This is a genomic window from Rhodococcus sp. BL-253-APC-6A1W, from assembly GCF_012843405.1.
Classification (GTDB): domain Bacteria; phylum Actinomycetota; class Actinomycetes; order Mycobacteriales; family Mycobacteriaceae; genus Rhodococcus.
Window position 1 is genome coordinate 114392 of record NZ_JABAFB010000011.1, and the last position, 43018, is coordinate 157409.

42 protein-coding genes and 1 tRNA gene (1 of these 43 only partly in view) are annotated in these 43018 nt (G+C 67.0%); 32 read left to right on the plus strand and 11 right to left on the minus strand.

Going from position 1 to position 43018, the window contains the following annotated elements; genetic code table 11:
• The 3 genes in view from HF877_RS17555 to HF877_RS17565 are tightly spaced (at most 53 nt apart) and all read right to left on the minus strand, a layout consistent with a single transcriptional unit that may run on beyond the window.
• Positions 1-316 carry the 5' portion of a DUF6297 family protein gene (locus HF877_RS17555; RefSeq protein WP_169622474.1) on the minus strand. The gene continues 1076 nt to the left of window position 1, outside the view, so 316 of the gene's 1392 nt are visible here — the first part of the coding sequence; it begins with the start codon at positions 314-316; its stop codon lies beyond the left edge, outside the window.
• Positions 307-975 carry an ABC transporter ATP-binding protein gene (locus HF877_RS17560; RefSeq protein WP_169622475.1) on the minus strand — a complete coding sequence of 223 codons (669 nt, stop codon included), beginning with the start codon at positions 973-975 and terminating at the stop codon, positions 307-309. Before HF877_RS17560 ends, HF877_RS17555 begins: the two co-directional genes overlap by 10 nt.
• A gap of 53 nt (positions 976-1028) precedes the next feature.
• Positions 1029-1364 (minus strand): DUF6412 domain-containing protein, encoded by a 336-nt coding sequence (locus HF877_RS17565; protein ID WP_169622389.1) that lies wholly within the window; start codon positions 1362-1364, stop codon positions 1029-1031.
• A 133-nt stretch (positions 1365-1497) separates the two neighbouring features.
• Between HF877_RS17565 and HF877_RS17570 the strand changes: the two genes are divergently transcribed.
• From HF877_RS17570 to HF877_RS17590, 5 genes are read left to right on the plus strand one after another with little or no spacing between them, the layout of a single operon-like run.
• Positions 1498-3030, plus strand: coding sequence for a CoA-acylating methylmalonate-semialdehyde dehydrogenase (locus HF877_RS17570; protein WP_169622476.1), 1533 nt, complete (start codon positions 1498-1500; stop codon positions 3028-3030).
• 11 nt (positions 3031-3041) lie between these two features.
• Positions 3042-4196 (plus strand): isobutyryl-CoA dehydrogenase, encoded by a 1155-nt coding sequence (locus tag HF877_RS17575; protein WP_169622477.1) that lies wholly within the window; start codon positions 3042-3044, stop codon positions 4194-4196.
• Positions 4193-5257 carry an enoyl-CoA hydratase/isomerase family protein gene (locus tag HF877_RS17580; RefSeq protein ID WP_169622478.1) on the plus strand — a complete coding sequence of 355 codons (1065 nt, stop codon included), beginning with the start codon at positions 4193-4195 and terminating at the stop codon, positions 5255-5257. Before HF877_RS17575 ends, HF877_RS17580 begins: the two co-directional genes overlap by 4 nt.
• The gene (gene mmsB / locus HF877_RS17585) at positions 5254-6162 is read left to right on the plus strand and encodes a 3-hydroxyisobutyrate dehydrogenase (RefSeq protein ID WP_169622479.1); all 909 of its coding nucleotides are present in this window, start codon (positions 5254-5256) and stop codon (positions 6160-6162) included. Before HF877_RS17580 ends, mmsB begins: the two co-directional genes overlap by 4 nt.
• Positions 6159-6935 carry an enoyl-CoA hydratase gene (locus HF877_RS17590; RefSeq protein ID WP_169622480.1) on the plus strand — a complete coding sequence of 259 codons (777 nt, stop codon included), beginning with the start codon at positions 6159-6161 and terminating at the stop codon, positions 6933-6935. Before mmsB ends, HF877_RS17590 begins: the two co-directional genes overlap by 4 nt.
• A 79-nt stretch (positions 6936-7014) precedes the next feature.
• Here the strand turns inward: HF877_RS17590 and HF877_RS17595 are convergent, their stop codons facing one another.
• The 4 genes from HF877_RS17595 to HF877_RS17610 form a co-directional block, all read right to left on the minus strand.
• Positions 7015-7542: a MarR family transcriptional regulator gene (locus HF877_RS17595; RefSeq protein ID WP_169622481.1), complete on the minus strand. Its 528-nt coding sequence runs from the start codon at positions 7540-7542 to the stop codon at positions 7015-7017.
• A gap of 74 nt (positions 7543-7616) precedes the next feature.
• A complete protein-coding gene (locus HF877_RS17600; RefSeq protein WP_169622482.1) occupies positions 7617-8765 on the minus strand; it encodes a sulfotransferase in 1149 nt (382 codons plus the stop codon).
• A 12-nt stretch (positions 8766-8777) separates the two neighbouring features.
• Positions 8778-9566 carry an SDR family oxidoreductase gene (locus tag HF877_RS17605; RefSeq protein WP_169622483.1) on the minus strand — a complete coding sequence of 263 codons (789 nt, stop codon included), beginning with the start codon at positions 9564-9566 and terminating at the stop codon, positions 8778-8780.
• On the minus strand, positions 9563-10729 hold the full coding sequence (locus tag HF877_RS17610) for a hypothetical protein (protein ID WP_169622484.1): 1167 nt from the start codon (positions 10727-10729) through the stop codon (positions 9563-9565). Before HF877_RS17610 ends, HF877_RS17605 begins: the two co-directional genes overlap by 4 nt.
• Before the next feature lie 82 nt (positions 10730-10811).
• On the opposite strand from HF877_RS17610, the gene HF877_RS17615 reads away from it, so the two are divergent.
• The 5 genes from HF877_RS17615 to HF877_RS17635 all read left to right on the plus strand — a co-directional run bounded on the left by HF877_RS17615 (position 10812) and on the right by HF877_RS17635 (position 16841).
• Complete coding sequence (locus HF877_RS17615) at positions 10812-11750, plus strand: helix-turn-helix domain-containing protein (RefSeq protein ID WP_169622485.1); 939 nt, start codon at positions 10812-10814, stop codon at positions 11748-11750.
• Between the two features lie 127 nt (positions 11751-11877).
• Entirely contained in the window at positions 11878-12834 is a 957-nt protein-coding gene (cysD, locus tag HF877_RS17620) for a sulfate adenylyltransferase subunit CysD (RefSeq protein ID WP_169622486.1), read from the plus strand.
• Complete coding sequence (cysC, locus tag HF877_RS17625; RefSeq protein WP_169622487.1) at positions 12834-14672, plus strand: adenylyl-sulfate kinase; 1839 nt, start codon at positions 12834-12836, stop codon at positions 14670-14672. Before cysD ends, cysC begins: the two co-directional genes overlap by 1 nt.
• Positions 14669-15799 (plus strand): 3'(2'),5'-bisphosphate nucleotidase CysQ, encoded by a 1131-nt coding sequence (locus tag HF877_RS17630; RefSeq protein ID WP_169622488.1) that lies wholly within the window; start codon positions 14669-14671, stop codon positions 15797-15799. The genes cysC and HF877_RS17630 overlap by 4 nt, the downstream gene beginning before the upstream one ends.
• A gap of 52 nt (positions 15800-15851) precedes the next feature.
• Entirely contained in the window at positions 15852-16841 is a 990-nt protein-coding gene (locus tag HF877_RS17635) for an MBL fold metallo-hydrolase (RefSeq protein ID WP_169622489.1), read from the plus strand.
• A 69-nt stretch (positions 16842-16910) separates the two neighbouring features.
• Here HF877_RS17635 and HF877_RS17640 read toward each other — a convergent pair.
• The 3 genes from HF877_RS17640 to HF877_RS17650 all read right to left on the minus strand — a co-directional run bounded on the left by HF877_RS17640 (position 16911) and on the right by HF877_RS17650 (position 18668).
• Positions 16911-16986: transfer RNA gene (locus tag HF877_RS17640), tRNA-Arg, on the minus strand.
• A gap of 111 nt (positions 16987-17097) precedes the next feature.
• Positions 17098-17802, minus strand: a complete 705-nt coding sequence (locus tag HF877_RS17645; protein WP_169622490.1) for a DUF305 domain-containing protein — start codon at positions 17800-17802, stop codon at positions 17098-17100.
• A 2-nt stretch (positions 17803-17804) separates the two neighbouring features.
• Positions 17805-18668: a DUF3105 domain-containing protein gene (locus tag HF877_RS17650; protein ID WP_169622491.1), complete on the minus strand. Its 864-nt coding sequence runs from the start codon at positions 18666-18668 to the stop codon at positions 17805-17807.
• A 156-nt stretch (positions 18669-18824) separates the two neighbouring features.
• On the opposite strand from HF877_RS17650, the gene argS reads away from it, so the two are divergent.
• The 21 genes from argS to HF877_RS17755 all read left to right on the plus strand — a co-directional run bounded on the left by argS (position 18825) and on the right by HF877_RS17755 (position 40693).
• Positions 18825-20477 carry an arginine--tRNA ligase gene (argS, locus tag HF877_RS17655; protein WP_169622492.1) on the plus strand — a complete coding sequence of 551 codons (1653 nt, stop codon included), beginning with the start codon at positions 18825-18827 and terminating at the stop codon, positions 20475-20477.
• Positions 20474-21895: a diaminopimelate decarboxylase gene (gene lysA / locus HF877_RS17660; RefSeq protein WP_169622493.1), complete on the plus strand. Its 1422-nt coding sequence runs from the start codon at positions 20474-20476 to the stop codon at positions 21893-21895. Before argS ends, lysA begins: the two co-directional genes overlap by 4 nt.
• A complete protein-coding gene (locus tag HF877_RS17665; RefSeq protein WP_296550065.1) occupies positions 21892-23220 on the plus strand; it encodes a homoserine dehydrogenase in 1329 nt (442 codons plus the stop codon). Before lysA ends, HF877_RS17665 begins: the two co-directional genes overlap by 4 nt.
• Positions 23217-24308, plus strand: coding sequence for a threonine synthase (gene thrC / locus HF877_RS17670; RefSeq protein ID WP_169622494.1), 1092 nt, complete (start codon positions 23217-23219; stop codon positions 24306-24308). The genes HF877_RS17665 and thrC overlap by 4 nt, the downstream gene beginning before the upstream one ends.
• Before the next feature lie 37 nt (positions 24309-24345).
• Entirely contained in the window at positions 24346-25275 is a 930-nt protein-coding gene (thrB, locus tag HF877_RS17675) for a homoserine kinase (protein ID WP_169622495.1), read from the plus strand.
• 343 nt (positions 25276-25618) lie between these two features.
• On the plus strand, positions 25619-27751 hold the full coding sequence (gene rho, locus HF877_RS17680) for a transcription termination factor Rho (RefSeq protein WP_169622496.1): 2133 nt from the start codon (positions 25619-25621) through the stop codon (positions 27749-27751).
• A gap of 119 nt (positions 27752-27870) precedes the next feature.
• Positions 27871-28104 (plus strand): 50S ribosomal protein L31, encoded by a 234-nt coding sequence (gene rpmE / locus HF877_RS17685; protein ID WP_169622497.1) that lies wholly within the window; start codon positions 27871-27873, stop codon positions 28102-28104.
• A 171-nt stretch (positions 28105-28275) separates the two neighbouring features.
• Positions 28276-29355: a peptide chain release factor 1 gene (gene prfA / locus HF877_RS17690; RefSeq protein WP_169622498.1), complete on the plus strand. Its 1080-nt coding sequence runs from the start codon at positions 28276-28278 to the stop codon at positions 29353-29355.
• A 99-nt stretch (positions 29356-29454) separates the two neighbouring features.
• Positions 29455-30375 carry a peptide chain release factor N(5)-glutamine methyltransferase gene (prmC, locus tag HF877_RS17695; RefSeq protein WP_169622499.1) on the plus strand — a complete coding sequence of 307 codons (921 nt, stop codon included), beginning with the start codon at positions 29455-29457 and terminating at the stop codon, positions 30373-30375.
• A 55-nt stretch (positions 30376-30430) separates the two neighbouring features.
• Complete coding sequence (locus tag HF877_RS17700) at positions 30431-31093, plus strand: L-threonylcarbamoyladenylate synthase (protein WP_169622500.1); 663 nt, start codon at positions 30431-30433, stop codon at positions 31091-31093.
• Positions 31094-31113: 20 nt separating this feature from the next.
• Positions 31114-32316 carry an MraY family glycosyltransferase gene (locus HF877_RS17705; protein ID WP_169622501.1) on the plus strand — a complete coding sequence of 401 codons (1203 nt, stop codon included), beginning with the start codon at positions 31114-31116 and terminating at the stop codon, positions 32314-32316.
• Positions 32317-32327: 11 nt separating this feature from the next.
• Positions 32328-32807 (plus strand): hypothetical protein, encoded by a 480-nt coding sequence (locus tag HF877_RS17710; RefSeq protein ID WP_169622502.1) that lies wholly within the window; start codon positions 32328-32330, stop codon positions 32805-32807.
• Positions 32808-33067: 260 nt separating this feature from the next.
• A complete protein-coding gene (gene atpB, locus HF877_RS17715; RefSeq protein WP_174555795.1) occupies positions 33068-33916 on the plus strand; it encodes a F0F1 ATP synthase subunit A in 849 nt (282 codons plus the stop codon).
• Positions 33917-34008: 92 nt separating this feature from the next.
• Entirely contained in the window at positions 34009-34260 is a 252-nt protein-coding gene (locus tag HF877_RS17720; protein ID WP_072700316.1) for an ATP synthase F0 subunit C, read from the plus strand.
• A gap of 13 nt (positions 34261-34273) precedes the next feature.
• Positions 34274-34837 (plus strand): F0F1 ATP synthase subunit B, encoded by a 564-nt coding sequence (locus HF877_RS17725; RefSeq protein ID WP_169622503.1) that lies wholly within the window; start codon positions 34274-34276, stop codon positions 34835-34837.
• Between the two features lie 5 nt (positions 34838-34842).
• The gene (locus HF877_RS17730; RefSeq protein WP_169622504.1) at positions 34843-35658 is read left to right on the plus strand and encodes a F0F1 ATP synthase subunit delta; all 816 of its coding nucleotides are present in this window, start codon (positions 34843-34845) and stop codon (positions 35656-35658) included.
• 60 nt (positions 35659-35718) lie between these two features.
• Positions 35719-37362: a F0F1 ATP synthase subunit alpha gene (gene atpA, locus HF877_RS17735; protein WP_169622505.1), complete on the plus strand. Its 1644-nt coding sequence runs from the start codon at positions 35719-35721 to the stop codon at positions 37360-37362.
• Between the two features lie 48 nt (positions 37363-37410).
• Positions 37411-38388 carry a F0F1 ATP synthase subunit gamma gene (locus HF877_RS17740; RefSeq protein WP_169622506.1) on the plus strand — a complete coding sequence of 326 codons (978 nt, stop codon included), beginning with the start codon at positions 37411-37413 and terminating at the stop codon, positions 38386-38388.
• 6 nt (positions 38389-38394) lie between these two features.
• Positions 38395-39843 carry a F0F1 ATP synthase subunit beta gene (atpD, locus tag HF877_RS17745; RefSeq protein ID WP_072700323.1) on the plus strand — a complete coding sequence of 483 codons (1449 nt, stop codon included), beginning with the start codon at positions 38395-38397 and terminating at the stop codon, positions 39841-39843.
• A 6-nt stretch (positions 39844-39849) separates the two neighbouring features.
• Positions 39850-40215, plus strand: a complete 366-nt coding sequence (locus tag HF877_RS17750; protein ID WP_296550078.1) for a F0F1 ATP synthase subunit epsilon — start codon at positions 39850-39852, stop codon at positions 40213-40215.
• Between the two features lie 55 nt (positions 40216-40270).
• A complete protein-coding gene (locus tag HF877_RS17755; RefSeq protein WP_169622507.1) occupies positions 40271-40693 on the plus strand; it encodes a DUF2550 domain-containing protein in 423 nt (140 codons plus the stop codon).
• Between the two features lie 10 nt (positions 40694-40703).
• On the opposite strand, the gene HF877_RS17760 is transcribed toward HF877_RS17755, so the two are convergent.
• Positions 40704-41276, minus strand: a complete 573-nt coding sequence (locus tag HF877_RS17760) for a cob(I)yrinic acid a,c-diamide adenosyltransferase (protein ID WP_169622508.1) — start codon at positions 41274-41276, stop codon at positions 40704-40706.
• 57 nt (positions 41277-41333) lie between these two features.
• Between HF877_RS17760 and murA the strand changes: the two genes are divergently transcribed.
• Positions 41334-42614, plus strand: a complete 1281-nt coding sequence (murA, locus tag HF877_RS17765; RefSeq protein ID WP_169622509.1) for a UDP-N-acetylglucosamine 1-carboxyvinyltransferase — start codon at positions 41334-41336, stop codon at positions 42612-42614.
• The last annotated feature ends 404 nt before the right edge of the window (positions 42615-43018 follow it).

The window sequence follows — 43018 nt, forward strand, 5'->3', positions numbered from 1 at the left end:
TCAGTGGTCCGAGCGCGCGTGCGACCGCGATGCCCGCGACGAGCACGGCTGCGCCCACCACCCAGGCCCAGCCCGGGTTCCAGGACGCTGCATCCCAGTTACGACCGGCCGTGGTGTGGAGCGACCCGATCAGGGAGGTCGGCGGACGAGTGGCACACCACCACGCGAGCCCCGAAGCGACATAGGCACCCAGCGCCGACAGCACCACGATGCCGGCCCGGTCGGTACGGGGCGCGTGAACACGGCCGAACCCCCGCCTTGCTCTCCGAAGCGCACGGGCACCGGCAATCGCCGGAGCCCGTTCGGTCAGCGCCACGAGTCGGCGTCCACGGTGTCGTCGGCGACGGCTGCCACCAGGTCCGGATCGTGCGAGGCAAGGACGACCGCGCAACCGCGAGCCTTCTCGTCGGCGATCCGCCCGGCGAGCCATGCCCGTCCGGCGGGATCGAGATGGTGTTCGGGTTCGTCGAGCACGAGCAACCGCCGAGGACGGACGAAGGCCGATGCCAGCGCCAACCGGTGGCGCTGACCGCTGGACAACGTGACCGGCAGTTGATCGGACGCGTCCGCAAGGCCGACGTCGCACAGCGTTCGGCTCGCCACACCTGCAGGGTCGGGCATTCCGTGCGCGAGGGCGACGAGTTGCAGATGCTCGTGGGCCGTCAGATGCGCGAACGTGGCGACGTCGCCCAGGACGGATGCGACCGCTGCGCGCTGGGCGGGTGAGGATTCGTCGGCCGCGGAACCATCGATCGTGACAGTGCCTCGATCGAGACGGTCGGCGCCCACCAGGCACCGCAGCAGAGTGGATTTCCCGGCGCCGTTCGAGCCGGTGACCGCGCAGCATGTCCCCGCGGCCACGTCGACATCGACGGCGGTGAACACGAGCAGGTCGCCGAACCGGCGTTCCGCGTCGCGGACGGAGAGAACGTGAGTGTCGCGCCGTGCCGAGGCGCGCGGGGATGATCTGGGCACAGGGACTCCCGGTTTTCCTCGTGAAGGGTGTGGTCGCGAGGAAGCAGGGGCCGTCAGGCGAAACGAGACGTCGCGGCCCCTGCACCGGGGCCGGGCGCTCGCGGACGCGGGCGCCCAGGGGTATCGGGACGTGATTGCCGCCGGAACGCGCCGCGCAGCCGTTGTTCCGCCACGGTGGGCCCGCGAGGTGTGCGGGACAGTCCGAACAACAGATCGTCGGTGCGCCGGACGGTGAGTGCGGCGACCACGACGAGGGTGACGAGAACACCGGCCAGTAGCGAGCCGAGCGTGTCGCCCGGGACGGCGGGAGAGAACGCGAGTAGCGAGACCAGCGCCCACAGCAGCAGGAACCCGAGCACATCGGTGCTGTTCCTCCGCGTGCGGGTCATGATGCGGAGCGTAGCGGACGGGGTGTGACCCTGGACATACATGGACTTCCAACTATAGGATGAGCGAAGACTTCGGGTTCTTCACGGCTGCCACGACGCAGCCACCACTATCGAGCAAAGGACGGGTTCGCGCATGAGCATTCGAGAACTGACCCACTTCGTCGGCGGCAAGCACGTCTCCGGCACATCCGGCCGTTTCGCCGACGTCTTCGACCCCAACACCGGCGAAGTCCAGGCGCGTGTTCCGCTCGCCACGCGCGCCGAAGTCGAGAACGTGATCGCCGACGCCGAAATCGCACAGAAGGAATGGGCGGCGTGGAACCCGCAGAAGCGGGCTCGCGTACTGATGCGCTTCCTGCAACTCGCCCAGGACAACATGGACGATCTCGCCCGGCTGCTGTCGAGCGAGCACGGCAAGACGATCCCCGACGCGAAGGGCGACATCCAGCGCGGCCTCGAGGTCGTGGAAGTGGCGCTCGGCGCTCCGCACCTGCTCAAGGGTGAGTTCACCGAATCCGCCGGTACCGGCATCGACGTATACTCGATGCGCCAGCCGCTCGGTGTGGTCGCGGGCATCACCCCGTTCAACTTCCCGGCCATGATTCCGCTGTGGAAAGCCGCTCCGGCGCTCGTGTCCGGCAACGCCTTCGTCCTCAAGCCCTCCGAGCGCGATCCCTCGGTGCCGCTGCGCCTGGCCGAACTCTTCCTCGAAGCCGGACTGCCCGCCGGCGTGTTCAACGTCGTCAACGGCGACAAGGAAGCCGTCGACGTACTGCTCGAGGATCCCCGGGTCAAGGCCCTCGGATTCGTCGGGTCGACCCCGATCGCCCAGTACATCTACGAGACCGCCGCGAAGAACGGCAAGCGCGCCCAGTGCTTCGGCGGCGCGAAGAACCACGCGGTGATCATGCCCGACGCCGACCTCGACCAGGTCGCGGACGCGCTCGTCGGTGCCGCATTCGGCTCGGCCGGCGAGCGCTGCATGGCACTGTCGGTTGCCGTCCCCGTCGGTGAGGAGACCGCCGACCGGCTCGTGGCCAAGCTCCAGGAGCGCATCGCCGAACTGCGTATCGGGACGAGCTTCGACGAGAAGGCCGACTTCGGTCCGCTCGTGACGGCCGCCGCCCGCGACCGCGTCCACAACTACATCGCCCAGGGCGTCGAGGAAGGCGCCGAACTCGTCGTCGACGGCCGCGGTTTCGTGCTCGAGGGCAACGAGGGTGGCTTCTTCTCCGGCGCGACCCTCTTCGACCGGGTCACCACCGACATGTCGATCTACAAGGAAGAGATCTTCGGTCCCGTGCTCACCGTCGTGCGCGCACGCGACTACGAGGAGGCACTGCGTCTGCCGTCCGAGCACGAGTACGGCAACGGCGTCGCGATCTTCACCCGCGACGGCGACACCGCCCGCGACTTCACGACCCGCGTCCAGGTCGGCATGGTGGGCGTGAACGTTCCCATCCCGGTTCCGATCGCGTACTACACCTTCGGCGGCTGGAAGGCGTCGGGCTTCGGCGACCTCAACCAGCACGGTGCGGACGCCTTCCGCTTCTACACCAAGACCAAGACCGTCACGCAGCGCTGGCCGTCCGGTGTCAAGGAAGGCGATATCGAGGGCGCTCACGTCGCGGACACCGATCACTTCGTCATCCCGACGATGAACTAGGCGGTACGCCGATGTTCACCCTCTCCGACGACGACAAGGCGATTCGCGACACCGCCCGCGACTTCGCCTCCGAGTATCTGGCACCCCACGCGGTGGAATGGGACCAGAACAAGCATTTCCCGGTCGACGTGCTCCGCAAAGCCGCAGCGCTCGGCATGGGCGGAATCTACGTCCGCGAGGACGTGGGCGGGTCGGGGCTTCGCCGCCTCGACTCCGTCCGCATCTTCGAGGAACTCGCCACGGGGTGCCCGTCCATCGCCGCGTACATCTCGATCCACAACATGGTGACGTGGATGATCGACAAGTTCGGCGACGACGACCAGCGCCACCGCTGGGTGCCGAAGCTGACCTCGATGGAACATCTCGGGAGCTACTGCCTCACCGAGCCGGGCGCCGGCTCGGACGCCGCCGCGCTCAGCACCAAAGCGGTGCGCGACGGTGACGACTACGTGCTCACCGGAGTCAAGCAGTTCATCTCCGGCGCAGGAACATCCGACGTGTACGTGGTGATGGCCCGCACCGGCGACACCGGTGCGCGCGGCATCTCGGCGTTCATCGTCCCCAAGGACACGCCGGGCCTGTCGTTCGGTGCCAACGAGAAGAAGATGGGCTGGAACGCGCAACCCACCCGCCAGGTCATCCTGGACGGCGTGCGCGTGCCGGCCGCGAATCTCCTCGGCACGGAGGGCGGCGGATTCCGTATCGCCATGCACGGCCTCAACGGCGGCCGCCTCAACATCGCCGCGTGTTCCGTCGGCGGTGGCCAGGCCGCGCTGGACCGGACGGTCGCCTACCTCGCCGAACGCAAGGCGTTCGGTGACCGGTTGCTCGACTCGCAGGCGCTGCAGTTCCGGCTCGCGGACATGCGTACCGAACTCGAAGCGGCACGAACCCTGCTGTGGCGGGCCGCCGACGCCCTCGACACCGGTGCCCCGGATGTCGTGGAACTGTGCGCGATGGCCAAGCGCTTCGCCACCGACGCCGGGTTCGAGGTCGCGAACGATGCGCTGCAACTCCACGGTGGATACGGTTACCTGGCCGAGTACGGGATCGAGAAGATCGTGCGCGATCTGCGCGTGCATCAGATCCTCGAAGGAACAAACGAGATCATGCGGGTGGTCGTCGCGCGCAGCGTGGTGGCCGCGGCGCAGAACGGAGCGCAATGACCGGGCACGAACCCGAGGTCCTCGTCGAGGCGAAGAACGGACTGGGACGCATCACCCTCAACCGACCCAAGGCGATCAACGCGCTCAACCACGACATGGTGCGTGTGATGGCGGAGACGCTCTCGGCGTGGGAATCCGACGACTCGGTCCGCGCCGTTGTCCTTCGTGGCGAGGGGGAGCGAGGACTGTGCGCCGGCGGCGACATCGTGTCGATCTATCACGACGCACGTGACGGCGGCACCGGCTCCCAGGAGTTCTGGCGCGACGAGTACATCCTCAACGCCGCCATCGGCCGTTACGCCAAGCCGTACGTGGCGATCATGGACGGCATCGTGATGGGTGGCGGCGTCGGGGTGTCCGCACACGGCAACGTCCGGATCGTCACCGAACGCTCGACGATCGCGATGCCGGAGACCGGTATCGGGTTCATTCCCGACGTGGGAGGGACCTACCTGCTCTCTCGGACACCCGGCGAGATCGGCACCCACATCGCGCTGACGACGGGCCGGATGAAGGCAGGCGACGCCATCGCGCTCGGCTTCGCGGACCACTACGTGCCATCCGACGCCCTCGACAAGTTCGTCGCAGCACTCGAGACGGGTTCGGTCGACGACGCGCTCGCCGAATACTCCCAGCCGGCACCGGATTCGGCGCTGCTCGCGCAACGCGACTGGATCGACGCCGCATATTCCGCGGACACCGTCGAGGAGATCGTCGAACGCCTGCGCAGCAGTGATGTTCCCGAGGCTCGCACCGCCGCCGAGCAGATCCTCGGAAAATCCCCGGTTGCTCTGAAGGTCACGCTGCGTTCGCTTCGTCACGCACGGCAGCTCGGCAGCCTCGAAGAGGTACTGAACGAGGAATTCCGGGTGTCGTCCGCGTCCCTGACGTCGCACGACCTCGTCGAAGGCATCCGTGCCCAGGTGGTCGACAAGGACCGCACTCCGCACTGGTCGCCCGCGACCCTCGCCGACGTCACCGCTTCCGACGTCGACGCATACTTCCAGCCGCTCGGCGACCTCGAACTCGGGCTCGCCGCTCCGAAGGAGAACGACCGATGAGTGAACTCCCCAACGTCGCCTTCCTCGGTCTCGGCCACATGGGTGGGCCGATGGCCGCGAACCTCGCGAAGGCGGGGTACTCGGTGACCGGGTACGACCCGGTGCCCGCCGCGCAGGAGGAAGCAGCGAAGAACGGCATCACCGTCGTCGGGTCCGCACTCGAAGCCGTCCCCGCCGCCGATGTCGTGATCACCATGCTGCCCAACGGCACGCTCGTCCTCGATCTGTACGACGAAATCCTCGGAGCCGCAAAGCCCGACACGCTCTTCGTCGACAGCTCCACGATCGACGTGGCCGATGCACGCGACGCCGCCGGTCGTGCACAGGCCGCCGGTCATCGTGCGATCGACGCCCCGGTGTCGGGCGGTGTGGCCGGTGCCGCCGCGGGCACGCTGGCCTTCATGGTCGGAGGAACCGAGGAGGACTTCGCAGCCGCGCAGCCGCTCCTCGACGTGATGGGCCGCAAGGTGGTGCACTGCGGCGGGTCGGGCAACGGCCAGGCTGCAAAGATCTGCAACAACATGATTCTCGGCGTCTCGATGATCGCGATCAGTGAGGCGTTCGTGCTCGGCGAGAAACTGGGACTCGAGAATCAGGCGCTGTTCGACGTGGCGTCCAACGCTTCGGGTCAGTGCTGGGCGCTGACGAGCAACTGTCCGGTTCCCGGCCCGGTGCCCACGACCCCGGCCAACAACGACTACCAGCCGGGCTTCGCCGCCGCCCTGATGGACAAGGATCTCGGTCTGGCGTCGAACGCGGTGCGCTCCAACGGGGTCGAGGCCGAACTCGGCCTCCGTGCTGCCGAGCTCTATCATCGGTTCAACACCGGTGGTGGTGGCGGGCTCGATTTCTCCGCCATCATCAACGACATTCGTGACCGCTCGAACGCAGAGGACAGCAAGTGACCGATTTCGAGACCATCCTGCTCGAGCGCAAAGGCCGCGTCGGCGTCATCACGCTCAACCGGCCCAAGGCGCTCAACGCACTCAACAGCCAGTTGATGCGCGAAGTGGTCGCGGCGGTCGAAGAACTCGACGCCGACCGTGAGATCGGGGCGATTCTGCTCACCGGGTCGGAGCGGGCCTTCGCGGCCGGCGCCGACATCAAGGAGATGGCGCCCAAGACCTTCTCCGAGGTGTACGCCGAGGACTTCTTCTCGGAGTGGGACCGGCTGTCGTCCGCTCGCACCCCGATCATCGCGGCCGTGTCGGGTTACGCACTCGGCGGCGGTTGCGAGCTGGCGATGTTGTGCGACTTCATCATTGCCTCCGACACCGCCAAGTTCGGCCAGCCCGAGATCAAGCTCGGTGTCATTCCCGGCATCGGCGGCTCGCAGCGTCTGACGCGCGCGGTGGGCAAGGCCAAGGCGATGGACATGTGCCTGACCGGACGCAACATGGACGCGGAGGAAGCCGAGCGCGCCGGGCTCGTCTCGCGGGTCGTCCCTGCGGACGAACTGCTCGACGTCGCTCTCGACGCTGCCACGACCATCGCGTCGATGTCGCTGCCGGCCGCGATCATGGCGAAGGAGGCGGTGAACCGGTCGTTCGAGACGACCCTCGCCGAGGGGGTGAGATTCGAACGGCGCGTGTTCCATTCGACGTTCGCCACCGCAGACCAGAAGGAAGGCATGGCGGCTTTCGTGGAAAAGCGCACGCCCGATTTCAAGCACGCCTAGATCGCAGCGAGAACGACGACGCCGCCCCTTCCCCGAGGAAGAGGCGGCGTTTTCTTGTGTAGCGGCGGCCGTCCGGTGCTCACCACTTCGAGGGCGTGCCCCCGGTGTCGAAATCTCCTGCGTCGTGACGCATCGTCGCGAGGATGCTCAGCAGCGTGTCGATCTGCTCGGACGGGATCCCGGGACGCGCGAACACTTCGGTGTTGAGTTTTTCCGTGGCCTCTATCGCGAGCGCGCGACCGTGGTCGGTGAGTTCGATGAGCGTTGCGCGCCGGTCGCTCGGGTGCGGGGTGCGTCGCACGAGACTCGCGGCCTCGAGTCGGTCGACCGCGTTGGTCACGCTCGTCGGGTGCACCTGCAGACGCGCACTGGCCTTCGCCATGGGGAGAGCCCCGGCCTTCGTGAAATGCAGCAGCGTCAGCAGTTCGTACCGGGCGAAGGTCAGACCGAACGGTTTGAGGACCTCTTCGACACGGGCCATCATGATCTGCTGCGCACGCATCACCGAGGTCACCGCGGCCATGCCGTCCGCGACTTCGCCCCAGCCGTGGGCCACCCATTGACGGTGGGCTTCGGCGATGGGGTCGAGGGGAAGCGGTGCGGGCATGTGTCCATCATCCCATGCGGGAACGCGCAGGTAGATCGGGCACACCGGGGGCCGCTCGGCTTTGTGCAACAGGCTCAGCGGTACGCATACGAGGGGAATCGCTCGTCGACGTCGCGCACCGACAACCCGAACTCCTCGAGTGTGTACTGATGGGCGGGTTTCCGGGCCCCGTTGCGACTCTCGTCGTGCAGCGATGCCATCGCGCGTTCGGCGCCGGCGGTGAACGGGATGCCGAACCGGTCGTACAGGGCGCCCACGCTGCCCAACGGGTCCGCCACGAAATCCCGGTAGTCGACATCGACGAATCGGGCGGGATCGTGACGGGCGCGTGCCCGGGTGAAGTCGTCGAAACCGCGTGCCCACAGGTCGAGCTGACTGCGGCCGATCGTCTCACCGGTGAAGGCCTCGGACCATCCCTCGGTGGCGTGCGCCGCGAGGCTGCACACGGACGGAATCACCGTCCGGGGGTCGCGGTGTGTCACCACGATCAGTGCGTCCGGGTAGACGGTGAGGAGTTCGTCGAGCGCGAACAGGTGACTCGGATTCTTGAGGACCCAGCGCTTGTCCGCGTCGGGAAGCCCGATGAGCTGGAGGTTCTTGCGGTGCCGGGCGTAGGCGCCGGTCCAGTCCTGCCCGGCGAGCCAGCGCGAGTACGTCGGCAGATTCGCGAGGCATTCGTACGAGATCGACCGGAACGACTGACGGAGCAGCTGCCAGCATTCCTCCACCTCCCCGGCCGACATGTAGTGCACACCCATGAACTCGGGATGCTCCACGTGGTGCTGGGCGAAGCCGGCCTCGATCCCCGCGAATACCGGGTTCTGTTCCCAGGTCTCACGAGGCGGCCGGGGCTGGGGCATCTCGGTGAGCCACATCTCGAGGCCCTGATGCGCCGGGTCGGCCGCCAGGAGGCGGTGCAATGCGGTGGTGCCGGTGCGAGGCAGACCGGTGACGAAGATGGGTCGGGTGACCGGAACGTCCCGGTGCTCGGGATGCTGCGCCCAGGCGGCTTCCGAGAGCAGACGCGCGACCAGCGCACCACGAAGGAACACCCGCGACATCTTGCTGCCGAGCGGGGTGAGTGTTTCATCCCGCGCGTACGACTCGAGCAGTATCTCGAGTGCCTCGAGGTACTCGTCCTCGCCGAAATCCGTCAGGCCCGTCATGCGCGTCGCCGAGGCATGCAGGTCGTCGGTGGTGCCCACGGTGGTGCGTTCGCTCATCTCGTATCCCGTTCAGTGGTGGTATTCGCCGCAGTTGACGTCGATGCACTGCCCGGTGATCGCCGACGCCATCGGTGACGCCAGGAAGATCACCGTGTCCGCGATCTCCTCGGTGGTCGGCAGGCGCCGCAGGTCGGAGGCCGCGGCGGTGTGCTCGTAGATCTGCTCGACGGTGGTGCCGTACTTCCCGGCCTGGTGCTCGAAGTACCCTCGAAGGGTTGGTCCCCAAATGTATCCCGGGGCAACAGAGTTGACCCGTACGCCGTGCGGACCGAGTTCGGTGGCGAGGGACTGCGACATCGCCAGCAGCGCCGACTTCGCGAGTTTGTAACTGCCGTAACGCTCTTGGGAATGACGCAGGACCATCGAGTTGATGTTGACGACCGAACCGTCCGATTCGGTGAGCGCGGGCGTGAACGAGCGGGTCAGCCGCAGCGCAGCGAGCACCGTCAGCTCCACGCTGTCACGGATCTGCTGGAAATCGGTGTTCGCCAATGGCTTCATCGACGGAACGGAGAATGCGTTGTTGACGAGAGTATCGACGTGACCGAACTCGCCCTCCGCCGCGTCGACCAGTTCCGAGACGGAATCGTCGTCGGTGATGTCGGTCGGTACCGGCAGCGCGCGACGTCCCAGCGCCTCGACTTCCGCAGCCACCTTCTCGAGCCGTTCACGGGTGCGGGCGGCAAGGACGACGTCGGCACCGTGCGACGCACATCGCAGGGCGAGGGTGCTTCCCAGGCCGGGCCCCACACCGGAGATGACGACGACGCGATCCTCCAACAAGCCGGCGGCGCTCATCCGAGCATCCGATCGGCGACGGCAGCCTGACGTGCCCCGATGCGCGCGGCCCAGTCCTCGGGGGTGATGCGGTTCGACTCGTGGAACGGCAGCGCGCCGGGCAGTTCGTCGAACGGGACGACCTGTGCCACCGGTCCGTCCGCAGAAGAAAGCTCGCGATCGAGCCGTTGCCAGCGGAACTGCAGGATGCCGCGGCTGCGCCCGAGGGTTTCCACCCAGTTGGTGAGCCCGGGATTGCGGGCCGACACCACGATCCGGACCATCCCGTCCGGATCGACCTGTGCCTGAGTGTTGTTCAGCGATGTCTGGTGATGGATGTACTCCAGCGAGATGTACCAGAGGCTTCCGATCTGGAAGCCCAGATACGGTGCGTCGGTCGCGGGCAGGGTCAACACCATCGCTTCGTCGTCGGCCAGGTCGAAATGACCCACCGACGAGTACTGGGTGTCGAGCCCGCCCGGTGTCCGCCGCGGTTCGGTGACGGTGTTGACCGGAAGCTTCAGGTAGAACCACTCGGGGAACTGCAGCCACGTCTTCACTCGCGAGACGAGGGCGCGACCGGCACGCTCGTACCGTGTCACCGCGTCCTGGCGGGTGAGCTCGGGAGGTGCCGTGCCGAGGGTGTCGAGGCGGTCGATGCGCAGGGTGCCGCGTCGCTGCGTCCAGTCGCTGTAGACCTCCCGGACAACGAGCTGGGACGATCCCGGCGCGAGCGTGAAGTAGTTGCGATCGGGATCGCGTGGCCCGGGCCCGAACCGGACTTCGAAACTGCCGTCGTCCTCGATGCGCAGGGCGCGGTCGTCGAAGGCGGTGACGTTGCCGGGTACCGCGGCATCGGTGTAGTTGCCGGCAAGAACCTGGAAACTGAGGTCGCACGTGGTGCCGCGACGTCCGGTGACGACGTATTCGGCGTTGTCGCGCACCACCGCACCCCAGTACAGGGTGTCCGGGTTGTCGAGGCCCATCTTCGCGTACGGGCCGGTGCCGGTGACGAACACGGGATGGGTGCTGCTGTACGCCCACGTGGCGTGGACACACGCGGCGATCCCTCCGGCCAGGTAGCCGTAGCCCTCGGTGAGGTCGGCCTCGGTACGGATGTGCGGGGCGGTGGCGACGATTTTTTCGGCCTCGGCTATCGCCGCGGTGAGTGGATCGGTGAGCACGTCGATCTCCTGTGGTCCATATATGTACCGCTGCGGTAGTCTCCGGTGCGCCGACGATAGAACGTGTTCCAGGGAGGGGTCAATGGTTCGTCGCAGTGACAGCGGCGAAGCGGGGATCGGAGTGCCCCTGCCGGGTGCCGCTCGACGTTCGCCGCCCACCGAGCGTGTCGTGCAGGTCCTCGATCATCTCGTCGCCCGGCCGGGTCTCAGGTTCGGACTCTCGGAGCTGGCGCGCGAACTCGGGCTGAGCAAGCCGACCTGCCTGGGCATACTCACCGCACTCACCGACGCGGGCTACCTCATCCGTGACCCGGCCGACAAGTCCTACGGCCTCGGCCCGGCGCTGATCGTCGCGGGCCGGGCCGCGCAGCGGGGGTTCGCGTCGGGACCGGTCGCACACCGCCACTTGGCTGCCCTGAGCTCCGAGTTCGGTGTGATGTGTACAGCGTCGGCGGTGGTCGGCGACCGGATCGCGATCCTCGACGTGGTCGGGGGAGCCGGCGCCGCCGCGGCCGCCCGCGTGGGGGAGGTCTACCCCTTCGCGCCGCCGGTCGGGCTCATGTACGTGCTGTGGGATACCGACGAACGTATCGAGCGGTGGCTGCGTCGCGAACCGACCCTGCCGGTGTCCGTCGATCGCGCACACCTGCGGCGCGTGATCGAGGAGTGCCGCCGCACCGGCTATCTCGTCGAGTCGCTCACCCGCGGCGGCCGGCGCCTCTACGCGCTGATGGCCGGTGTGGTGTCACACGACCTGGCCCCCGATCTCCGGGAGATGCTCGCAGAACTGGTGTCGAGTCCGGGCGAACGAGTGCTGCTGCCCGCCGATCTGGACACGGAACGCACACATCCCGTCAACCTGATCGCCGCGCCCGCCTTCGACCCGGACGGTCATCAGTCGCTCGTGCTGGCACTTCATCTCGAACGGGAGGTCGACCGCGCGGAGGTCGAGCGATGCGGATCGGCATTGCTGAGAGCCGCCGAGGCCGTCACGGTGGACCTCCGGGGCCGGCGTCCGTAGCGAGATCGGGCGTCGACAGCGAGATCGGGGCGTTGACCCGGAATTGAAACTCGTTCTATTCTGTGGCAGTCCTTTTCGACCGACTCGGTACAAATATGGACCGAGAACTCCGGGCTGGGAGCGCACGATGACGACGGTGCCGCCACGACGACCATCTCGGGACGGTGCACGTCGGGATCCCTCCTACGAGCTCAGCCTGCTCGGCGCGCTCGAAGCCGAGTCCGTGCACATCTTCCGCGAGGTCGCCGCGACCTTCGCGAGACCCGTGCTGTTGTTCTCCGGCGGCAAGGACTCGGCGGTGATGCTCCACCTCGCGACGAAGGCGTTCTGGCCGGCGCCGCCGCCGTTCCCCGTCCTGCACATCGACACCGGACACAACTTCGACGAGGTGATCGAGTTCCGCGACCGGACGGTCGCGCACCAGGGAGTTCGCCTGGTGACCGCCTCGGTCCAGGATGATCTCGATGCCGGACGGGCCGTGGAGGACGACGGGCCCCGCGCGAGTCGTAACCGGCTGCAGACCGGAACTCTTCTGCGGGCGTTGAGGGACGGAGGATTCGACGCCGTGTTCGGCGGCGCCCGCCGCGACGAGGAGAAGGCGCGCGCCAAAGAACGCGTCTTCAGCCTGCGCGACGAGTTCGGGCAGTGGGACCCGAAGGCCCAGCGCCCCGAACTGTGGCACCTCTACAACGGCCGGCACCGCGTGGGCGAGCATGTCCGGGTCTTCCCGCTGTCGAACTGGACCGAACTCGACATCTGGCGATACATCCGGGACGAGCGCGTCGACCTGCCGTCCCTGTACTACGCCCACCGGCGTCCGGTGGTCGAGCGAGACGGAATGCTGCTCGCGCACACCCGTTTCCTCACCCTGCTGCCCGGCGAAACCCCCCGCGACACCCTGGTGCGATTCCGGACGGTGGGCGATGCGACCTGCACCGGATGCGTCGAATCCGCGGCCACCACGGCCGACGAGGTGGTCACCGAAGTCGCGGCGAGCCGCGTCACCGAGCGAGGCGCGACCCGCGCCGACGACCGCATCTCCGAAGCCGGAATGGAAGACCGGAAGAAAGAGGGTTACTTCTGATGCCGGGTCCGCTGCGCATCGCCACCGCCGGCAGCGTCGACGACGGCAAATCCACGCTGATCGGACGGCTCCTGTTCGACTCGAAGTCGGTGTTCGAAGACCAGCTCGACGCGGTGACCCGCACCAGTCACGACCGCGGTGCCGACCGCGCCGACCTGTCGCTGCTCACCGACGGCCTGCGGGCGGAACGGGAGCAGGGCATCACGATCGACGTGGCCTACCGATACTTCGCCACGGCGAACCGGACGTTCGTCATCGCCGACACTCCGGGCCACGAGCAGTACACCCGGAACATGGTCACCGGCGCGTCCACCGCGGATCTCGCGCTCGTCCTCGTCGACGCCCGCAACGGCATCGTCCGCCAGACGCGCCGCCATGCCTTCCTCGCCGGTCTGCTCGGCGTGCGCCACGTGGTCCTGTGCATCAACAAGATGGACCTGGTGGACTGGTCGCAGCAGCGGTACGACGAACTGTGCGACGAATTCCGGCAGTTCGCGACAAAACTCGACATTCCCGATCTCACGTTCGTTCCCGTCTCCGCGCTGCACGGCGACAACGTCGTGTCCCGGACGGCGAACATGCCGTGGTACGAGGGGACTTCGCTGTTGCACCACCTCGAACAGGTGCACGTCGCGTCCGACACCAATCTCATCGATGCGCGCCTGCCCGTGCAGTACGTGATCCGGCCGGCACACAGCGGCGATCGCCCCGGCTTCCGCGGATACGCCGGGACCGTCGCGGGCGGCGGATTCGCGCCCGGAGACGAAGTCGTGGTGCTTCCCTCCGGCTTCGGCACGCACGTGCGCAACATCTGGGGACCGGGCGGCACCGCGCTCGATCACGCGTATGCGGGCGCCGCGGTGTGCATCGACCTCGAGGACGACCTCGATGTGGGCCGCGGAGACATGCTGTGCAGGCCCAACAACCGGCCACTCGCCGGACGCGAGATAGACGCGATGGTGTGCTGGCTCGACGACCGCGCCGCGCTGGAACCGGACGCCCGCTACGTCCTGCTGCACACCACCCGGTCCGTCACCGCGCGGGTGGTGCGTCTGGACTACCGGCTCGACGTCGATACCCTGCACCGCGACGAGACAGCCACTTCCCTGGCTCTCAACGACATCGGGCGGGTGCAACTGCGAACGCAGCAACCCTTGTTGTTCGACCCGTACCGGCGCAACCGGACCACCGGCAGTTTCGTACTCGTCGACGACAGGACCGGCAACACCGTCGCAGCCGGGATGATCACCGGCCCGACTCTCGGTGAGGCCGGGGTGGTGTGGCACTCGGCGGAAGTCGCGCGCGCCGACCGGGGACGATCGGGTGCGACCGTGTGGCTCACCGGGCTGTCCGCGTCGGGCAAGTCCACGGTGGCCGTCGAACTCGAGCGCCGCCTGATCGCGCAGGGCATCCCCGCCTACCGCCTCGACGGTGACAACCTGCGGCACGGACTCAATTCCGATCTCGGGTTCGGCCCGGCCGACCGGGCGGAGAACGTCCGCCGCGTAGGAGCGGTCGCCCAGATGATGGCCGACGCCGGCCTGGTCGCGATCTGTGCGCTCATCAGTCCGTACCGCGCCGACCGCGAACGCATCCGGCAGCAGCACGAGGACGCCGGCATTCCGTTCGTCGAGGTGTTCGTCGATACACCGCTGGCGGAATGCGAAGCCCGCGACCCGAAAGGCATGTACGCGCGCGCCCGGGCGGGGGAGCTGACCGGGTTCACCGGAATCGACGACCTGTACGAACCGCCCCGTGCCCCGGAGCTGGTCCTGCGCCCCGGTGACGGCACCGCGACAGCCCAGGCAGCGCTCGTCGTGCAATTGTTGACGGCATGACCGACGACGCCCACCACGAAGACGCCCGGCTCGCTGCCGAGATTGCCTCAGGCGCAGGAGAATTGTTGTTGACCGTGCGAGCGATCGAGGGTGATGCCCTCGGTGGTCGTGAGCTGGGCCGTCGCGGCGACCACGCGGCCGACACCTACATCCTCGAGAGGCTCGCCGCGGCGCGTCCGGGGGATGCGGTGCTCTCCGAGGAATCCGCCGACGATCCGTCCCGGGTGGACGCGGACCGCGTCTGGATCGTCGACCCCCTGGACGGCTCGAAGGAATACGGTATGCCCGGCCATAGCGACTGGGCGGTGCACGTCGCACTGTGGGAAGCCGGTAAGGGGCTCACCGCGGGAGCGGTCGCACAACCGGCCATCGGCGTCGTACACAGCACCGACGATGCGGCGCCGGCACCGCGACCGATGCGCCGGCGCCCCCGCATCGTCATCAGCGGAAGCAGGCCACCCGCGTTCGTGTTCGACCTCGCACGCGACCTCGGTGCGGACCTGATCCGGATGGGGTCGGCCGGCGCGAAGGCGATGGCGGTGGTCCGTGGAGAGGCCGACGCCTATATCCACGCGGGCGGCCAGTGGGAATGGGACTCGGCGGCACCGGTCGCGGTCGCACAGGCCGCGGGCCTGCACTGTGCCCGGATCGACGGGAGCGCACTGGAATACAACCGCCCGCACCCATACCTGCCCGACCTGGTGATCTGTCGCGCCGACTGGGCGCCGGCCGTGATGGCTGCTCTCGCCGAGCATGCCACCGCGCCCGGGGAGAGCCCGCGGGTGGCGATGGCCCGTGCGTACATCCGGTCCCTCATCCGGCACGACGCCACCGACGTGCGTCTCGCGGCAGATGCGTGGCGGGTGGAGAACGGGCAGCGCACCGGCGACAGCGGCGCGGAGATCCGTCACCGACTCGAACACGGCGCCGAGTACCTGCCCATTCGGAGGGTGCGCGACCTGCAGTTCCACGAGTGGCACCACAGCGTCGTCGCACGCTTCGTGCTCGATGTCGCAGCGGGTCCGACGTCCGAGACGTCCGTGTCGGTCACCGAGCACTTCGAGATTCCGGCGGGGGAGATCCGCTCGATCGTGGCGATCATCGAACCCCTTCCTCAAAATAGTTGAACCTTTTGTGTAGCTTCGATCGGAAGTCACACTTCTTTGGGAGGAATCACGGATGACCGAAGCGCGCGATATCGGAGACGGCATACATGTCGTACCGGTCCCGGTGGCAGACCTGCCCGTCGGAGACACCCAGGTCTACGTGATGGAATCGCCTGGCGGAGTGGTCCTCGTGGACGTCGGATGGGACGACGACAGGTCCTGGGCGGCCCTGCAGGCCGGGCTGGCGGTCGCCGGGTTGTCGGTGACCGACGTCGAAGGCGTGGTGGTCACCCACTTCCACCCCGATCACGTGGGCCTCACCGGCAGAATCCGTGAGGCGTCGGGGTGTTGGGTCGCCATGAACGAGGCCGATTTCGCGCACCTCGAGGCGATGACCTCCGGAGCCGACCGGAGCGCGGAGGAGGCGGAATTGCTGCGCCGCGCCGGGGCGCCCGAACCCGAGATCGAACGGCACAGGGAAACGGCGGTCTACCCGCCCGGCCGTCCGGACATCCTTCCCGACCGCAAACTCGCGGCGGACGAGGTGATCCCCCTGGCGGGCCGCTCGTTGCGCACCGTCCTGACTCCGGGGCACACGGCCGGCCACGCGTGTTTCCTTCTCGAGGACCACGGAGTGCTGTTCAGCGGAGACCATGTGCTGGCCACCACCACCCCGCACGTCGGTGAATTCGACTTCCCGCTCCCGGAGCGCGACGCGCTCGGCGAGTATCTGGACTCGCTGCGGGCCGTGTCGACACTGCCCGTCCGGCGGACCCTGCCCGCGCACCGTCAGGAGATCGACGATCTGCCCCGCCGGGCCGGGGAACTCATCGCGCACCACGACCAGCGCCTCGACGACCTCTACGACGCGTTCGGCGACGAAGAACTCACGCTCTGGGAGGCCACGTCGAGGATGCGCTGGTACCGCCCGTGGGACGAGACGCCCATGCAGGGCAAGAAGATGGCACTCGCGGAAGGGTCCGCACACGTGCGGCAGCTCATCGAGCGAGGCCGGGTCCGCCGACTGCCCGGCACCGAACCGGCCCGGTTCGCGCGCGCCTGACGAACACGCCGCCACCCGGCAGCAGAACGACGACGGCCCCGCTTCGAAAACGAAGCGGGGCCGTCGTGGTGGTGCCCTCGGCAGGATTCGAACCTGCGACTTCTTGCTCCGGAGGCAAGCGCTCTATCCCCTGAGCTACGAGGGCAATCCGGGCCCACCGGCTGACCGGCGGTGCGGAGCTAGCCTAGCGCATTGCGCGCTCAACTCCACATCCGCAGGTCAGCGCGATAATCCGGGCCCGAGGTGTCCACGATGATCAGTTCATCGGCAACGGTTGACCGCCGCGTTCGGTGAGCATGGACGTGATCAACTCGGATTCACCCGTCTGGGTGTCGACCATCTTCTGGGCGATGTTGCGCACCACATCCGTGCTCGCGTACTGAGCTCCGTACTCCATCATGGGCAGGCCGCCCTGGTGGTGGCGCAGCATCAGCTGGAGGAAGAGCACATCGAGTTCGGGGCCGCGTGCCGCGCGCAGTGCGGTGAGCTCCTCGGACGATGCCATGCCCGGCATCCTGCTCGCCCCGCCCGCCGCGTGCGCGGCGTCGTCCGACCCGTGGCTGTGTCCGTCACTCTCGGCCATCCACGTCATGTAGTCGCCGACCGGGAGCAGCGGGCGACCCCACAAGCTGAGCCAGCCCTGCATCTGACCGACCTGATTCTGCTGGGTGGTCAGGATGTCGTACGCGAGGCTGCGCACCCGGTCGTCCTCGGACTGCGTCACCGCGACCGCAGCCATCTCGATCGCCTGGTTGTGGTGCACCGACATGTCCTGCAAGAACCCCGCGTCGACCGAATCCGCTGCCGGTGTCGCAGGTGCCCGGTCCTCGAGCGGGATCCGTGCGAGGAACCCGGCGAGAAATCCCACGGCGACGGCAGCCACGGTCAGAAGCGCCAGAAACAAGCGCCCGTGCCCGCGGTCGGTGCTCTGCTCGGTCCGGTCGGCAGTGACGTCGCTCATGGTCAGCTCCCGGCCGGTACCTGCATGTCGGTGGGGAACTGTCCGGCACCACCGGCAGGGATCTGCTCGGTGCCGTCGACGGTGCCGCCATCCATCGGGACCGCATCCGGGCCGGGCTCGGACGCATCGAACGGCGGCGGGTTCGCGGGATCGAACGACGCGGGAAGCGTCGAGCAGCTGGCGCCGACCTCGGGGTAGGCGTACTGGTTCAAACGAAGCGACGCGATGAACTGGTCGATGCGCTCGTCGTCGGCGCTGTCGACCTTGAGCTGGTGACCCCACGACTGCAACGAGATCGGGGAATCGAGACCGGGGTACGGCGACATCATCGTGTAGGTGCGGCCGTCGACCTTGCCGGCGAGTGCGTCGCGCGCGGCGTCGTCGACCAGATCCGGGTTGTAGGCGATCCACACGGCGCCGTGCTCGAGCGAGTGCACCATGTTCTCGGTCCGGACGGGCTGGTCGTACACGGTGCCGGTGCAGGTTGCCCACACCGAGTCGTGCGGCCCACCGAACGGCGGCGAGTAGTCGTACGCCACCCGCTGCGCGGGATCGACGTGCTGGCCCGCCTCGTAGTCGACCGTGACGACACCGTCGATCGCCGAGGAAGGATCCTGATTGGACTCGGACGGCGACCACGCCGCCATCTCCTGCTGATTCTGGTATTTCGGCACGATGCTCACCGCGATGACCGCGATCAGGAGGACGACGAGAGCGACGCCTCCGATCATCACCCACGGGATCTGGCGTTGGGAAGGCACGCCGCGCGAACCGCGGCTCTGCTTCTTGGCGGCCTGGATGGCCTTCGACGACTTGGCTCCGGTTTTCTTGTTACCGGACCCACCACTGACAGAACCGCTGGGCATCGCTGGTTGCTCTTTCGACGGGCGGACAAAGAAGATGCGAGCCGCCGAAGCGCGCACGCAACGACAACTCTACGGGCGTCGCGGTGACAGCGGCCCCGGCGTCGGCTATGGGGGAGCGTCGGCGGCCCTTCGGACGAGCCAATAGGATGAATACCTGTGACTCCTTCCGACCTTGCCGAATTGCTCCACGGAACCGCCGCGACCGTCCTCGCCGATCGTGGTCTCGACGTGTCCGTCCTCCCCGAGACCCTTACCGTCGAACGCCCGCGCAACCCTGAGCACGGCGACTACGCGACCAATGTCGCCATGCAGGTCGCGAAGAAGGCCGGAGTCAACCCCCGTGAGCTCGCGACGTGGCTCGCCGAGGCGCTCACCGCCGCCGACGGCATCGACTCGGCCGAGGTCGCCGGTCCCGGCTTCCTCAATATCCGCCTCGCTGCCGACGCGCAGGGAGCGATCGTCGCGAAGGTCCTCGACGAGAACGACGCGTACGGCGCCGGGGACGACCTCGCCGGTAAGAAGATCAATCTCGAGTTCGTCTCGGCGAACCCCACCGGACCGATCCACCTCGGTGGCACCCGCTGGGCAGCCGTCGGTGACGCGCTCGGCCGGATCCTCACCGCACAGGGCGCGGAGGTCACGCGGGAGTACTACTTCAACGACCACGGCACCCAGATCGACCGCTTCACGCGGTCTCTGGTCGCATCGGCGCTCGGCGAGCCCGCCCCGGAGGACGGATACGCCGGTGCATACATCGTCGACATCGCCGACGAGGTGCTGAAGCAGCGCCCGGACGTGCTGGATCTGCCCGACGCGGAGCGCGACGAGGTCTTCCGCTCGATCGGGGTCGAGCTGATTTTCGCCCACATCAAGCAGACCCTCCACGAATTCGGTGTCGACTTCGACGTCTACTTCCACGAGAACTCGCTGTTCGAATCCGGAGCGGTCGAGAAGGCGGTCGAGACACTCAAGGCGTCCGGCAACCTGTACTTCTCGGACGGCGCGTGGTGGCTCAAGAGCACCGATTTCGGAGACGACAAGGATCGCGTCGTCATCAAGTCCGACGGCAACGCCGCCTACATCGCCGGCGACATCGCCTACTTCCAGGACAAGCGGTCGCGAGGCTTCGACCTGTGCATCTACATGCTCGGCGCCGACCATCACGGCTACATCGCGAGACTGAAGGCAGCCGCCGCCGCGTTCGGTGACGATCCCGACACCGTCGAGGTCCTCATCGGTCAGATGGTCAACCTGGTGCGCGGCGGCGAGACCGTCAAGATGAGCAAGCGGGCAGGCACCGTGATCAGCCTGGACGACCTCGTCGAGGCGATCGGTGTCGACGCTGCCCGCTACGCGCTCGTGCGTTCCTCGGTCGATCAGAGCATCGACATCGATCTCGAACTGTGGACGAGCACCACCAGCGAGAACCCGGTGTACTACGTGCAGTACGCGCACGCCCGGCTGTCGTCGATCGCACGCAACGCCGCCGACCTCGGGCTCGGCACCGAAGGCGCCGACCTGTCGCTGCTCACCCACGAGCGCGAGGGCGACCTCATCCGCACTATCGGCGAGTACCCCCGCGTCCTCGCCAAGGCCGCCGAACTGCGCGAACCGCACCGCGTGGCCCGCTACCTCGAGGAACTCGCCGGCACCTACCACCGGTTCTACGACGCCTGCCGCATCCTGCCCCAGGGCGACGAAGAACCCGGCGCCCTGCACACCGCGCGCCTGGCACTGTGTGCCGCCGCCCGCCAGGTGCTCGGCAACGGCCTCGGACTGCTCGGCGTCTCCGCTCCGGAGCGGATGTGAACGCGCACCCGGCCGGGCCCCGGCACGCAGAGATTCCCCACGCCCCGACCATCGCGGAACGCCCCCGCGACGCGGGTGAACTCAACAATCTCCATGCGCACGTGTGGCCCCGCAACGCGAGTCGCGGCGACGACGGTGTCCTGCAGATCGCGGGAGTGCCGGTCACCGACCTCGCCGAGAAGTACGGCACGCCGCTGTTCGTCGTCGACGAAGACGACTTCCGGTCGCGGTGCCGCGAGATAGCCGAGGCGTTCGGCCCGACTGCACGGGTGCATTACGCGTCGAAGGCATTCCTGTGCACCGAGATCGCGCGGTGGGTCCACCAGGAGGGGTTGTCGCTCGACGTGGCGTCCGGCGGCGAACTCGCGGTCGCGCTGCACGCCGGCTTCCCCGCCGACAAGATCGCCATGCACGGCAACAACAAGTCCGTGCACGAACTGCGCAGCGCCGTGGGCGCCGGTGTCGGGCACATCGTGCTCGACTCGATGGCCGAGATCGACCGCCTCGACGAGATCGCCGGTGAGCTGGGTGTCGTGCAGGACGTCCTCATCCGGGTCACCGTCGGTGTCGAGGCACACACCCACGAATTCATCTCCACGGCGCACGAAGACCAGAAGTTCGGTCTGTCGCTCGCCGGTGGCGCGGCCATGGCCGCCATCCGCCGCGTGTTCGCCACCGGCAACCTCCGGCTCGTCGGGCTGCACAGCCACATCGGCTCGCAGATCTTCGACGTCGACGGATTCGAACTGGCCGCGCATCGCGTGATCGGACTGCTGCGCGACGCCGTCGCCGAGTTCGGACTCGACCGGACGGCGCAGATGAGCATCATCGATCTCGGCGGTGGCCTCGGCATCTCGTACATCCCGAGCGACGACCCGCCGCCGGTCGCGGACCTCGCCGCGAAGCTCACCGACATCGTGCGCAACGAGTCGGCCCTCGTCGGCCTTCCCGAACCCACGATCGCCGTCGAACCCGGACGCGCGATCGCCGGACCGGGCACCGTGACCCTGTACGAGGTGGGCACCGTCAAGGACGTCGGAGTGGGGACGGGCCACACCCGCCGCTACATCAGCGTCGACGGTGGAATGAGCGACAACATCCGCACCTCGCTCTACCAGGCCGAGTACGAGTCGCGGCTCGTCTCGCGGGTCAGCGACGCGGAACCCGTCGTCGCCCGCGTCGTGGGCAAGCACTGTGAGAGCGGTGACATCGTGATTCGCGACGCGTGGATGCCGTCGGACGTGGGCGCCGGTGATTTACTGGCGGTAGCGGCGACGGGTGCATACTGCTACTCGATGTCCAGCAGGTACAACCTGCTGCCTCGTCCCGCCGTCGTGGCTGTCAAGGACGGCGTCTCGCGTGTCCTGCTACGTCGGGAAACCGTCGAAGATCTGCTCAGCTTGGAGGTTACGGAGTGACCAACTCAACGGTGACCGATGCACCGGGGCAGCGCCCCGTCGGTGTAGCGGTGCTCGGCCACGGCACGGTAGGAGCCGAGGTCGTGCGGATCATCCGTGATGATGCTTCGGACCTCCGTGAGCGCATCGGCGCCCCGCTCGAACTGCGCGGGATCGCGGTGCGGGACCTCTCCTACGACCGGGGCGTGCCGGCGGAACTTCTCACCACCGACGCCGAGGCGTTGATCACCCGCGACGACGTCGACATCGTCGTCGAACTGATCGGCGGAATCGAACTGCCCCGCACTCTGGTGCGTGCGGCACTCGACGCCGGCAAGTCGGTCGTCACCGCCAACAAGGCGCTGCTCGCCGCGTACACCGGTGAACTCGCCGAGGCTGCCGAGTCACACAACGTCGATCTCTACTTCGAGGCCGCGGTGGCCGGTGCGATCCCCGTCATCCGTCCTCTGACCCAGTCGCTCGCGGGTGACCGGGTCGACCGTGTCGTCGGCATCGTCAACGGCACCACCAACTTCATCCTCTCCGCGATGGACGACACGGGCGCCGACTACGCCGAGACACTCGCCGAGGCCGGCCGCCTCGGGTATGCCGAAGCGGACCCCACCGCCGACGTCGAGGGCTACGACGCCGCGGCCAAGGCCGCGATTCTCGCGTCGATCGCCTTCCACACGAGGGTGACCGCCAGCGACGTGTACCGCGAAGGCATCTCGAACATCACGGCAGCGGACCTCACCTCTGCCCGCGCCCTGAACTGCACCATCAAACTGCTCGCACTCTGCGAACGGGTCTCCGATCCCGACGGCAAGGACCGCGTCTCGGCCCGGGTGTACCCCGCCCTCGTACCGCGTGAGCATCCCCTGTCGACGGTGAGCGGTGCGTTCAACGCGGTCGTGGTCGAAGCCCAGTCCGCGGGACGGCTCATGTTCTACGGCCAGGGAGCGGGCGGCGCCCCGACCGCGTCCGCGGTGATGGGCGACGTCGTGATGGCGGCCCGGAACCGTGTGCACGGTGGCCGCGGACCGCGCGAGTCCCGATACGCGAAGCTCGATATCGCCCCGATGAGCGACATCGTGACTCGGTATTACGTGAATCTGCAGGTCGCCGATCGTGCCGGTGTGCTCTCGGCCGTCGCTGCCGAGTTCGCGAACCGCGGCGTCAGCATCTCCGCTGTGCGACAGGAGGGTGCCGCAGAAAGCGCCCGCCTGGTGGTGCTCACGCATCGCGCCACCGATCGGGCGTTGGCGGACACCATCGCCGCGCTCGACAAACTCGAATCCGTTATTGCTGTGACCAGCGTCCTGAGACTGGAGGGATCCGCCGAATGAGTGCGGCCGAAAAAAACACTGCTCCCGTGCACACCCCGTGGCCCGGGCTGATCGAGGCGTACCGCAGTCGCCTCCCGATCGGTGACGGCTGGAAGACGGTGACGCTGTGCGAGGGCGGTACGCCGCTGCTCCCGGCCCCCCGGCTGTCGGAGATCACCGGGTGCGACGTCTACATCAAGGTCGAGGGCCTCAACCCCACGGGGTCGTTCAAGGACCGCGGCATGACGATGGCCGTCACCGAAGCACTCGCGACCGGCAAGCAGGCGGTGCTGTGTGCGTCCACCGGCAACACGTCGGCGTCGGCGGCGGCGTACGCGTCGCGCGCCGGGATCGGCTGCGCGGTGCTCGTGCCGCAGGGCAAGATCGCCATGGGCAAGCTCGCACAGGCGGTCATGCACGGCGCGAAGATCGTTCAGGTCGAGGGCAACTTCGACGACTGCCTCGAACTCGCCCGCAAGACCACCGCCGAGTTCCCGACCATCGGGCTCGTCAACTCCGTCAACCCGGTTCGCATCGAGGGCCAGAAGACCGCGGCGTTCGAGATCGTCGACGCACTCGGCGATGCACCCGACGTGCACGTGCTGCCGGTGGGCAACGCAGGCAACATCACCGCGTACTGGAAGGGTTACTCCGAGTACTTCGCGGACGGCCTGAGCTCGCGCAAGCCCCGGATGCTCGGCGTCCAGGCAGCCGGTGCCGCCCCGCTCGTGCTCGGACACCCGGTGAAGGATCCCGAGACGATCGCCACAGCCATCCGGATCGGTGCACCCGCGTCGTGGAACGGTGCGGTCACCGCGAAGGACGAGTCCGACGGCGCGTTCCGCGCGGCCACGGACGAGGAGATCCTGGAGGCCTACCACCTGCTCGCGAAGTCCGAGTCGATCTTCGTCGAGCCCGCCTCGGCAGCATCGATCGCCGGCTTGCTCGCGGCCTCCAAGGACGGATGGCTGCCGCGCGGACTGCGGGTGGTGTGCACGGTGACGGGCAACGGTCTCAAGGACCCGGACACCGCGCTGCGCGACGTTCCCGTCGTCGAGCCGATTTCGGTCGATCCCGTCGCAGTGGCGTCGGCGCTCGAGTTGGTCTGAGTTGACCGCCACGGCTTCCTCTGTTGGGAATCAGAACATGACGCAAACGCTGCCCGTAGGAATCTCGGTGACCGCCCGGGTTCCTGCTTCGAGTGCGAACCTGGGGGCCGGGTTCGACTGCCTCGGCCTCGCACTCGGGCTCTACGACGAGATCACCGTGACGACAACCGGTTCCGGTCTCGACGTGCGCGTCGAAGGGGAAGGTGCCCAAGAGGTCCCTTGGGGCCCGTCGCATCTCGTGGTTCGCGCCGTCGAGCGCGGTCTCGAAGCGGCGGGCATCTGGGCCGACGGTCTCGACGTGGTGTGCCGCAATGTGATTCCTCATTCCCGCGGCCTGGGGTCGTCGGCATCGGCTGCGGTCGGCGGACTCGCCGCCGCCAACGGTCTGGTGCGTAAAGTCGCGCCCGAGCGGGTGCTCGACGACGCCCAGCTCGTCCAGCTCGCCTCCGAGTTCGAGGGGCATCCCGACAATGCGTCGGCGAGTGTGCTCGGCGGTGCGGTGGTCTCGTGGAGCGAGGTGGACAGCGGCTGCGAACAGCGGCGGTTCCGCGCGGTGTCGCTGAGCGTGCACCCCGGCATCAAGGCCGTCGCCCTGGTGCCGTCGGTTCGCTCGTCGACCGCGCACACGCGCGGGCTGCTGCCTGCGCTCGTCCCGCACCGCGACGCGGCGTTCAACGTGAGCCGCGCTGCCCTGGCGGTGGTCGCCCTGACCGAGCGGCCGGATCTGCTCATGGCGGCCACCGAGGATCTTCTGCACCAAGCCCAGCGCGCTCCCGCCCTGCCGCTGACCACCAAGTGGGTAACCACGCTGCGCGCTGCCGGGATTCCCGCCATGGTCTCCGGTGCCGGCCCCACTGTGCTCGCGCTGACCACAGAGCCGTTCCCCGACGAATTGCGGGCTGCGGCGGAGGCGGACGATCTCACTGTCCTTCCTCTCGATGTGGCCGAGGGAGTGCAGGTCGACTGACGCGGTTCGTGTCACATCGCACACCGCTGTGCGTGCGCGTCGATTCTTGCCCTGCGTCCAGTTCGTCGCTATCCTGTGGGAAGTCCGCACGTCGTGCGTCCGAAGTCGCCGGATTCTCCAGGACACTCACTCCAGCTCCATGGGGCGTCGATCCCGGGTCTATCCTCACCTGCTCCCGATTCAGGGGGAGGGCCAGGCCGCACCCACCGGATCGGTGTGGTGGCGGACGTGCCGACCGTTCGATTCATGAACTCGTACGGCAATCCCAGCTCAGTGCCAGGAACTGATCTGCGGAACGAACCCTCGGCTCTGTGTAGAGCAACGAGGGAAGGAAAGGATCTCCGTGACAGATACGGACCTGATCGCCACATCCGCTCCCGACACCACCGAGTCTGCCGGAGATTCCGCACAGTCTCCGGTTCGCGCCGGTCGGCGCGGCACCGGCCTGTCGGGCATGGTGCTCGCCGAGTTGCGGACTCTCGCCGCCGAACTCGGCATCAAGGGAACCTCGGGTATGCGCAAGGGCGATCTCATCGCTGCGATCAAGGAGCGGCAGGGCGCAGGCGCCAAGCCCGCCCCCGCTGCAGCACAGCCCGCGACCGAGACGCCCGACGAAGCCTCGGCTCGCCCCGCGCGTGCTCGCCGTGCCCGCGCCGCCGCGCAGGATGATGCTGCCGTGACTCCGGTCGCCGGCACCGAGCCTGCGAGCGACAAGCCTGCCGAGACCGGCGCTGTCGCCACCGACACGAAGCCGGAGCGCAACGCCGAGACCGGCGCAGATTCCGAAGGCGAGTCCGACGGACCCCGGCGTGGACGCGGCCGACGCGGCCGTCGTGGCGCGGACCAGACCGACCAGGGTCAGACCGATGCCGGCGCACCGGCGTCCGAAGGCCACGACCGCGACTCTCAGGAGCGCGGCGACGGTCATTCTCGTGAGAAGTCGCAGGACCGCTCCGAGGGTGACGGTGGTAACCGGCGCGACCGCAACCAGGGTGACCGCAACCAGGGTGACCGCAACCAGGGTGATCGCAACCAGGGTGATCGCAACCAGGGTGATCGCAACCAGGGCGACCGGAACCAGGGCGACCGCAACCAGGGTGACCGCAACCGGAACGACCGCCATCAGGACCGTGACCGGAACGATCGTGACCAGGGTGATCGCAGCCAGGGCGACGGCAACAACGGTCCGCGCCAGGACAACCGGGCGGGCGACGACGAGGAAGGCGGCCGCGGCCGTCGTGGGCGTCGCTTCCGCGAGCGCCGTCGCGGACGCGAGCGCGGCGAGGGCGGCGGCAGTGCCGATCGTGAGCCCGAGATCCGCGAGGACGACGTGCTCCAGCCGGTCGCGGGCATCCTCGACGTGCTCGACAACTACGCGTTCGTCCGGACCTCCGGCTACCTGGCCGGCCCCAACGACGTCTACGTGTCGATGAACATGGTGCGGAAGAACGGCCTGCGCCGCGGCGACGCCATCACCGGTGCCGTGCGTGTGCCCCGCGAGGGTGAGCAGGCCGGCAGCCAGCGCCAGAAGTTCAATCCGCTCGTGCGTCTGGACACGGTCAACGGTGGGGACGTCGAGGCGGCCAAGCGCCGTCCCGAGTTCAACAAGCTCACACCGCTGTACCCGAACGAGCGACTGCGACTCGAAACGCAGCAGAACATCCTGACCACTCGTGTGATCGACCTGGTCATGCCGATCGGCAAGGGACAGCGCGCGCTCATCGTCTCGCCGCCCAAGGCAGGTAAGACGACGGTCCTGCAGGACATCGCGAATGCGATCGCCGTCAACAACCCCGAGTGCTACCTCATGGTGGTGCTGGTCGACGAGCGTCCCGAAGAGGTCACCGACATGCAGCGTTCGGTGAAGGGCGAGGTCATCTCCTCGACCTTCGACCGTCCGCCGTCAGACCACACGTCCGTGGCCGAACTCGCGATCGAGCGCGCCAAGCGCCTCGTCGAAATGGGACGCGACGTCGTCGTGCTGCTCGACTCGATCACCCGCCTAGGCCGCGCGTACAACAACTCGTCGCCGGCGTCGGGACGCATCCTGTCGGGTGGTGTCGACTCGACCGCGCTGTACCCGCCGAAGCGGTTCCTGGGCGCGGCACGCAACATCGAGAACGGTGGCTCGCTCACCATCATCGCCACCGCGATGGTGGAGACCGGCTCCACGGGCGACACTGTGATCTTCGAGGAGTTCAAGGGCACGGGTAACGCCGAGCTCAAGCTCGATCGCAAGATCGCCGAGCGGCGCGTGTTCCCGGCGGTGGACGTCAATCCGTCGGGCACTCGCAAGGACGAGCTCCTCATGAGCCCCGACGAGTTCGCGGTCGTGCACAAGCTGCGCCGCGTGCTCTCCGGCCTGGATTCTCATCAGGCGATCGATGTGCTCATCGATCGGCTCAAGAAGTCCAAGACGAACATCGAGTTCCTGATGACGGTCGCGAAGACCGCCCCGGGAGCTCTGGAAGACTGACATCGGGGCCCGGGAATTTTTCCCGGGGCCAGGTGTTTGGCATAATCGAACGGCTCAGTCCGGCTCCGGTTCACGTCTTCGATCCGCGAAGGCGACCCGGCGGCCACGAAAGGGACACCATGAAGGCAGGAATCCACCCCAACTACGTGGCGACAACCGTCGTCTGCGGTTGCGGCAACACGTTCGAAACGCACAGCACCAAGGAGTCGGGACGGATCACCGTCGAAGTCTGCTCCAAGTGCCACCCGTTCTACACCGGCAAGCAGAAGATCCTCGACACCGGCGGCCGCGTCGCCCGCTTCGAGGCTCGCTACGGAAAGCGTCCTTCCAAGAAGGCCGACGCCGACAGCTAGCTGTCACGCCGACGCCCGGTTCTGTCTTCGTCACAGGCCGGGCGTCGGCTTTTTTGTTCCACGGGTGTACCGGCGCGGCCGGGCACCCCTCGATACACACTCGTCGAGCGCCGCAGCACCCAAGCAGGCGCACGGCATCGAAGCACACAGCATCACAGAGCGGAGCGACCCATGGCGGGGCAGACCAAGCCGTCGGCCATCGACGACATCCTGGCCGAATACGCGGGTCTGGAACAGCAATTGTCCGACCCGGCGCTGCACAACGATCCGTCGATTGCACGCAGGGTAGGGAAGCGGTTCGCCGAGCTCGCCCCGGTCATGGCCACGTACACCAAGCTGACGGCCGCGCGCGACGACCTCGGAGCCGCCCGTGAACTGGCCGCCGACGACTCCGCCTTCGCCGACGAGGTGAACAAGCTCGAAGAGCAGGTCGCCGAACTCGACCGCACGCTCACCGATCTCCTCGCGCCCCGCGATCCGCACGACGGGGACGACGTGGTGCTCGAAGTGAAGTCCGGGGAGGGCGGCGAGGAGTCCGCCCTGTTCGCGGCCGATCTCGCGCGCATGTACACCCGCAACGCCGAGAACTCCGGCTGGCGTGTGGAAGTCCTCGGCGCGACCTATTCGGATCTCGGCGGCTACAAGGACGTCACCCTGTCCATCAAGTCGAAGACCGACGTCCGGGACGGCGTATGGTCGCGGCTCAAGTTCGAGGGTGGGGTGCACCGGGTGCAGCGCGTCCCGGTGACCGAATCGCAGGGCCGCGTGCACACCTCCGCGGCCGGCGTCTTCGTCTATCCCGAACCCGACGAGGTGGAAGAGGTGCAGATCGACGAGGGCGATCTGCGCATCGACGTGTACCGCTCGTCCGGCAAGGGTGGGCAGGGCGTCAATACGACCGACTCCGCCGTCCGGATCACCCACCTGCCGACGGGGATCGTCGTCACGTGTCAGAACGAGCGGTCGCAGTTGCAGAACAAGGCCCGTGCGATGCAGGTTCTCGCCGCGCGTCTGCAGGCCGCAGCCGAAGAAGCAGCGGACGCGGAGGCCTCGGCGGGCCGTGCGAGCCAGGTGCGCACCGTCGACCGCTCCGAGCGCATCCGGACCTACAACTACCCCGAGAACCGCATCACCGACCACCGCATCGGCTACAAGGCGCACAATCTCGACGCTGTGCTCGACGGAGACATGGATGCGCTTCTCGACGCGCTCGCGGCCGCCGACCGGCAGGCCCGGCTCGCCGCCGAATAAGCGCGTGCCCCGCCGCGTCGGTGGCGAGTCCCCTGTGCGAGGTATGCCTGGGGGACCTCGTGGCATCGGAGCGGCCGTGGGCATGGCACGCTGTACTGCGTGAGTCGTCAACCCCTGCGCCTGGCCATCATCGAAGCAGCGTCGGTGCTCGAGGAAGCGGGTGTCGCGAGCCCGCGTGTCGACGCCGAACTGCTTGCCGCGCACCTGCTCGGAATCGAGCGAGGCCGGCTCGGGCTCGTGCCCCTCGTCGATTCGGCCATGATCGAGGCCTACCGCGCGATGGTGGACCAGCGCGCCAAGCGCATTCCCCTCCAATACATCCTCGGCACGTCGCCGATGGGCGAGATCGACCTCGCCGTCGGGCCCGGCGTGTTCGTGCCCCGGCCCGAGACGGAACTGCTTCTCGGTTGGGCGCTGGCATTTCTCGAACGCCACGGACGCCGCAATCCCGTCGTGCTCGATCTGTGTACGGGATCGGGTGCGCTCGCACTCGCTATTGCCCATGCCCGGCCGGATGCCGTCGTGCACGCTGTCGAACTCGAGCCGCGGGCGCTCGCCTGGGCGCGGCAGAACGCCGAGACCCGTGCGAACGACGGCGACACGCCGATCGTGCTGCACCAGGGTGACGTGACCGACCGCACCCTGCTCGCCGCGCTCGAGGGCGCCGTCGACATCGTGGTGTCCAACCCGCCGTACATCCCCGAGGGAACCGCCCTCGAGCCCGAAGTCGCCGAGCACGACCCGCATTCTGCGTTGTTCGGCGGCCCGGACGGACTGTCCGTCATCAAACCGATGATCTCGAACATCGCGCGCTGGTTGCGAATCGGGGGAGCGGCGGCGGTGGAACACGACGACACCAACGGCATGCTCGTCGCCGAGCTGTTCGCGCAGCGCCGCGTCTTCGACGACGTCGTCGAGCATTACGACCTGGCGGGCAAGCCCCGATTCGTGGTCGCGCACCGGGTGCCGACCGACGTCGAAGCGAGTCGTGCGGCAGTCCGTTCCTCGGCTGGTGGTTAGCCCGGGCGCCGAGCCCCGCGACGGAATACTCGAGCGCTAGTGGAAGGATGAGTGCGTGAGCACCGTGTACGACTGCAACAAACCAGATTCGCGCGCCGCAGGATTGAACGCGGCGCGGGGCGCGCTCAAGGCAGGACGCCTCGTCGTCGTGCCCACCGACACGGTGTACGGCCTCGCAGCCGACGCATTCGACAGTTCCGCTGTCTCCGCGCTGCTGAGGGCGAAGGGACGCGGACGGGACATGCCGGTGCCCATCCTCGTCGGATCGTGGACGACGATCGACGGCCTCGTCAGCACCGTGCGCCCCGAAGCGCGCGAACTCATCCGTGCGTTCTGGCCCGGCGGCCTCAGCCTGGTGGTGCATCAGGCACCGTCGCTCGCGTGGGATCTCGGCGACACCCGCGGAACGGTGATGCTGCGCATGCCCCTGCACCCGGTGATCCTCGAGTTGCTGCGCGAGGTCGGACCGCTCGCAGTGTCGAGCGCCAACATTTCCGGTCGCCCGCCCGCCACCGACGCCGGTCAGGCGCGTGAACAGCTCGGGGAATCCGTCGGGGTGTATCTCGACGGTGGACCGGCCGAACACGGCGTCGCGTCGACGATCGTCGATCTCACCGGTGACCGCCCCCGGATCCTGCGCGAAGGCGCGGTGTCGGCCGAGGACGTCGCCGAGGTTCTCGGCGATGATCCCGAACGCCTGCGCTCCGGCGGGGAGTAGCGGGCGGAGGAACGGAGCACGTGACTTCAGCCGACTCGGTCGTACTGCTCGCGCAAGCGGGACGTGGCGCGGGCGTACCCATCAGGGAACTGCTTCTGGTGCTTCTCACCTCTGCGGTGGTGACCTTTCTCGCCACCGGAGTGGTCCGGATCCTGGCGATCAAGCTCGGTGCGGTGGCGATCCCTCGCGATCGTGACGTGCACGTCACTCCGACGCCGCGTCTGGGCGGGGTCGGGATGTACATCGGACTCGTGGCGGGCATCGTCTTCGCGCAGCATCTGCCGGCGCTGACCAGAGGTTTCGAGTACACCACCGAGATGGGTGCCGCGCTGGTGGCGGCGTCGATCATCGTGCTCGTGGGCATCATCGACGACCGGTGGGGACTCGACGCCCTCACCAAGTTCGTGGGGCAGGTGACCGCTGCCGGGGTGCTGGTGGTGATGGGCGTGAGCTGGATCGTGATCTACGACCCCTTCAGCGGTTCCACGCTCGTGCTCGACCAGCTGCAAGGGGGACTCATCACGGTCGCGGTGGCCGCCGTGATGATCAACGCGATGAACTTCGTCGACGGCCTCGACGGTCTCGCGGCCGGTCTCGGACTGATCGCCGCGGTCGCGATCTGTGTGTTCTCGGTGGGACTGCTGCTCGATCAGGGCGGAGACGTCTCGGCGTATCCGCCGGCGCTGATCGCGGCCGCGCTGGCGGGGGCGTGCCTGGGGTTCCTGCCGTTCAATTTCCAGCCCGCGAAGATCTTCATGGGGGACTCGGGCTCGATGTTGATCGGCCTGATGCTCGCGGCCATCTCGACCAGCGCGTCGGGCCGAATTCCCCTCAGTGCCTATGGTTCCCGCGACCTTCTCGGTCTCCTGTCGCCGCTCATCCTGATCGGCGCTGTCATGTTCATCCCGATTCTCGACCTCCTCCTCGCGATCGTCCGGCGCACGCGCGCCGGCGTGAGCCCGTTCAGCCCGGACAAGATGCACCTGCATCACCGGCTGTTGCAGATCGGCCATTCGCACCGGCGTGTGGTGCTGCTCCTCTACTTGTGGGTCGGTGTCCTGGCCTTCGGAGCCGTGGGTTCGTCGCTGCTCGACCGCAGGGTGGTCGTGCTGATGACCGCCGCCGGCCTGTTGTTCGCGCTCGTGGTGACCGCCGTCCCATCGCTGCGGCATCACGACGGTGACGGGGATGCACCGCCGAAGCGCTTCCGCCGGGTCCGTTAGGCTCGATTACTGTGACCTCCCCGGATCTTCCCGAACCCGAACACTCCCTGCCCACCCTGCCCGACGCGTCGGCACCCATGCGCGCGGCCGTCCGGTACGGCGTACTCGGACTGCTCGCGCTGGCCGTCGTGGCGTCGATCGTGTCCGTGCTCGTCGCGGGAACGCCCGGCCTGTGGGGAGCGCTGATCGGTGCGGCCGTCGGCGGCGGGTTCATCCTGTTCACCGCGCTCGGTGTGCTGCTGACCGCGAAACTCCCGGCGATGACCGCGGGCGCGGTACTGCTCGGAACGTGGCTACTCAAGCTGATCCTCGCCATCGTGGTGATGGCGACGCTCGATCCGCTGGACTTCTACAACCGGAACGCGCTCGTCCTGACGATCGTGCTGGCGCTGGTGATCGTGCTCGGTGCGGAAACGTACGGCGTGGTGTCCCAGCGCGCGCTCTACGTCGATCCGGAGCCGTCGGCCGGCAGCGGAAACGACGATCAGTAGTAGATACGTGTGTCAATTACCCGCGGGTAGGGTACCCACCTACGCCCTGTCGTAGAGCAGTTGGTAGTGTGGTTTTCACGAAGGTGACACTGCACGCGAGGGCCCTGGGCCGAGCACGCGGTTGTGACTTCATAGGCGGTCGTGTTCAATGACCGCCGAGTCGACGAGAGTCGCCGACACCGGCAGGACGCGGAACCGCTTCGGCGGTTCGGAACACTGGCGAATACGCGAGCCGACCTGGTCGACTTGTTGGATCGTCAATGTCCGATCGAACCGCAGACGGCAATGCCTGCGGCCGACTACGGGAGAGAGCGCTGAGCGTCACCACCTTGGCAGCCGGAGAATTCCACGCGCCGTCACTTGCTGATTTTTTCCCACCGCCAATCCTCTTCGAGGGCACCCCCTTCGAGATGGATCGACTGATGCTTATCCGCGTCGTCGTTGCACTGCTCGTCGCAGTCTTCTTCTTCTTCGCCATGCGGAGTCCGAAGATCGTGCCGCGAGGCGTGCAGAACGTCGCCGAGATCATGCTCGACTTTGTTCGTATCCACATTGCCGAGGACATCCTCGGCAAAGAGCAGGGGCGCCGGTTCCTGCCGGTGATCGTCACCATCTTCTTCTTGGTGGTCGGGCTCAACCTGACCTCGATCATCCCCTTCCTCAACATCTCGTCGAATGCGCGAATCGGCATGCCGATCGTCCTTGCTGCGCTCGCCTACATCGTCTTCAACTACGTAGGCATCAAGAAGTACGGATTCTTCCGCTACGTCAAGAGCAGCATCGTCATTCCGAACCTGCCGCCGGCTCTTCACCTTCTGGTGATCCCGATCGAGTTCGTCTCGACATTCCTGCTGCGGCCGTTCACCCTCACCATTCGTCTCATGGCGAACATGCTGGCCGGACATATCATGCTGGTGCTGTTCTTCAGCGCCACGCAGTTCTTCTTCTTCGACTCCGACGGCATCATGAGGTTCTTCGGTATCGGTTCGCTCATCGGCGGAGTCGCGTTCACCTTCTTCGAGCTTCTGGTGATCGTCCTGCAGGCCTACATTTTCGCGCTGCTCACAGCGGTGTACATCGATCTGGCGCTGCACGCCGAAGAGCATTAGCTCCCCGAACTGCACGACCTACATCTCTACACACAGACTGACTCGGTCGCCGATCCCCGGGGCCGGGCCACAAGAAAGGGAATGGAACACCAATGAGCGTTGCGCTTCAGGCAGCAGACGTCCTCGCCCAGTCGGAGACCACCATCAGTGGACTCGGTGCGGTCGGCTACGGCCTCGCTGCGATCGGCCCCGGCATCGGCATCGGCATCGTCGTCGGTAAGGCGATCGAGGGCATGGCTCGTCAGCCCGAGATGGCCGGTCAGCTGCGTACCACCATGTTCCTCGGTATCGCATTCACCGAGGCACTGGCGCTGATCGGTATCGTCGCCGGCTTCATCTTCTGATTCGACGACAACCATGGCTGACAGCATCCTGATTCTCGCGGCAGCGGAGGGGGAGACACCCAATCCCCTGCTGCCCGCGACATACGACATCGTTTGGTCGCTCGTCGCCCTGATCATCGTCGGCATCGTCTTCTGGAAGTTCGTACTTCCGATGTTCCAGAAGGTTCTCGACGAGCGTTCGGAGCTGATCGAAGGCGGCATCAAGAAGGCAGAGGAAGCTCAGGCAGAGGCTGCGGCCGCGCTCGAGCAGTATCGTGCCCAGCTCGCCGAAGCCCGTACCGAGGCGGCGCAGATCCGTGAAGAGGCCCGTACGCAGGGCCAGCAGATCATCGCCGACATGAAGGCACAGGCTCAGGAAGAGAGCGACCGCATCGTCGCTGCAGGTCACAACCAGCTGCAGGCCCAGCGCCAGCAGATCGTGGCCGAACTGCGCACCGATCTCGGACGTAGCTCGGTGGATCTCGCCGAGAAGATCATCGGCGAGACACTCGCCGACGATGTGAAGCGTGCCGGCTCGATCGATCGATTCCTCGACGAACTCGACTCCCTCAGCGCTGACTCTGCATCCGGAAAGTGAGCACCATGTACGCAGCAAGCCGTGAGGCACTCGCTCATACGCGTTCCGCGTTGCAGTCCGCCCTGGGCTCGGGTGCCGCGACTGCCGCTGCGGCTCAGGCCGGTTCCGAACTGTTCTCGGTGGTCGAGGCGCTCGACAACCAGCGGGCTCTCCGGAGCGCGCTGGCAGACGCCTCGGCCCCGGTCGCCGTTCGGGTGACGCTGGCCGAGCAGGTCTTCGGGGGGAAGGTTTCGGCCTCGACCCTCGCGACCGTCAAAGCCGCGGCGGGGCAGGACTGGTCGGCACAGTCCGACCTGACCAACTCTCTCGTCCAGCTCGGTCGTGAGGCGTTGCTGAAGGCGGCAGCGGAGCAGAACCAGCTCGACACCGTCGAGGACGAGCTTTTCCGCCTCGGACGCATCGTGGCCGGTAACCCGGACCTCGAGCGGACACTTTCCGACCGCAGCACCACGGTTACGGCCAAGCGGGAGCTGCTGTCGCGTCTGCTCTACGGCAAGGTGACCGCGATCACCGAAGCGTTGGCGGTTCATGCCGTCGGTCGGCTCCGCAAGCCGCCGGCCGAGACGCTCGACGAACTGTCGGCGCTCGCCGCAACACAGCGCGATCGTGCCGTTGCGCACGTCCGAAGCGCGGCACCCCTCGATGCGACGCAGGAAGAGCGGCTCGCCGCTACCCTGGGCCGTATCTACGGGAAGCCTGTGACGGTGCACGTCGAGGTCGATCCCGAGCTTCTCAGTGGATTGGTCGTCCGGGTGGGCGACGAGGTCATCGACGGCAGTGCTGCGGGTCGACTCGCGGCAGTGCGCAAGAGCCTCACGTAGTCCACTTCCGAACACACACATAGATCTTTCCGAAGACCTGATACCGAGAGCAGGAAGAACATGGCGGAGCTGACGATCTCCTCCGACGAGATCCGTAGCGCGATTGACAATTACACCGCGAGCTACTCCCCGGAGGCCTCCCGCGAAGAGGTCGGCGTGGTCGTCGACACCAGTGACGGCATCGCGCACATCAGCGGCCTCCCGTCGGCGATGTCCAACGAGCTGCTGGAATTCCCCGGCGGCGTTCTGGGCGTGGCCCTCAACCTCGAAGCCACCGAAATCGGTGCCGTGATCCTGGGCGACTTCCAGTCCATCCAGGAAGGCCAGGAAGTAAAGCGGACCGGCGACGTTCTGTCCGTCCCGGTCAGCGACAACTTCCTCGGACGCGTCGTGAACCCGCTCGGTCAGCCGATCGACGGCCTCGGCGACATCGAAGCCGACGAGACCCGTGCGCTCGAGCTGCAGGCCGCTTCCGTGCTGGAGCGCCAGCCGGTCGAGGAGCCGCTCCAGACGGGCATCAAGGCCATCGACGCGATGACCCCGATCGGGCGTGGCCAGCGCCAGCTCGTGATCGGCGACCGCAAGACCGGCAAGACCGCGGTCTGCATCGACGCGATCCTGAACCAGAAGGCCAACTGGGAGTCCGGCGACGCGTCGAAGCAGGTGCGCTGCATCTACGTCGCGATCGGCCAGAAGGGCTCCACCATCGCGGGCGTCAAGCAGGCCCTCGAGGAGAACGGCGCGATGGAGTACACCACCATCGTCGCAGCTCCGGCCTCCGACTCCGCCGGCTTCAAGTGGCTCGCCCCGTACACCGGTTCGGCCCTCGGCCAGCACTGGATGTACCAGGGCAAGCACGTCCTCATCGTGTTCGACGACCTGACCAAGCAGGCCGAGGCATACCGTGCCATCTCGCTGCTGCTGCGTCGCCCGCCGGGACGTGAGGCATACCCCGGTGACGTCTTCTACCTGCACTCGCGTCTGCTGGAGCGTTCGGCCAAGCTGTCCGACGCGCTCGGTGGCGGCTCGCTGACGGCACTGCCGATCATCGAGACCAAGGCGAACGACGTCTCGGCCTACATCCCGACCAACGTCATCTCCATCACCGACGGTCAGGTCTTCCTCGAGTCGGACCTCTTCAACAAGGGCGTCCGTCCCGCGATCAACGTCGGTATCTCGGTCTCCCGAGTCGGTGGCGCCGCGCAGACCAAGGGCATGAAGAAGGTCTCCGGCTCCCTGCGTCTGGAACTTGCTCAGTACCGCGAGCTCGAGGCATTCGCGACCTTCGCTTCCGATCTCGATGCCGCGTCGAAGGCGCAGCTCGAGCGCGGACAGCGGCTCGTCGAGCTCCTCAAGCAGGATCAGTACTCGCCGATCGCCGTCGAGGACCAGATCATCTCGATCTACCTTGCCGGTGAGGGTGTCTTCGACTCCGTTCCCGTCGGCGACGTCCGTCGTTTCGAGACCGAGCTTCTCGAGGATCTGCATCGCAACGCTTCGGGCGTCTACGAGCAGATCGCCGGTGGCAAGGCCCTGACCGACGAGTCGATCGAGGCACTGACCGCCGCGACCGCCAAGTTCAAGGAGGGCTTCCTCGCCTCCGACGGCAGCCGCGTCGTGAACGAGGCCGAAGCAGAGGCTCTCGGCGCCGACGAAGTGGCGCAGGAGCAGGTCTCCGTCAAGCGCACCTCCGTTCGCAAGTGAACGGGGCGGCCATGACCCAGCGTCCAGTGAAGGGAGTGTGATCGACGAATGGCGAACTTGCGTGAGCTGCGCTCGCGGATCAAGTCGGTCAACTCGACCAAGAAGATCACCAAGGCGCAGGAACTGATCGCGACGTCGCGCATCACGAAGGCTCAGGCCCGAGTGGCGGCATCGAAGCCCTACGCCGAGGAGATCACCAAGGTCCTCTCGGAGTTGGCCAGCGCGTCCTCGTCGCTGGATCACCCCCTGCTCAACGAGCGCGAGAACCCGAAGCGTGCGGCAGTGCTGGTCGTGACCAGCGACCGCGGTATGGCCGGTGGTTACAACTCCAACGTCTTGAAGGAGGCGGAGGAGCTGCGCCAGCTGCTCGTCAGCGAGGGCAAAGAGCCCGTGCTGTACGTGCTGGGCGGTAAGGGCCTGTCGTTCTACACCTTCCGTGAGCGTCCCGTCGCGGGTGCCTGGACAGGCTTCTCGCAGGAACCCCGTTACACGGATGCTGCGAAGGCGAGCCGGCACCTGGTCGAGCTGTTCATGGCCGGATCCGGTTCCGAGGTGCCTGCACCCAACGGCGAAGGCACCATCGAGGGCGTCGACGAGCTGCACATCGTCTACACCCGGTTCGTGTCCATGCTGACCCAGATCCCCGAGGTGCGTCGTATGGCGCCGCTCGAGGTGAGTGTCACCGAGGACGAGATCGAACTGGGTTCGGACATGCTGAGCGACGGTCATCGTGTATCCGAGGGACCCACGGCCGACTACAACTTCGAGCCCGAGGCGTCGACGCTTCTGTCCGCGCTTCTGCCGAAGTACGTCAGCACGCGGATCTTTGCGTCGCTGCTGGAGGCCGCAGCCTCCGAGTCGGCTGCCCGTCGTACCGCGATGAAGGCCGCGACGGACAATGCCACGGATCTGGTGAACACCCTCAGCCGTCAGGCGAATCAGGCCCGCCAGGCCCAGATCACCCAGGAAATCAGCGAGATCGTCGGCGGTGCCGGTGCGCTCGCCTCGAGTGCAGGAAGTGACTGAACCACAATGACCGCAGCAGTTACCGACAAAAACGCCGGTGCGGCGTCGGCCCTTGCCGGGCGCGTCGTCCGCGTCATCGGCGCCGTCGTCGACGTGGAGTTCCCGCGTGGCGCCGTACCCGAACTGTTCAACGCCCTGCACGCAGAGGTCACTCTGCCGTCCGTGGCGAAGACCCTGACCCTCGAGGTCGCGCAGCACCTGGGTGACAACCTGGTCCGCACGATCTCGATGCAGCCGACCGACGGTCTGGTGCGCGGCACCTCCGTCACCGACACCGGTCGCCCGATCTCCGTGCCGGTCGGCGATGTCGTGAAGGGCCACGTCTTCAACGCCCTGGGCGACTGCCTCGATGCACCCGGAACGGGTCGCGACGGCGAGCAGTGGGGCATCCACCGCAAGCCCCCGGCCTTCGACCAGCTCGAGGGCAAGACCGAAATCCTCGAGACCGGCATCAAGGTCATCGACCTGCTCACCCCGTACGTCAAGGGCGGCAAGATCGGTCTGTTCGGTGGTGCCGGTGTCGGCAAGACCGTTCTGATCCAGGAGATGATCACCCGTATCGCGCGTGAGTTCTCCGGTACGTCGGTGTTCGCCGGCGTCGGCGAGCGCACCCGTGAGGGCACCGACCTCCACCTCGAGATGGAAGAGATGGGCGTCCTCCAGGACACCGCCCTTGTCTTCGGCCAGATGGACGAGCCGCCGGGCACGCGTATGCGCGTCGCCCTGTCCGCACTGACCATGGCGGAGTACTTCCGCGATGTGCAGGGCCAGGACGTGCTGCTCTTCATCGACAACATCTTCCGGTTCACCCAGGCCGGTTCCGAGGTGTCGACCCTTCTCGGTCGTATGCCTTCGGCCGTGGGTTACCAGCCGACGCTGGCCGACGAGATGGGTGAGCTCCAGGAGCGCATCACCTCGACGCGTGGTCGCTCGATCACCTCGCTGCAGGCGATCTACGTTCCCGCCGACGACTACACCGACCCGGCGCCGGCCACGACGTTCGCGCACCTCGATGCGACCACCGAGCTCTCGCGTCCGATTTCGCAGATGGGTATCTACCCCGCTGTGGACCCGCTGACGTCGACCTCGCGCATCCTCGAGCCCGGCATCGTCGGCGCGGATCACTTCCGTGTCGCCAACGAGGTCAAGCGGATCCTTCAGAAGTACAAGGAACTGCAGGACATCATCGCCATCCTCGGTATGGACGAGCTTTCCGAAGAGGACAAGGTCACGGTCAACCGTGCCCGTCGTCTCCAGAAGTTCCTCGGCCAGAACTTCATCGTTGCCGAGAAGTTCACGGGTCAGCCCGGTTCGGTCGTGCCGCTCAGCGACACGATCGAGGCGTTCGACCGCGTCTGCAAGGGCGAGTTCGACCACCTTCCGGAGCAGGCCTTCAACAGCTGCGGTGGACTCGACGATGTCGAGGCCGCGGCCAAGAAGATCTCCGGGAAGTAGGCCGGCGTGGCTGAGATGCGCGTAGACATCGTTGCCGTCGAGGAACGTGTCTGGTCGGGAGAGGCGACTCTCGTCACCGCCCAGACCACCGAAGGCGAAATCGGCGTCATGCCCGGACACGAGCCGGTCCTCGGCCAGCTCGTCGAGGGCGGTGTCGTGTCGGTCAAGACCGCCGACGGGGAGCGTATCGTCATGGCAGTCGACGGCGGATTCCTCTCGGTGACCGCCACGACCGTGACGGTTCTTGCCGAAGCGGCCGTTCTTGCCGAAGACATCGACGTCGAGGCAGCGAAGTCGACCCTGGCCGAAAGTCAGGACGAGGCGGCAGTCGCAGCGGCCAAGGGCCGCCTGCGGGCCGTCGAACGGGCCTGATCGTCGGATACACAACGAAGAGCCGCGACGGAGCCGACAAGCAGTGTCACTCGGAATGATTGTTCTCATCATCCTTGTGGTGCTGCTTGCGGTTGCCGTCGCGGCTCTCGTTTATCGTGCCTTCTCCCTTCGGGGAGGGGGCACTGCTGCGATTCTGCGGGTTCTCCCGCGCAGTGACTGCGCCGGATGGCGCCACGGGATCATCCGCTACGGCGACGAGACGCTCGCCTTCTACAAGCTCTCGAGTCTGCGTCCCGGGCCGGATACGCGGATTTCCCGCCAGGGCATCGAGGTGCGTTCGCGCCGGCACGCCACGGCAGCGGAGACGGACATCATGACCGAGGACATCGTGATCCTCGAGATCGTCGACGGCGACGGGTCCTACGAGATCGCTCTGGACAGCGGCGCGAAGACGGCGTTCCTGTCCTGGGTGGAGTCCAGGCCGTCGGGACGCTCGCAGCGCCGCCGTCCCTACTAGATCGACCTACCTACGCGCCCGCTCCGGGCTTCCACAGGACGTCGCCCTCCGGATTGGTGACCCTGCTGAGGATGAACAACAGATCCGACAGACGGTTGAGGTACTTCGCCGGCAAGACTGTCGTGGTCTCGGGTGCGGCGTCCGCCGCAGCCCATGCCGAACGTTCCGCCCGGCGCGCCACCGTGCGAGCGGTGTGCAGGAGCGCCGCGGCCGGGGTTCCGCCCGGAAGAATGAACGAATCGAGCGGTCCCAGCTCTTCGTTGAATTCGTCGCACCACGCCTCGAGCCGGTCGATGTACGGCTCGGTGATGCGCAGCGGCGGGTACTTCGGGTTCTCCGCGATCGGCGTCGACAGATCGGCGCCCGCATCGAACAGGTCGTTCTGGATCTGCTGCAGCACGGGAACGAGCCGCTCGGGGACGGAACCGAGTGCGAGCACCACCCCGATCGCCGCGTTCGTCTCGTCGCAATCGGCGTACGCGATCAATCGCGGGTCGTTCTTCGATACCCGGGAAAAATCACTGAGGCCCGTCGTACCGTCGTCTCCGGTACGGGTATAGATCCTGGTGAGATGCACTGCCATGGCCGCCACGGTACCGGTTCCGCTGTAGAGACAGACACGACGTTAGGCTGTGTCGCTGTGAGTGAACGCTTTCTTGTCACCGGGGGAAACCGGCTCGTTGGTGATGTCGTCGTCGGTGGTGCCAAGAACAGCGTGCTCAAGCTGATGGCTGCCGCGCTTCTCGCCGAGGGCACCACGACGATTACGAACTGTCCAGACATCCTCGACGTGCCCTTGATGGCGGAGGTCCTGCGGGGTCTCGGCTGCGAGGTCGAACTCGACGGTGACGAAGTACGGATCACGACCCCCGCGCAGCCGTCGTACCACGCGGACTTCGCCGCGGTGAAGCAGTTCCGTGCCTCCGTATGTGTCCTCGGACCCTTGGTCGCGAGATGCCGCCGCGCGGTGGTCGCCCTGCCGGGCGGAGACGCGATCGGCTCCCGCCCGCTCGACATGCACCAGTCCGGTCTCCGTCTGCTGGGGGCGCACAGCACCATCGAGCATGGCTGCGTCGTTGCCGAGGCGGACGAACTGCACGGCGCGACGATCCGGCTGGCCTTCCCATCGGTGGGTGCCACCGAGAACATCCTCATGGCTGCTGTCCTCGCAAAGGGCGACACCACTATCGACAATGCCGCGCGTGAACCGGAGATCGTGGACCTGTGCACCATGCTCGTCCAGATGGGTGCCCGGATCACGGGCGCCGGGAGCACGACTCTTCGGATCTCCGGCGTTCCTGCCCTCTCGCCCACGAGTCATCGCTGCATCGGTGACCGCATCGTGGCGGCGACGTGGGGGATCGCGGCGGCGATGACGCGCGGGGATCTGACCGTGCGCGGAGTCAATCCCAAGCACCTCGCACTCGTGCTCGACAAGCTGCGGGGAGCCGGCGCCGAAGTGGCTCCGCTCGTGGACGGGTTCCGCGTGGTCCAGAGGGAGCGTCCGCGGGCGGTCAACTTCGCGACACTTCCGTACCCCGGTTTCCCTACCGATCTTCAGCCGATGGCCATCGGGCTCGCGGCGGTGGCGGACGGCACGTCGATGATCACCGAAAACGTCTTCGAGGCGCGGTTCCGCTTCGTGGAGGAGATGGTGCGTCTGGGCGCCGATGCGCGGACGGACGGACACCATGCGGTGATCCGCGGCGTGGAGGAACTGTCGAGTGCTCCGGTATGGGCGTCGGATATCCGTGCAGGGGCCGGACTGGTGCTTGCCGGGCTGTGCGCAGACGGGGTGACCGAAGTGCACGACGTCTACCACATCGATCGCGGCTACCCGAGGTTCGTGGAAATCATCCAGGAGCTGGGCGGCAACATCGAGCGGGTCGGGGCCGGCGAGCCCACTCTCCTGCGCGGATGAGGCCCGGGGTGGCATGTGTGCGGCGTCACGATTGAAGATCCCGGTCCACGGGGTAGACGCTAGGCCCGTTCACCTGGGGTTTCCTTCCCCGAATGGCTGCTGACCAGGGGATTTGCAGGGCAGTTCATCGTCGCGTAACTTAGTCCAAGTCAGAGCGACACGGACACCGACCCGGACCTGAGGGACTGGGACAACGAGGTTGGACGAAGGCGCCTGCACGTTTACACGACACACAATCTTCTGGTAAGGTTGGTGTTCGCCCCAGGGAGCCGATGAGGAACCCGGTGGGACAACAAACCCCGGATCGAACAAGTTGAGAAACTTGCAAGTGATGGTGTGTGCGTGTTCTTTGAGAACTCAACAGTGTGCCGATGAATGTCAGTGCCAATTATTTGGTGCGATCA

Bases quoted from the DNA above. Each gene is read 5' to 3' on its own strand.
- HF877_RS17565 (WP_169622389.1), bottom strand. From the start codon at position 1,364: ATGACCCGCACGCGGAGGAACAGCACCGATGTGCTCGGGTTCCTGCTG.
- HF877_RS17570 (WP_169622476.1), top strand. From the start codon at position 1,498: ATGAGCATTCGAGAACTGACCCACTTCGTCGGCGGCAAGCACGTCTCC.
- HF877_RS17575 (WP_169622477.1), top strand. From the start codon at position 3,042: ATGTTCACCCTCTCCGACGACGACAAGGCGATTCGCGACACCGCCCGC.
- HF877_RS17580 (WP_169622478.1), top strand. From the start codon at position 4,193: ATGACCGGGCACGAACCCGAGGTCCTCGTCGAGGCGAAGAACGGACTG.
- mmsB (WP_169622479.1), top strand. From the start codon at position 5,254: ATGAGTGAACTCCCCAACGTCGCCTTCCTCGGTCTCGGCCACATGGGT.
- HF877_RS17595 (WP_169622481.1), bottom strand. From the start codon at position 7,542: ATGCCCGCACCGCTTCCCCTCGACCCCATCGCCGAAGCCCACCGTCAA.
- HF877_RS17600 (WP_169622482.1), bottom strand. From the start codon at position 8,765: ATGAGCGAACGCACCACCGTGGGCACCACCGACGACCTGCATGCCTCG.
- HF877_RS17605 (WP_169622483.1), bottom strand. From the start codon at position 9,566: ATGAGCGCCGCCGGCTTGTTGGAGGATCGCGTCGTCGTCATCTCCGGT.
- HF877_RS17615 (WP_169622485.1), top strand. From the start codon at position 10,812: ATGGTTCGTCGCAGTGACAGCGGCGAAGCGGGGATCGGAGTGCCCCTG.
- cysD (WP_169622486.1), top strand. From the start codon at position 11,878: ATGACGACGGTGCCGCCACGACGACCATCTCGGGACGGTGCACGTCGG.
- cysC (WP_169622487.1), top strand. From the start codon at position 12,834: ATGCCGGGTCCGCTGCGCATCGCCACCGCCGGCAGCGTCGACGACGGC.
- HF877_RS17630 (WP_169622488.1), top strand. From the start codon at position 14,669: ATGACCGACGACGCCCACCACGAAGACGCCCGGCTCGCTGCCGAGATT.
- HF877_RS17635 (WP_169622489.1), top strand. From the start codon at position 15,852: ATGACCGAAGCGCGCGATATCGGAGACGGCATACATGTCGTACCGGTC.
- HF877_RS17645 (WP_169622490.1), bottom strand. From the start codon at position 17,802: ATGAGCGACGTCACTGCCGACCGGACCGAGCAGAGCACCGACCGCGGG.
- HF877_RS17650 (WP_169622491.1), bottom strand. From the start codon at position 18,668: ATGCCCAGCGGTTCTGTCAGTGGTGGGTCCGGTAACAAGAAAACCGGA.
- thrC (WP_169622494.1), top strand. From the start codon at position 23,217: ATGAGTGCGGCCGAAAAAAACACTGCTCCCGTGCACACCCCGTGGCCC.
- thrB (WP_169622495.1), top strand. From the start codon at position 24,346: ATGACGCAAACGCTGCCCGTAGGAATCTCGGTGACCGCCCGGGTTCCT.
- rpmE (WP_169622497.1), top strand. From the start codon at position 27,871: ATGAAGGCAGGAATCCACCCCAACTACGTGGCGACAACCGTCGTCTGC.
- prfA (WP_169622498.1), top strand. From the start codon at position 28,276: ATGGCGGGGCAGACCAAGCCGTCGGCCATCGACGACATCCTGGCCGAA.
- atpB (WP_174555795.1), top strand. From the start codon at position 33,068: ATGTCCGATCGAACCGCAGACGGCAATGCCTGCGGCCGACTACGGGAG.
- HF877_RS17720 (WP_072700316.1), top strand. From the start codon at position 34,009: ATGAGCGTTGCGCTTCAGGCAGCAGACGTCCTCGCCCAGTCGGAGACC.
- HF877_RS17725 (WP_169622503.1), top strand. From the start codon at position 34,274: ATGGCTGACAGCATCCTGATTCTCGCGGCAGCGGAGGGGGAGACACCC.
- HF877_RS17730 (WP_169622504.1), top strand. From the start codon at position 34,843: ATGTACGCAGCAAGCCGTGAGGCACTCGCTCATACGCGTTCCGCGTTG.
- atpA (WP_169622505.1), top strand. From the start codon at position 35,719: ATGGCGGAGCTGACGATCTCCTCCGACGAGATCCGTAGCGCGATTGAC.
- HF877_RS17740 (WP_169622506.1), top strand. From the start codon at position 37,411: ATGGCGAACTTGCGTGAGCTGCGCTCGCGGATCAAGTCGGTCAACTCG.
- atpD (WP_072700323.1), top strand. From the start codon at position 38,395: ATGACCGCAGCAGTTACCGACAAAAACGCCGGTGCGGCGTCGGCCCTT.
- HF877_RS17755 (WP_169622507.1), top strand. From the start codon at position 40,271: ATGATTGTTCTCATCATCCTTGTGGTGCTGCTTGCGGTTGCCGTCGCG.
- HF877_RS17760 (WP_169622508.1), bottom strand. From the start codon at position 41,276: ATGGCAGTGCATCTCACCAGGATCTATACCCGTACCGGAGACGACGGT.